A 43757-nucleotide genomic window follows, 5' to 3' on the forward strand; every position below is an offset into this window, starting at 1 on the left:
CGTTTGCCGACTTGTCTTCCGGGATTTCGCCGATCGAGTTACCATCCGTCGGCACCTCCGGGGACCGAGGGAGTCGGCCCCCTCGATACGACACGATCGCCGACCCAACGGAGCGGGAACATGCGACTCTGCCTCGCCGAAGACATCGCGGCGGCTCAACTCGAGCCGTTGACGCTCACCCGGCCGGTCCACGACCTCTGGCTCGGCGGCACGACGCTGGGTTCCAAGATCGCTCGAGCGTTCGGCATCGGCGAGGGCCCCCAGCGACGGGGGGCGGTGATCCGCGGGCATCTGACCCGCGTCCAGCGCGAGCGGGATCCCCACGTCGTGCTCAACGATCCCGACTGGCTGGCACGCGGGCCCCTGGTCGTGGTCAATAGCCGCTGGGTCCCCCCCGCGGGGTTCGAGGCCCCGAGCCTGGCGTCGCCCTGCGTGGGCGTCTGCGAGGGCGAGCCCGCCTTCGCCGTCGTCGCCCCGGACGACGCGGTTTCCTCCCTGACAGCCCACGGCATGGGCGCCTGGTTCGAGCGGATGGCCGAGCGGCACTCCGCCGCGGACGTCGGCGGCGAGTGGATCCGGCGTCCCTGGGACCTCGTCTCCAGGAACGCCGCGCACATCGAGCGCGACTTCGCGGAATCCGGCCGTCGCGGCGTGACCAATCGCCAGCTCGCGACCCTGGCCCTGGTGGGTCCCTCCGATCGACTGAACATCCACGAGACGGCACGGATCGATCCCTACACGGTCTTCGATACGACCAATGGCCCGATCGTCGTCGGGCGGAACGTCTGGGTCCAACCATTCACCCGGGTCGAAGGCCCGTGCTACATCGGTGCGGAGACCCAGCTCTTCCGGGCCAACATCCGCGGCGCGGTCTCCATCGGCCCGAACTGCCGGATCGGCGGCGAGGTCGAGGCCTCGATCATCCAGGGCCACTCCAACAAGTATCACGAGGGCTTCCTGGGCCACGCCTACATCGGCGAGTGGGTCAACCTCGGGGCGATCACCTCGAACAGCGACCTCCGGAACGACTACGGCGAGGTCTACGTCCCCTTGCAGGGCGACCCCGTGCCGACCGGCCAGGCCAAGGTCGGCTGCTTCGTCGGCGACCACACCCGCACGGGCATGGGCTCGATGCTCAACACCGGGACGGCCATCGGGGTGATGTGCAACGTCCTGCCCGCCGGCCTGCTCCTCCCCAAGCACGTCCCCTCGTTCACCGCCGTCCTCTACGGCCGCGTCGGTCCCGGTTTCTCGCTGGACCAGATGTTCGAGACCGCGCGGATCGTCATGAGCCGCCGCGGCAAGACCTTCGGCGAGGCCGACGAACAGCTCTACCGCGGCCTCTACGAGCAGACGCGACTGGAGCGCGAACGCGCCTTCCAGCGCACCCACGACCGTCGCGCCGACTTCTGGCCGGTGGCCCAGGCCGGGCGGATCTGAGGGCGACCGAAGGCCACTCCCCCGGATCTCACGCCCTGCACGAACCGCCCAGATCGGTTAGACTATGCTTGTGGATGGACGGGCACGATCGCATCGAGCCGAATGCCCCGCGGGGGTGAGGGACTCATGAGTACGATCTCCAGGCCGACGCAGGTTCTCGAGGTCGTCTATCCCGACAGCGACGGTCGGCCCATGGCGGACAACACGATTCAGTATCGTTGGATCGTCCTGATCAAGGAAGGACTCGAATACGCCTTCCGCGACAGGGATGACGTGTTCATCGCGGGCGACCTCCTCTGGTATCCCGTCGAGGGTGACAGGAACAACTGCATGGCGCCCGACGTCCTTGTCGCGTTGGGACGGCCGAAGGGGGATCGCGGATCATATCGCCAGTGGGTCGAGGGAGGCACTGCTCCCCAGGTCGTCTTCGAGGTCCACTCGCCCAGCAACACGCCGGCCGAGATGAGGCGGAAGCTCCGCTATTACGACCGCTACGGCGTCCGCGAGTACTACTACTACGACCCCGAAGCCGGCAAGCTCTCCGGCTGGCAACGAGACGATGAGCCCGGAAGACTCCGACGTATCGCCAGGATGAACGGATTCCGAAGCCCGCTCCTGGGCATCCGCTTCGAGAACGGTGCGGGCCGCGAAGCCCTGACCATCTTCGGTCCCGACGGCAAGCCGTTCCTCCCCCCGCTCAAGAGCGCCGAGCAGCGCGACGCCGCAATCGCGCAGGCGCAGGCCGAGCGTGAGAAGGCTCAGGCCGAGCGCGAGCGGGCCGAACGCCTGGCCGCGAAGCTCCGCGAGCTGGGCATCGAGCCGGACTGACCACGAGCCAGCTCTCACGCGCCTTACTCGAAGACCACCATCGAGTGCATCTCCACGACCGGGACGACCACCTCGACGCCGCGGTCGATCGGATGGAGCGGGAGCTCGCGGCCCTCGGGCTGCAGGGTGGCCTTGCGGACGCCCGGGACGCGGCAGGTGACGCGGATGTCGTGCAGGGGGATGACCTCCTCGCGGACCGGCCAGGTGCCGCGGAGCTCGGAGCGATCGGGGAAGCCGTATTGCTTCTGCAACTCCTGGGGGAGCGGCGCGACCTTCTGATAGATCGAGTGCATCCCCCAGGAACTCGCGTGGTTGAGCAAATGGACGATCGTCCGTTTGACCTCGAGCTGGCGGCGGAACGTGGCGCAGAGGAGCAGGGGGCCGCGTGCCTCCGCGGGCGGCGGCACGTCATGGGCGGCCCAGAGGCAGGCGTTCACGAGCAGGCGCCGGAGGAAGGTGTTGGGATAGAAGAACATCGCCTTGTCGATCCCCACCGGGAAGTAAACGACGCGCCCCTTGCCGTACTCCGAGACGATCGCGGCCGGCCACCGTTTGCCCGGGGATCGCGGTTCGCCCGAGAAGGTCGCCAGCACCCGGCCGCCCGGAAGGACATCGACCTCCGCCGCCGAGGCGATCACCGCGAGCGGCCCGCGTGCGGGGGGCTCGCCACTCGGGTTCCGCCAGGCGGTGTTCTGCTGGGCGAGGATCTCGGGGTCGTCGACGATCGGGTGCGAAGCCTCCGGATCGACCTGCAACGCCTCGTCTCGCTGGGTGACGACCCGCGACGAGGCGTATCGGGCGTGAAGCAGGTCCCCCAGGACGAAATCGGCACGTCGCCCGAAGGCCGCGTCGTGGAGCCCGGTCTCGAAGGTCGCGACCAGCCCGCCGCCGCCGCGAACGAAGCGGCGGATCACCTCCGCGGATCGGTCCGAGAGGACCAGGGCATTGGGGAGCACCAGCACGCGGACGCCCCGCAGGTCGGCGTCTTCCAGGTCGAGCTCCGTCAGGATCCGCACGGGGAGATGGGCCTCGAGGACGGACCGGAACGCCCCCAGGACGTGCGAGACGTAGACGGGGAGCGCGGCCCGAGAGGCCAGCGTCCGCGACTGGTCCGACGCGACGATGCCGATGTAGGGGACTGGCTCCGAACCGACCCACCAGGCATCGCGAGCCTTCGCATCGGCTGCCCATGTGCGGAGGTATTCCTCGCGGCCCGTCGATTCGACGAACTCGGGATAGACGCCCCACGGCGGCCCTTCGAAGTACCGCAGCCGGAATTCGACCGGCGGCGAAACCCCGCTGATGCCGTGCGCCTGAGGCTGGAGCCACGACGTCGCCCCGCGATCGTGGGTCAGCGAGGCCAGGAACGCATGGACGAACGGGTGATAGAGGGCGTCTCCGGGGACGTCCCAGTGGAGCTCGACCGTGGAGACGTCCACCGCCTCGCAATACCGCAAGGGGTACTCGCCCATGTACGCCTCGGGGTAGTACCACGTCCGGTTCGCCGAGTGATTCACGAAGATCGCGGCCTCCGGGTTCTCGGCCCGGATCGCCCCGCGCATCCGGTCGGCCAGCGCCAGGAAGTTGCCTTCATGCCATGCCAGGTATTCGCGGGCGAGCGGATCGTGCAGGATGTCGAACCGGCCGGCGACCCGCGCCGGGATCTCCTTCCCGCCGGACGCCGCGCGGAAGGCGGCTCGCGTCGCCGGATCATACGTATGAAGATGATCGGGCGCGTAGCCGTCGAGCCAGAATCCGTCGATCCCGTAGGTCTTCACGACGTGGGCCATCTGCGCGAGCATCCAGCCGGCGTAGGGCGAGCGGATGTTGGCGAAGTTCGGCGTCGCGTCCGGCTTGCCGTCGGGGTTGATCCGCAGCCAGTCGGGATGGGCCTTCACGAACTCCGGGCTGAACATCGGGACCTGCACCGGCCCGATGTAGAGCACCGCCTTCGCCCCCGCGCCGTGGACGAGCGAGACGAACTTGCGGATATATTCATCCGCCTGGCGGACCTCCTCGGCGGGGTAGAGGCTCGCGGTCGGCCCGACGATGTCCCACTTCCGCAGCGCGTTGATCGTGATGACGTTGTAGCCCGCCGCCGCGAACGCCTCCGGCATCCGGCCGAGCCCCGGCGGAAGATGACCGATCCGCAGGTTCGTCCGGAGCCACGCCGGCACCGGCCGCCTCGGCAACGGCGCCATCACGCTCCGGGGCGGGAGCCCCGCCGCGTCGATCGCGGGCAGCTCGTCGCCTCGTGCCGTCACGACAACCCAGGCCAGGCAGATGCCCAACGCCGACGCCCAGGCCGCTTTACTGCGCTCCGCGATCGTGTGCATGTCGTGGACTCCCGTCGTGCCGGGACCGCCGACCTCGCGGCCCGCCACGACGGTGAGGATTGTACCTGGATCCGCGGAGCAGGGGGGCCATGCCACCGATCGCGAGCAGCAAGAGGCTTCGCGGCTCCGGAATCGCACCCACATCCGAGTGTCGGATCTGGATGTCCGCCGTCGCCCGCGGACCGATGTTGAACGATCTCGATGCGTCGCCGAGGAGGAAGGCGTCGAACCCGTCGTCCGGGCTCGTGGCCACGAGGTCGACGATCCCCGGGGCGAGGGCGTGGAAGGTGAACGTCCCGAGGAGGATCCTGGCGTTGGTCCCCAGAACCGGGCTCAGCGGATCGGCGAGGAGCGACAACGAGGCGCGGCCGTTCGGAGTGTCGATCACGGGATCGGGCGGCGGCGGCAGGAAGCCCGGCCCGAAGGTGATTTTGGTCAGCTCGACCGCCGCGCCGTCCTCGCCCAGGAAGCGCAGATCCACGCCCGCGGCGAGCAGCCCGACGTCATTGAGTGGCGCCGCGTCGGCATCGGTCCCGACCACGTAGATCCGGACGTCGAGCGATTCCCCGGCCTGCATCCTGAACCCCTCGGCCGGCGTGCCCGAGGCGTCGGCGATCTGGTAGAGCATGTTGGCCCGGGCGGGGCCGGCGGGGATCAACAAGAGGATCGTCGCGGTCAAGAATCGAGGCAGGCTCATGGGGTAATCTCGGTCGGTGAAAGGGGCGGGGGAATGGTCGTCCGCGGGTCGTCAGATCCTGGTCCCGTAGCGGAGCCGGAAGGCGGCGAAGTCGGCGTCGGAAATCATGCCGTCGGCATCCACGTCAAGGAACCAGTTGGCGGCATAGGCGGCCGGCTTCTTGTAGGCGGCGAGGAACGTCTTGTAGTCGGTGGCGTCCACGTCGCCGTCGCCGTCGGAGTCGCCGAAGAGGCGGTGGAAGCTCAGGACGGTCTCGGCGACGCCGTCGCCGTCGGCGTCCACCTTCAGGACGTAGCGGCCGTCGCCCAGCCCCTTCGCCCCGAAGTTGAACGTGAGCCGCGTGCCGACGAGCGTCAGCGCGCCGGCCAGCGACACGTCCTGGGGCGTGCCGCCGGGTGTCAGCCGGCTGAGAGTCACGCGGCCCGGCGAGAGGATCGTGGAGAACCCCGCGCCGCCGTCGAAGTCGAGCGAGAGGGTGTTGACCAGCGACCTTTGCTGTTGCCCGTCCTGGACGACGAAGCTGCTGGCTCGGTTGGCGTGGATCACCGTGATGGAAAAATCGCCGACGCGGATCACGTTGAAGTCCCAGGCGAACGAGTCGTAACCGTCGCTCCCTTCGGGCAGGACCGCGGCGTAGAGCGTTGACCCCGCGGCCAGCGAGACCGGGGCGGAGCCCCAGGCGATCGTCCCGGCCACGCCCGGGTCGCTCAGCAGGCGCGTGGAGCCGGAATACGCGGCCAGGCCGATCGTGCCCCCGGCCCCGCCGTTGGCCCGGGTCAGGGTGCCGTTGCCGAGCCTGTAGGTGCCCCCCGCGGGGACCGTGTAGGCGGCGATCGCGGCGACGTCGTAGCCGCCCGGTGTCTGGCCCGAGCCGCCCCCCGGATGCCCGCCGTTGGCCCCGAGCGCGACGAAGCCGGCGGGATAGCTGGAGGGGTAGGACGTCGTGACGGCCTGGTAGCGCGTGTTCGCCGGGTTCGCGACCATCGCGGTGTAGTTCGCCGGATTGCCGACGGCGCCTCCGCCATTCCAGAGGTAGGACCAGCCGGCGGCCGGCGTCGGGGCGAGGAAGTCGGTCGCGTAGTCGCGGATCAGGGTATCGGCCGGGCGGACGGTCCCGTCGGCGTCCGTCGCCGAGACCCGGATGGTGCGAGTGGCGGCACCCGTGAACGTGTGGGAGGCCAGGGATGCCGTGGCCGGGAGCGTGGCGATCGTGCCGTCGCCCCAGTCCACCGTCCATGAGGCCAGGGTGCCGCCGGATGCGGCCAGGGTGAGCGAGTAGGGCCGGCCCTCGACGACCGACGCCGGGCCGGTGGCACTGCGGCTGACCGGCGCGACGATCACCGGCACGCGATCGGTCTGGACGACCGTGAAATCCCACCCGAACGAGTCGTAGCCGTCGCCGCCCTCGGGCCCGACGGCCAGGTAGAAGGCATCGCCCGTGGCCATCGCGACGGGCGAGCTTCCGAAGGTCGTCGCGCTGACGATGCCGGTTCGATCTCCGAGCTGGCCGTTTCCCTTGTAGGTGAGCAGCTCGATCGACCCGCCGGCCGCGCCGTTGTTCCGGTTGATGACGCCGTCGATGATCTGGTACGTGCCACCGCGGGGGACGGTGAACCCGGCGATCACGTCTCGGTCGAAGGTGCCGTTCTGGCCCGACCCGGTGCCCGGATGCCCGTAGCTCCGTCCGAGGATGCCGAAGCCGCCGGGCCCGGCGGAGGGGAAGGCTGTGGCGTCGGTGGTGTAGCTCCCGCCGAAGTTCCCGCCCCAGACCAGGGGGACGTAGTTGGACGCCGTGCCGATCGGTCCGTTCTTGTTCCAGAGGTACGACCATCCCGCCATCGGCATCGACGCCTGGAAATCCGACGCGTAATTCCTCGGGTTGTACTGGACCGCCCGTACGGTGCCGTCGGAGTCGGACTCCGAGACCGTGATGCCCAGGTTGGCGGCCACCCAGTAGGTATGGCTCGCCGCCGTGGCGGTGCCCGCGACGGTGCTGGTCGTGCCGTCGCCCCAGTTGATGATCCAGGAGCCGACGGTCCCCCCGGTCGCCATCAGCTTCAGGGTGTAGGGTGCCCCCTGATTGACCGTGCTCGGGCCGGAGGCCCGCCGGACGAGCGCGGGGGAGACGCCGAATGCCGCGGAGGTGGTCGTGGAGTTGCCGATCCCGGACGCCGCCAGCGTGTACCTCCCCGACGGCAGGTCCACGGTCAGGTTCGGGAACGAGGCGATCCCCTGGACCAGCGCGGACGAGGCGTTGTAAAGCGCGGCGAAGGTCGGGTTGTCGGCGAGCGTGAGCGTGACCGTGCCGGTCTGGGCCGTGACGACATTCCCATACGCATCGACCGCCTGGACCGTCACGGTCGGGGCGATGGAGGAGCCTGCGACGGCGTTCGTCGGCTGCTGGCCGAAGGCCAGGTGGTCGAAGGCGGCCGGGGAGACGACCACGGTCGCCGAGCCTGAGATCGAGCCGCCCGATTCGGTCGCGGTGATCGATTGTGATCCGGACGTCTCCAGCGTGATCGTGAAGCTGCCAAGCCCGTTGGTCAGGTTGAAGTTGTTCGGTAGCACCGCCTTCCTGTCGCCGCTCGTGATCGCCACCGTGCCCGCGTAACCGTAGGATCGGATCCCCTGCGAGTCCAGGGCGGTCACGGTGTACGTCTGGGCGACCCCCGCGACCGTCGAGGTCGGGCCCGAGATTGTGAAGGAGGATGCAGGCTGGTGCTCGACCGCCCCGGAGTCGGTCATGCCATTGATGGTTCGGGCGAAGCCTCGCTGGTCGGTGGTCACGGTCGAGAGGACCACTCCGCGGTTGAGGGCCTTGCTCCCCGCCGCCGGCGGCATCGTCGGGGTCGCTCCGCCGTAGTTGCCCAGGGGCAGGAGCCCCGTCGCGCCGACCCCGGTGAGGTCTCCCTGCCCATTGAAGTCCCCCGGGGAACTGGCCGGGCCGATGACGTTGCCTCCCCCGGTCGAGTAACGCCCAACGACGTCGTTCGGGGCGCCCGCGTTTCCGGCCAGGATGGAGTTGGTGACGGTCACGGAGCCGTTGGCGGCCGTGGTGTTGAAAGCCGAACCGTCGGTCGTGCCTTCGTTGCCCGCGTAGATGCTGCCCGATCCGGGGCTTCCCGCGAGCCCATGCTGCCCGCCATACAACCCGGTCACGCCACCGATCCCGCCCTTGCCCCCCTGGCCTTGCGGCCAGACCAGAGGCGCGTCGTTTACGGCGTTCGTGGAGGCGGTCACGAACCTCAGCAGGGCGATCCCGCCGCTGACATAGGCGGCGCCACCCTGGGAATCCCCGCCCTTGCCGGCGAGATTCCCGGCGTTGCCGCCATTGCCGCCGTTGCCGCCATCGCCGTTGGTGTAGATGGCGTTGTCCGTGGCTTCGCCGCCGTTGCCACCGTCGCCGCCGTTGCCGTCCTGGCCTCCGGTGCCTCCGGTCGTGGCGTTCGCAGCCAGGGTCACGTTCGTGACGGTCACCAGGCCGCCGATCTCGTAGAGGCCCCCGCCGTGCCCGGCGCCACCGCCGCCCCCGTTGCCCCCCTGGCCGCCCGAGCCGCCGTGGCCACCCTGACCGACACCGCCATTGGCCTGGAGCCCGCCGTACTGGACCCAGTCCGATCCGATCGGCCAGTTCTCGGGATCCTGATCCGGATGCATCCAGCCGCCGTGTCCGCCGACACCCCCGTTGCCGCCGTGTCCGCCGACACCCCCGTTGCCGCCGACGGCCGCGTTGTTCGTGACGGAGCTACCCGCAAGCGTCAAGGACGTCGAGCCGCCCGGCGCCTGGCCGACGGCCAACCCGCCTCCCCCCGCCTCGCCCCCGGCCCCCGCGTCGCCAGCGGCACCGGCCCCGCCGCCTCTCCCGCCGTCATACGCCGTGTAGTAGGGGATGTTCTGGGTCACCACGTCGATGTAGTTCGCCGAGGTGTTCACCCCGCCCTCGCCGCCGTTGCCACCCGCCCCACCCAGTCCCCCGGCGGCGCCGTCGCCAGCGGTTGCCGAGTTGCTCGCGAACGCGATGCCCGTGAGCGTCGCGGTACCGTTGGACATGGCGAATGCCCCGCCCGTCGTGTATCCGCCGCCGCCGCCGTGCCCGCCAGTCCCTCCCGGGCCGCCGTTGCCGCCCGCGGCGCCGAAATCCGGATCGTCGAGGCGATCGGTCCCCATCCCTCCCACGCCGCCCGCGCCGCCGACGCCGCCCGAGCCGCCGTGTGCCGTGTTGGCGGACCAGATGCCGCCGGTGGCGGTCAGTGTGCCGCCCGCTTGGAATGTCCCGCCCCCGCCGGAGAAACCGCCGTTGCCGCCGTTGCCGCCGTTGGTGCCCGGCGCTCCGGGGTTGCCCACACTACCGTCGATGGGACTCCTGCCGGAGCCCGCGGCCCCCGCCGACCCGGCGAGGCCGGCGCCGCCGATGCCTCCGGTCGCGACGTTCGAGGAGACCGTCGCCCCCGACAGGTCGAGCGACCCCGCGGCAAGGAAGGCCCCGCCTCCCTCCCCGGAGCCTCCCGCGCCCCCCGCTGTCGCGATCCCGGTCGACCCCGCGCCGCCGGTGGCCTGGTTGCTCGCCAGCGACCCGTTGATGGTGACCGTGCCGGAATCCACGTAGAGTCCGCCGCCGAGGCCATTCCCCCCGCCTCCGCCGCCCCGGGCCCCGTTGGCAGAGAGGGCGCTCGCGGCGTCCAGGGTCGTTACGCCCGGGCCGCTGACGACGTAATTCCCAATCCCGCCGCCCCGGCCGTCTCCGCCGGCTGCCTGCGGGCTCGCGGAAGGGAACAGGAATTGGATCAGCGACGCTGTCGTCCCCCCGGCGCCGCCGATCGCGAAGTTTGACGCCACCGAGCTGCGAACGAGCGAGAGCCGTCCCCCGTTGAGGATTCCGCCGCCCCAGGCGGTCCCCCCGGATGTGGCCGGGATGAGGTGGAGGCTCGAATCAACGTTCGCATCAGCCCCGTCCCCGGCGGTCGCCGTGTTGAGCGTGACGGTGGAGTCCGTCAGGGTCATCGTACCGGTGTTGGTGTTATTGATCCCACCGCCGTAGACTCTCGCCCCCGCCGTGCCCGTGGCCGCTTTCCCGGCGGCGTGGGCGGTGTTGTTCCTCACGACCACGTTGCTCAGGTTGGCCGTGCCGTCGTTGAACAGGCCCGCCCCCCCGAAGTTGCTGAAGCCGTTCGTCAGGGTGAGGTGATCAAGGTTGGCCGTCACCCCTTGCCCGACGTACATGACCCCGACCCGACCATTTCCCTGCAGGATCGCCGAGGGAGATCCGCCGGTGATCGTGATGCTACCCTTGGTCAGGTCGAGCCGGCCCAGGCTCAGACCATAGGTCCCGGCGGGCAGGTTGATCGAGTTCGTCCCCCCGGCCACGTCGGCCGCGTTCACGGCCTCGCGGAGGCTGAGCACACCATCGGAGGCGTTGACGACGTCGGCGAACGTCGTGACGTTATAGACCGCCAGCAGCGTCCGATCCTCGAGCGCCTCGAGCCGGGGCCTCATCCGTCTCCGGGTCCCGGTGCGGGCCTGGCGTCCTGCGTGGTGGCGGCCGTCCGACGGCCCGGGGCGGCGGTGCGACATGGTGAACCTCTCGCGGGTGAATGGCGGACGTGATAAGGCGAGCTCGGCGGCCGCGCGGATCTGTCCGGTTGATCACTTGGGAGTGTCGCCGGCCCAGGTCTCGTCGCATGCACGGTTGGGACGTTCCTAGCTCAGTACCGGTCATGGCGTCCAAACCTAAGGCGCGGAATGGGAAAAAAAGCAATCCGATCCAACCGCGGGTCTCTGGGGCCATCCGGACCGGTGGCGTCGGGAAGCCGCTTGCAGACGCATGCGTGCGTCCTTAAGATCGGGGAGTCCAGATGTCCCCGACGGAACCGTTCGGTTCGTGATCTCCGACGCCGGAGCTTTTCCCATGCCCTCGTCGAACGACTCGGGCACGCACGCCAGCCTCCTGATGCAGCTCGCGGCCGACGCGACCGATGAGGCGGCCTGGGGCCGGTTCGTAGCCCGGTACTCGCCCAAGATCCGGGGCTGGGCGCGGGCGAGGGGGCTCCAGGACGCCGACGCCGAGGACGTCGCGGCGATGGTCCTTCAGCGACTGGTCGATCGGATGAAGGTTTTCGTCTACGATCCGGGCCGGAGCTTCCGGGGCTGGCTTCGCACCCTCACCGAGCATGCCTGGGCCGAGATGGTCTCCGGCCGCGGGTTCCGCGACGGGCTGCCGCTGTCGGCCGTGGGCGAGGTCGCGGCGCGCGACGACCTGGTGGATCGGCTCGCGGCCGAGTTCGACCTGGAGTTGCTCGAGGAGGCACAACGGCGCGTCCGCCTCAGGGTCGCCCCCACCACCTGGGAGGCCTATCGCCTGACCGCCGTGGAGGGGCTCTCCGGCGCCGAGGCTGCGAACCGGTTGGGGATGAAGGTGACGAACGTCTTCGTCGCCAAGAGCTCGGTCCTCGCCCGCCTGAGGTCCGAGATCCAGGCCCTGGAGCGTGTCGCCGACGGAGCCACGATGACGCGGTGAGGAGGCGATGGTGTCCGACTGCCCCGATCGCCGCGACCTCGAGGCCCTGCTGCTGCCGCGGCCCGACGAGGGCCCCCGGGTGCTCGTGGCAGCCCACGTCGAGGGCTGCCCGGACTGCCAGGCGGTCCTCGAGGAACTGACACACCCCTCGATCGTGTGGGGAGCCGTCGACGCCCCGACGTTCGCCACCTCGAAGGACCCGGCGGACGCGAGGTCAACCGCCGGAATGGTGGTGCCGGAGGTGCCCGGGTACGAGATCATCGGCGAGCTCGGTCGCGGCGGGATGGGGGTGGTCCATCGCGCGGTCAACCTGCGGCTGAACCGGCCCTGCGCCCTCAAGATGATCCTGGCGACCGGCGCCGCGGCCGAGGGGGCGGTCCTGCGATTTCTGGCGGAGGCCGAGGCGATCGCCCGCCTTCGCCATCCGAACGTCGTCCAGACGTTCCACATGGGCGAGCACGACGGCCGGCCGTTCCTCGAGATGGAGCTCGTCGAGGGGGGCCCGCTGTCGGGCCGGATCGACGGCACGCCCTGGCCGCCCCCCGACGCGGCCCGGATGATCGAGCCGGTGGCCCGGGCGATCCACGAGGCGCATCGGCGGGGGATCGTCCATCGCGACCTGAAGCCCGCCAACATCCTGATGGCGGCCGACGGCACGCCGAAGATCTCCGACTTCGGGCTCGCCAAGCTCCAGGGGATCGATGCCGGCCTGACCCGCACGGAGATGATCCTCGGCTCCCCCAGCTACATGGCCCCCGAGCAGGCCGAGGGCAAGGCGCGGGAGGTCGGACCGGCGGCGGACGTCCATGCCCTGGGCTCCATCTTCTATGAGCTGCTGGTGGGCGGCCCGCCGTTCCGCGGGGCGACGGTCCTCGAGACGCTCGACCAGGTAAAGCACCTCGAGCCGGTCTCCCCCTCGCGGCTCGTCCCGGGCGTGCCGCGGGACGCGGAGACGATCGCGATGAAGTGCCTGGAGAAGGCGCCGGCGCGACGGTACGCGACGGCCGGCGACCTGGCCGATGATCTCGGCCGATTCCTCGCCGGGGAGCCGATCTCCGCCCGGCCGCCGTCCCCGTGGGAGCGATGGGGCAAGTTCGCGAGTCGGAACAGGGCGGCCGTGGCCGGCGGCCTCGGCGTGGTCGCCGCCCTGCTGATCGGCGCCGTCGTCTCGACCGCCTTCGCCCTGGCCGAGGCCCGCCAGCACCGGCTGGCCGTCGCGGCCGTGGGCCGGGCCGACGAGGCGCGGCGGATCGCGGAGCGGGAAGCCTACCAGGCGCGGCTCATGACCGCCCTGGCCGCGCTCGGCGACCACCGGATCGCCGATGCGACGCGGCAGCTCGAGGCCGTCGCCCCCGACCGCCGCGGCTGGGAGTGGCGGTATCTCCAGGGACGGCTCGATGCCAGCCTCGCCCGCGTCGACGAGGAGCCGCCCCTGGGCATCGCCGGGGCCTGCTTCCTCGAAGGCGGCGCCGCCGCGTACCTGACCGATCGCTCGAGGATCTTCCTCAGAGATGTCGAGGGCCGTCGTCCCGACGTCGGATTCGACCGCGAGCCGGGCGAGGCCGTCTGGCCGGTCGGTGGCGGGCGCGGCGGCCTGATCCGCGCGGGGGCCGCGGGGGAGCTCCGGCTGCTCGGCCCGGACGGACGTCTGGTCCGCGAGTTTCATGCGGACGATCGTCGCCCGGTCGCGGCGGTCGCCATCTCCCGCAAGGGCCGCCGACTGGCCGCGTATTACCCCGCGGATCGGCCGGACGCCACGCCCACGGTGCGGATCTTCGACACCGCCGACGGGACGAACCGGCGGATCGACCACGGCGTCCTGGTCATGGATTTCAGCCCGGACGAACGCCTGCTCGCGATTTCGAGCGGCGACACCACGTCGGTCTGGGACGTCGAGACCGGCCGCCGCGTCGCCGACCTCCTCGGCTATCAACGACGCGTATTCTCCCTGGCGTTTCACCCGGAAGGCTCGCGGTTGCTGACGGGGATGGAGGACCAGTCGCTCCGGGAGTGGGAAGCCCGGACGGGCCGCCGGCTCCGCGAGTTCGCCGACAGCCACGGGCCGATTCGGGCGGTCGCCTACAGCCCCGACGGCCGATGGATCGTCTGGTCCGGCGACGACGGCCCGATCCGGCTTCGCGACGCCCGCACCGGAGAGGCCGGGGTCGTCCTGGACGGGCACCGCCGCCAGGTCAACGCCCTGGCGTTCAACGGCGACGGCTCGCGACTTCTCTCCGTCGACGAGGGCCCGGAGGGCCGGTCGATCCGCCTCTGGGACGTCCCCTCGATGCTCGCCGACCCGACGATCCTCCGGGGCCACGACAGCTACCTCTACGCCGTGGCGGTCGACCCGCTCGGCCGATGGATCGCCACCGGAGCCTGGGACAACGTTATCCGCCTCTGGGACGCCGCCAGCGGCCTCCCCGTCGCCGTGCTCGAAGGGCACTCCGGATGGATCTCCGACCTGGCCTTCAGCCCCGACGGCGGACGGCTCGCCTCGCGGGCGTCCGACTCGACGGTCCGGATCTGGGACCCCGCCGCTCGCGAGATGAAGGCGGTGTTCCGCGAGGTGGGCTGGGACCGCTGGTGCCCCCAGGGGCTCGCCTTCCGCCCCGACGGCGCGGTCCTCGCCGCCGCGGATCACGGGCGAGTGCGGCTCTGGGACGTGGGTTCCGGCCGCGAACGCCCGCCGCTGGACCACCCGATCCACTCGGCGCAGGCCGTGGCGTTCAGCCCGGACGGCCGGCGGCTGGCCGTGTCGGGGGACGACACCGACGCCGCCGTCATCGACGCCGAGACCGGTCGATCCGTCACAAGGCTCCGGGGACATGCGGATCGGATCCCGACGATCGCCTACAGCCCGGACGGGCTCCGCCTCCTGACCGGTAGCGAGGACCATACGGCGCGCCTCTGGGACGCCACCGATGGCCGGCCGCTTGCCATCCTCCGCGGTCATCGCCACCAGATCTATTCGGCCATCTTCCACCCCGACGGGACCCGGATCGCGACGGCGGGCCGAGATCGGTCGATCCGCATCTGGGACGCGAGCCGTGGTGACGAGTTCCTGCGACTCGAGGGGCATCAGGATTACGTCATGTCACTGGCCTTCACGCCCGACGGGGCGACGCTCGTCTCCGGCTCCGGCGACCGGACCGCTCGCCTCTGGGACACCTTCCCCCTCGCCCGACGTCTGGGCGCCCGCGCGAACCCGCCCGCCGATGGCTCGCATGGCATGACCTCACCCCGGGGTGGATCATCGACGCCATGCAGCCCGCTCCATGGCGGGTCGGGTTGAATAGTGTTCATGTTATGTTTTAATTGCAGGTGGGATCGGGTTGTCTTCTCTCGCGTGGAGGATCGTGGCGAACTCGACGACCCCGCGAGGACGGGGGCGTTTCTGGGCGCGGCGTTCCTGCGGCTTCGTTGGCCGGACATGGGCCCTGCGAGCCCGCTCCGCTTCGACGTCCGGATCGGCTGAACGGGCCGAGCTCCCGAAGCCCGGGTTCGGAAGCCGTGACAGCCACGGCCCGTTACTGTAAGCTGGTCCTCATCTCACCGGTTCATTCCGACCCCGCCGACACTCACGCCCGGAGTGGAAAACGTGGAGCGAACGCCGGGACTCATCGCCAGGGCCGTGGCCTGCCTGATGCTCGCAACCCCCGCGGCCGGCGCGGCCGAGCCGGGCCCCTGGGCCCTCAAGCCGGTCGTCCGGCCGGGCACGCCGGCGGGCGCGAGCACGACTCCAATCAACCCGATCGACGCCTTCCTGGCCGCGGACCACCGCGCGAAAGGGCTTACCCCCGCGGGGCCCGCGGATAAGCGGACGCTGCTGAGACGGGTCACGTTCGATCTGACCGGCCTGCCGCCGACGATCGCAGAGCAGGAGGCATTCCTCCGCGACTCATCGCCGGACGCCTATGAGAAGGTCGTCGATCGGCTCCTGGCGAGCGAGCAGCATGGAGTCCGTTACGGCCGATTCTGGCTCGACGTGCTCCGCTACGCCGACGTGGATGAGCGGATGGTCGCCGCGGCGGGCATCCACCTCTGGCGGGATTGGGTCATCCGGGCCATCAACGACGACCTCCCGTACGACCAGTTCGTCCGCGCCCAGTTGACCGGATATCGGTCGGCCGAGCGGACCCAGATATCCGCCACCGGCCACCGGAGCCGGAAGGAACCGCGGGCCGACGACATGTTCGCGCTCGGCCTGCTCTCTCGCGGTGCCGTCTTCCGCGACGGCAAGGATGCCGGCGAGCTGCCGATGGCCGCCGTCGAGACGGTCTCCTCCGCCTTCATGGGCATGACCGTCGCCTGCGCCAAGTGCCACGACCACATGTTCGACCCGATCTCCCAACGCGACTACTACGCCATGAAGGCGCTCTTCGACCCGCTGGTCGTCCGCAAGGTGGTGCTGGCGACGCCCGCGGAGATCGTCGCGGCGGGGAAGGCGATCGACGAGGCCGAGCGGAAGCGGGCGGCGGTCGAGGGCCCGATCGACGAGCTGATCGCACCGTACCGCAAGAGGCTGCATGACGAGCGGGTGGCGATGCTCCCTCCCGAGGTAAGGGCGATCATCCTCAAGCCCGACGCCGAGCGTTCCGCGGCCGAGCGGAAGGTGGCCGATGATTACTTCCCGGTCCTGCGGATCGACACGGACAAGATCCTGGCCGTGATGCCGGAGGCGGAGAAGCGACGATACCGGGAGCTCCAGGCGAAGCTCGACGCCGCGGGAGGCGGCCGTCGCGACGCGCCGCTGGCGGCCTTCTGGACGGTCGAGGTCGACCCGAGGCGTGCGGCCGAGACGAGCTACATCCTCACGAGCGGTGACCCGGATCGTCCCGAGAAGAAGCACCCTGTCGAGCCCGGCTGGCCGTTCGGCCCGGAGAAGCCCGACTTCCGCGAAGGCCGGATCGAGGCCTTCTCCGACTGGCTGACGACGGCCGAGAACCCTCTTTTCGCCCGCGTCGCGGTCAACCGGCTCTGGCAATGGCACTTCGGCGAGGGCCTGCACCGGTCGCCCAGCGACTTCGGCAAGCTCGGCGGCACCCCCGCCGATCCCGCGCTGCTCGACTGGCTGGCCTCGGAGTTCGCGGCCCGCGGGTTCCGGATGAAGGCGATCCATCGCCTGATCGTGACCTCGGAAGCCTACAGGAGAGGGTCCGAGGCCCCCCCGGGACTCGCCGAATCGAACGCCGCCTCCGACCCGACGAACGCCTACCTCTGGCGATTCCCGCTGCGCCGCCTCGAGGCCGAGCCGATCTGGGACGCGATCTGGGCGGCGGCCGGCGGCCTCGACATGGCCGTGGGCGGCCCGTCGTTCGACCCGGCCGGCGGCCGGGGTGGCATGCGGGGAGGCTCGACCGGGACCGGGACCGGGACCGCGACCGCGAGCCCCACCAGCCGCCGAGCCGCCTACATGATCCGCGGCTACTCGACGAGCCGCGACGTCGTGCCGGTCTTCCTCCAGGCCTTCGACGTCGATGACGGCCGGGTCCCGTGCCCGGTGCGGACCCGCACCGTCGCGCCACCCCAGGCGCTCTTCCTCATGAACGGCGAGGCCGTCGAGCGAGCGACGGTGCGGTTCGCCGCGAGGCTGAAGGACGAGTCCGGCGGCGACCTCGCCGCGGCGGTCGACCTCGCCTATCGGCTCGCCATCTCGCGGCCGCCGACGCCGGCGGAAAAGGACCGTTCGCTCGCCTACATCGATCGCGACCCGGAGCGCCTGAAGGGCCTGGCCTGGCTCCTCCTGAACCTGGACGAGTTCCTCTTCGTCCGCTGAGACCTCCCCATGAACGCCCAGCCCCTCTTCCCGTGCGGACGTGTCACCCGCCGCGACTTCCTCCGCCGCGCCGGCGGCGGCTTCCTGGGCGTGGCCCTGGGGGGCATGTGGGCGGAGGCCGGCGACATCGACGCCGCGATCCGCGGGCCGCACTTCGAGCCGAGGGCGAAGTCCGTCATCTTCCTGTTCATGTGCGGCGGCGTCAGCCATATCGACACGTTCGACCCGAAGGACAACCGGTGGGCCGGCAAGCTCATCGACGCCGTCGGCTTCGGCGACAACTCCGCGGAGATGAGGCGCCCGGTCATCTACTGCGAGCGGACGTTCACGCGACACGGCGAGTCGGGCATCCCCGTGTCCGACTGGTTCCCGTGCGTCGGCTCGGTGATCGACGAGATCGCCGTCGTCCGCTCCATGTGGTGCCACGAGGGGAACCACTTCCCGGCGGTGATCGAGACCTGCACCGGGCACCGCGGCCGGCCGTTCGACCACCCGACCTTCGGGAGCTGGGTTTCCTACGCGCTGGGGAGCGCCAACCGGAATCTGCCCACGTTCGTGAACATCGGCCGGCCCTCGTCGCCCGTGCAACTGACGGGGGGCTATCTCGGCGCGTCGGTGGCGGCGACGCCCTTCCAGACGGGCGAATCTCCAATCCCCAATCTCAGGCCGCCGCGGGGGACCAGCCGCTCGGACCGCGACCGCCGGATGGAGGCCCTCGAGGAGCTGAACCGCGGCTTCCGCGACCGCTACGCCATGGAGTCCGACATCGCCGCCCGGACGAAGGCGTACGAGCTGGCCGCGCGGATGCAGCTCTGGGCGCCGGAGGCCGTGGACATCGCCGATGAGCCGCGGCACGTCCGGGACCTCTACGGGATCGGCGACCCCGCCACCGAGGAGTTCGGCCGCCAGCTCCTGCTGGCGCGTCGGCTGGCGGAGCGCGGGGTGAGATTCATCCAGGTCTGCCATGCCGGCGGCGGCAACGGCGCCTGGGACGCCCACGGCGACATCCGGACCCACGCGCCGCTCTGCCGCGCGACCGACCGGCCGATCGCCGGCCTGATCCGCGACCTGAAGGCCCGCGGCCTGCTCGATCAGACCCTGGTCGTCTGGACGAGCGAGTTCGGCCGCAGCCCCTGGTCCCAGAACACGACCGGCCGCGACCACAACCCGCGCGGCTACTCGTGCTGGCTGGCCGGCGGTGGCGTCAAGGGGGGCACCGTCCACGGCGCCACCGACGACGTCGGCTACCGGGCCGTCGAGGACCGCCACTACTACAGCGACCTCCACGCCACGATCCTCCAGCAGCTCGGCCTCGACCACACGAAGATGGAGCTCCCCGTCCTGGGCCGGACCATGCGGATCGTCGAGGAAGGCGAGCCCATCGCCCAGATCCTCGCCTGATCGCGGGAATCCATGGGATACGCATGGACACTATGGCGGGCAGCGTGTATCATGCGCCCTGTCGTGGCAGCACCCGGTTGTGTGGCATCTCCACGACACCTAGAATCGCACCCGGTTCTCTCCTCGGTTCACGGTTCCGATGGGCCGACTGGAATGATCACGATCACTGAAGACTTCGTCGACGCCGCTGCGCCCAACGCGGACGCGGCGAAGAATGGGCGGGCCCTGGTCCTCAAGAAGAAATTCCTCTCGCTGAACGAGTCCCCCGACCAGACGCTCCTGTTCGGGCAATGCGCGGGGAGCGGCAAGACGCCCTACCTCTGCTCGGCGGACTTCGCCGTGCCGGAGAAGCCCGTCTATCGCTGCAACTGCCCGAGCCGACAGTTCCCCTGCAAGCACGCCCTGGGGCTGCTCTACGCGAGGGCCGACGGCAAGCCGTTCGCGACGGCCGACGTCCCGGAAGAGATCGCGGCCAAACGGGAGAAGGTGGCGGCTCGCGTCGAGAAGAAGAAGGCCGACGCCGAGAAGCCCGTGACGGTCAACAAGTCGGCGCTCGCCAAGAAGATCAAGGCGCAGCTCGACGGCGTCGACCTCCTGGAGAAGCTGGTGCTGGACGTCGTCCGGCTGGGCATCGGCAACGTGAACGCGAAGACGGCCCGCGAGCTGGAGGAGCAGGCCCGGCAGCTCGGCAATGCGTATCTCCCGGGCGCCCAGGCGGCCCTCCACGGCTTCACGAAGCTCTTCCGCGATGCGGGGGGCGAGGAGCGCACCGGGGCCGGGCGCGAGTCCGTCTACGGCGAGGCCCTCGATCAGCTCTGCCGCCTGCACGCCTTGATCCGCAAGGGGCGGGCCTACCTCCGGACCCGGCTGGACGACCCGGAGCTCGCGCCGGAGACCGACACCGGCATCGCCGCCTGGCTGGGGCATGCCTGGCAGCTCCGCGAGCTGAAGGACGCGGGCCTCGTCGAGCCGGACGTGGAGCTCGTCCAGCTTTCGTTCCATTCGTATGATGACGTGGCGCGCAAGGAATACGTCGATGCGGGCGTCTGGATGGACCTGGGCAGCGGCCGCATCGCCCTGACTCAGACCTATCGGCCCTACCAGGCCGCGCGGCACATCAAGAGCGAGGACAGCTTCGCCCAGGTGGCCCAGGTCAAGGAGCTCTGCATCTACCCGGGCGACCTCAACCCCCGGGTCCGCTGGGACGGGATGCTCGCCCGGCCGATCGAGTCCCGCGATCTGGTGAAGGTCCGCGGCCACGGCCGCGCCGAGTTCGCCGCCGTGGTCAAGGACGTGAAGTCGGTCCTCAAGGATCCGCTCGCGGACAAGTACCCGATCTGCGCCCTGAGCTTCCGCCGGATCGGCGCGATCGGGAAGGCGCTCGTGGTCGAGGATCGAGGCGGAGGTCGGCTGGTCATGACGGACGTCGGCCTGCCGGAAGAGCCGCGGAGCGTCCATCTGCTCTCGCTCCTTCCCGAGGAGGCGCTCCGGGACCAGACGCTGATCGTCCGATTCCGGCACGACCTGGACACCCGCAAGCTGCAGGTCAAGCCGCTTTCGATCGTGACCGAGTCCGAGGTGATCCGCCTGACACTGTGACACTGTGGCGCTGTCATCGAAGCGTGTCCCGCATCCCATGATCGGTCGAGGGGAGACTCATGAGCATTCCCGCCCTGGTGCAGGCCTATGATGAGGTGCGCCGGCTGGCGATCGCGGGCAGCATGGTCGCCCCGGGCGACTTCCGCCTCAAGAAGCTGGTGCCGCCGCTCGAGCAGGCCGGCACCAGGGCGCCCGTCTTCGCGAAGGTCGCGGAGGCCGTGAGCCGGCTCGTCGAGAGCAAGGAGCAGACATCCTCGGCGGCGCTCCTGGACCTCGCCACCCTGATCAACTCGATCCTCTACACGCAGGGCGAGACCGGGCTGGAAGGCGAGATCTCTCCCTTGCCGACGACCGAGGTGGGCCGTCCCCACTCCCAGGCCTCGGCCCGCACGCTCAAGCCGCTCCAGGAGGCGCTCACGTCCCGGGGCGAGGGGCGATACGAGATCATCCGCGACGGGATCAATCGGGGGGCATTCCAGGACTTTCGCCTGCTCACTCCGGCCCTGGCCGCGATCGATGACAGTTACGGAGAGCTCGCCGACCTGGTCGCGGACAGGGTTCTGCCACTCTACGGGGCCGCGATCCTCCCCGACCTGGAAGCGGGCTTCGACCCGAAGGGGCGCGGCGGCCATGTCCGGAGGTTGCTGCTGATGCACCAGATCGACCCGGGGGCCGCTCGCCCTCACGTCCTGCGATCGCTCGAGGAGGGCTCCCAGGAGTTGCGGGTCGCGGCCATCGGCTGCCTCGGCGATTCGCCGGACGACCTCTCCTTCCTGCTGGAGCAGGCGAAGGCCAGGGCGAAGGACGTGCGGACCGCCGCCCTCAAGGCCCTGGGCCGCTCCGGCGCCGATGAGGCGGCACGGACGCTCTGCGACGCGATCCGCTCCGATGCCCTCGCCCTGGCCGTCGAGCCGGTCCGGCAGAGCCGCCGGCCGGCGGTGACGGACTTCCTGCTGGACGAGGCGGAGTTGGAATTCAAGGCCCTGCTCGAAGGCAAGGAGAAGGACGCCAAGAAGCTCGACAAGCGAAACGAGCGCATGATCCTGCTGTTGCGATGCCTGGAAGGACGCGAGGATGCCAGGTCGGAGAGGATCCTGCTGGCCATGTTCGGAGACCTCGACCGGCTCGCCGGCGTGAATGGTACGCCGAGCGGGAAGGACGTGATCGAGCGGCTGATGCCCGTCATGGCGGCGGGCCCGCCGCGCGTGCAGGCCGCGCTCATCGACGCGCACGCGACCCTGCCCCCGGAGGGAATCGGCCCTGCGCTCAAGGCCGCCCGCCAGACCCGGACGCCGGCCGAGGTCTTCGCGATGTTCAGCCCCTACCTCACCGCCCGGGTCAACGAGAAGAAGCGGCAACTGGACCCCGCCTGGCGGAAGCGGGAGACCGTGGTTGCGGAGTTCATTCTGCCGCTCAGGTCGAGGAGGCCCGAGGGCTTCCAGGCCCCGGACCCCGCGACGATCGACCCGCGATGGCTGGACCTGGCGGTCGAGATCGGCCGGGACGACCTGGTCTACGCGATCGCCACCCCGGGGCATGCCGGCGCCCGCGAATTCCTCACCAAACGATTTCGGGAGAAGTTCGGCAAGGCGGCGAAGCAATTCGAGCTGGCTGAGGTCCTCGACGCGATGATCCGGTGCAAGCATCCCGAGGCCACGGACTCGATGATCGAGCTGATCAAGGTTCTGGCTCGCGGGAAATCGACGTATGGTTACGTCGGCATTCCCTACTGGATCGGCCACCTGATCCCTCAACTCCCCCGGGTCGAGGCGTTGCCGAAGCTTGAGGCGCTCCTGCCCACGCTCCCGGAGAACATGATCGACGAGTTGCTGGGACACGTGACCGAGATGAGGCAGGCCGAGCCGGACCCGGCCACAACCTGACGAGGAATGTCCCATGGCCAAGAGCAGCACGGCGGCCGCCGAAAAGGCCGCGCAAGGTAGCAACGGCGGCGCCGACGTCCTCCGGGCGCCCGCGGAAGAGCTGTACGCGGAGGAGATCGCGGCCCTGATCCAGGAGGACAAACACGAGAAGCCGGCCGGCTGGAAGATGTCCCCCCGCGCCGTCCACACCTACATCTGCGGCGGCAGGGCCGGCAAGCGCGAGATCACCCCCAAGTACCTGGGGCATGACCGGCTGGTGGAGATCGCCATCGCCACCCTCGTCACGGACCGGGCCCTGCTGCTGATTGGTGAGCCGGGGACGGCCAAGAGCTGGCTGTCCGAGCACCTGGCCGCCGCGATCAACGGCGATTCCACCAAGGTCGTCCAGGGGACGGCCGGCACGACCGAGGAGCAGATCCGCTACACCTGGAACTACGCGATGCTCATCGCCCAGGGGCCCAGCCCCGCGGCCCTCGTCAAGAGCGCCGTCTACCGCGCGATGGAATCCGGCACGCTCTGCCGCTTCGAGGAAATCACGCGATGCGCCTCGGAGGTGCAGGACGCGATGATCTCGCTGCTCTCGGAGAAGCGGCTGTCGGTGCCGGAGCTGTCGACCGAGCTCGCCGCCAGGAAGGGCTTCTCGGTGATCGCCACGGCCAACACCCGCGACCGGGGCGTGAATGACATGTCGGCCGCGCTCAAGCGGCGGTTCAACATCGTCGTGCTGCCCACGCCGAAGACGCTGGAGATGGAGATCGCCATCGTCCGCAAGCGCGTGGGCGAGCTCGCCTCGAGCCTGTCGCTGACCGCGAAGGTCCCCGCCGCCGAGGCGATCGAGAAGGTCGTCACCATCTTCCGCGAGCTCCGCCAGGGCCAGACGCTCGACGGCAAGAACAAGCTCAAGACCCCCTCCGGCGTGCTCTCCACGGCCGAGGCGATCTCGGTCCTGGCCAACAGCATGGCCCTCGCCGGCAGCTTCGGCTCCGGCGAGGTCACCCCCGAGGACCTCGCCGCCGGCCTCCAGGGCTCGGTCGTCAAGGACGAGGAAAAGGACCGCACCACCTGGCAGGAGTACCTGACCAACGTGGCCAAGAAGCGCGGGGAGGACTGGCGGCCGCTGTACAAGGCGTGCTTCGAGCATAACGAGTAGGCCGCATCATGACATGGAACATTCCTGTTTTCGGAGTCCGCCACCTGTCGCCGATGGGCGCCTGGCAGCTCCGCGAATTCCTCGAGCAGAGGAAGCCGAGCCTCGTCCTCGTCGAGGGCCTGGACGACGCCACCGGCCTGCTGTCGGACCTCACGCGGAGGGGGGCGGAGCCGCCGCTGGCCATCCTGGCCTACACCGATTCCCAGCCCGTCCGCACGCTGGTCTATCCGTTCGCGCGGTACAGCCCGGAGTACCAGGCGATCGCCTGGGCCCACGCGAAGGGCGTCCCGGTCGAGTTCTTCGACCTCCCGTCCGACGTCTTCCTCGGCCTCCAGGACCGCGAGATCGAGCGCCGGGAGGAGGCCCGTCGCGAGGCCCGCGAGCCCGGCGAGGTGCCTCCGCTCCCGGTCGGCGTCCCGGAGCCGAAGCCCTCGCTCTACGAGCAGATCGCCGGCCTCGCGGGCGAGCGCGATTACGACACGTACTGGGAACGCCAGTTCGAACACAACGCCGATCCCGGCAGCTACCGGGGCTCGGCGCTGGAGCTGGGCCGGGCCCTCCGCGAGCTCGAGCAGGACGAACCGCTCTGGCGGGCGGAAAACCTCGTCCGAGAGTCCTACATGCGCCGGCGGGTCGAGGCGGCGATCGCGTCGGGACACGCCCCGGATCGGATCGTCGCCGTGGTCGGCGCGTTCCACGCCCCGGTCCTCTCCGGCGACCTCCCGGCGATGACGGACGAGGAGCTGGCCTCGCTGCCGCGGCGGCCGAGCAAGCTGACCCTCATGCCGTACTCGTACTTCCGGCTCTCGTCGCAGTCCGGCTACGGGGCCGGCAACCACGCGCCGGCCTATTTCGAGCTCCTCTGGCAATCGCTCGAGGAGGAGGGCGTCGGCGACCTCTCGCGGCGCTACCTGTCGCTCGTCGCCCGTCATCTTCGCGACGCCGGCACCCACCGCTCGACGGCCGAGGTCATCGACGCCGTCCGCCTGGCTGAGACCCTCTCCGCCCTCAAGAACGGGCTGGCCCCGACCCTGGCCGACCTTCGCGACGCCGCGGTCACGCTCCTCGGCCAGGGGGAGCCCGTCACCGTCCGCGAGGCGCTGGCGCGGGTGGAGGTCGGCACGGCCATCGGCCGCTTGCCGAAGGGGGTCAGCCGGACGTCCATCCAGGCGGACTTCGATCGCGAGCTGTCGCGGCTCAAGCTGGAGAAATATCGCACCGCGGTGCAGCAGGATCTCGAGCTGGACCTCCGCGAGAATCGCCGCGCGAAGGGGGAGGACGCGGCGTTCCTGGACCTGAACCGCTCGTCGTTCTTCCACCGATTGCGAGTCCTCGGCATCGCGTTCGCCCGCCCGGCCCCGTCGCGGCAGCAGTCGGCGACCTGGGCGGAGAAATGGGCCCTGCAATGGACGCCGGAGAGCGAGATCCAGCTCGTCGAGGCGGTGCTCCTGGGCGAGACGGTGGAGCTCGCCACCGCCTACACGTTCCGGTCGCGGCTCGAGGCCTGCACCTCGATCGCCGAGGCCGCGGCGATGGTCCGCGACGCCTGCCAGTGCGGCCTGATGAAGTCGATGGACCTGGCCCGGCGTCGCCTCCAGGAGCTGGCCGCGACCAGCCGCGAGTTCCCCGCCCTCGCCGCCGCCGACTGGCAGCTCGGCCTGGTCGTCCGCTACGGCGACGTCCGCCGGTTCGACCCCGCGCCGCTCCTGCCGCTGCTCGAGGAGCTCTTCGTCGAGTCCGCCCTCTCCCTCTTCGGCGCGGCGGGCTGCGACGACAAGGCCGCGGGGCCGATGATGCAGGCCATGGACGAGGTCAACCGCGTCGGGCTGGAGTTCCACGACCGCGTGGAGGAGTCGCTCTGGATCGAGCAGCTCCATCGCCTGGCCGACGCGGACGATCGCAATCCCTCGCTCTCGGGCTTCGCCTGCTCCATGCTCCTGGAGCGAGGGTTGATCGAGAACGAGGCCCTGGCCCGCGAGGTGTCGCGGAGGCTCTCGCCGGGCGTGCCGGCCGATCTGGGGGCCGGCTGGTTCGAGGGCCTGGCCCGCCGGAATCGCCACGCCCTGCTCGCGCGCCAGCCGCTCTGGGAACAGCTCGCGGGCTACGTGGAGTCCCTGGACGAGGAGCAGTTCCGCCGGGCCCTCGTGTTCCTGCGTCGGGCCTTCGGGCCGTTCAGCCCCCGCGAGAAGCGGCAGATCGCGGAGAACCTCGGCGAGTTCTGGGGCCTGAACGCGGACGTGGCCAGCGACCTGATCGAGCAGCCCCTGACCGAGTCCGAGGAAGAATCGCTCAAGGACCTGAACGAGTTCGATTTCGACCTGTAATCACGGGCCAACCCCGGACGCGGAGCCGTCATGCTCAACCCGGAACAACTCACCCGCTGGCGCCTGATCCTGGGCAAGGAGTCGCAGGAGGAACTGGCGCGGATGTCGCCGGCCGGCTGCTCGCTCACCGGCGAGCAAGTCGAGATGGACGAGGCGCTGGAGGCGATCTATGCGGGCGAATCGGGCCAGGAGATCGGCCGCGACGAGTGGGAGTCGAAGAAGATTGGCCCGCACGCGGCGGTGAAGGGGCGGTCGATGCCGAGGGTCGCGCGCTGGCTCGATCAGATCCGCAACTTCTTCCCCAGGGATGTCGTGGTCCTGCTCCAGCAAGATGCGATCGAGCGCCGGGGGATGAAGGAGCTGCTCTTCGAGCCCGAGATCCTGGCCAAGGTCGAGCCGTCGGTGGACCTGGCCGCGGCCGTGCTGGAGCTGAAGAACCTGGTCCCGGAGAAGGCCAAGGCCGCCGCCCGGGACCTCGTGGGGAGGGTCGTCGAGGAGCTGAAGAAGCGGCTGGAATCGCGGTTCGCCCAGGCGATCCGGGGCTCGATCGACCGCAGCGAGCACTCACCGCTCCGCAGCCTGCCCAACCTCGACTGGCCCCGGACGATCCGCCGCAACCTGAAGCATTACAACCATTCGGTGAAGACCATCATCCCGGAGGAGATTTCGTTCTTCCGCCGCCGACACCGGCAGAACGAATGGAACGTGATCATCGCCATGGACCAGTCCGGCTCGATGGCGAACTCCCTCATCTACGGCGGCATCATGGGCGCGATCCTCGCGAGCATGCCGGCCGTGGAGACGCACGTCGTCGCCTTCAATCACCAGGACGTCGTGGACCTGACCGAGCAGTGCTCCGACCCGGTGGACCTCCTCTTCGGCGTCCAGCTCGGCGGCGCCGAGGATTACTGGAAGGCCACCAGCTACTGCGAACGCTTCATCCACACGCCATCCAAGACGCTCTACATCCTGATCGCCGACCTCTACGACACCAGCCCCAACGAGAGTCGGTTCGTCAAGAAGATGGAGTTCCTCCTGGAGAGCGGCCTGAAGGCCGTGACCCTGCTGGCGATCTCCGACCAGGGGCAGCCTTCCTTCAATGAGAACCTCGCCGCCAAGCTGACGAAGCTGGGCATGCCCTGCTTCGGCTGCACCCCGGACCGCCTGCCGGACCTGCTGGCCGCGGTCCTCAAGGGGCAGGACCTGCACCAGTTCGCGGAGGGAGCGAAGCTGACCTGAGGAGCCAGAAACCGGCCGGGCGCACGGCGGACTCCTCCACCTACCTGAAGATCCTCGTCGGGGGTATCATGTAGGGACGTCTCGACGTGCTAAAGCGGGCGATCAAGCGGCTGGGCCGGATCAAGTTTGGCCCGGCCCAGCCGACGCCTGAATCGACCATCGACCGCATCGCCGATGTCGACTTGGACGAGCTTGCTGCGCCGCGATGACGCGGCATGCCTCCTGACACGGCGGAACCCGCATGGCCAAGCCCTTCGATGCGATTCTCAAGGAGATCTTTGGCGAGGCCCCCGGGCCCCTGCTCGAGTTCTTCCTCCGCCGACCCATCGGCCCGGCCCATACCGAGAGCGCCGACCTTTCCACCGTCACCGCCGAGGCCGACTCCGTCATCCGCGTTGACGAAGCCGAACCCTGGCTCGCCCATGTCGAGTTCCAGACAAGCTACGACCCGGCTCTGCCGAGGCGAATGCTCCGTTACAATGCGCTGATTCATTACCGCCACGAACTCCCCGTCCGCAGCATTGCGCTGCTCCTCAGCCGCGAGGCCGATGGCCGCGTCATGACGGGTGTTTACCGTTGCGACTTACCTGGCGGCGAACCGTGCCACGAGTTCCGGTATACTGTAGTCAGGCTCTGGGAGTGGTCCGCGGAGGCGATTCTGTCGGCCGATCCGGTGATTGCCCCCCTGGCGGCGATCGCTGACGTCTCCGAGGAGCGGCTTCCCGGCGTCCTCCTGGGCATCAGGCGAAGGCTGGAGAGCGACACACCCGAGCCATTGTTCAAGAAGCTCTGGACCGCCACCTATATTTTGATGGGCCTCAAGTTCACCGAAGAGGTCGCCGACCGAATCATCACGGGAGTGGAAGACATGCGCGAATCCTCCACGTACCAGAAGATCCTTCGCGAGGGGCGCGTCGAGGGGCGCGTCGAAGGTCGCGTCGAGGCGATGAGGAAGACGATCAAGCGGCTGGGCCGGATCAAGTTCGGCCCCGGGGAGTCGGGGCACGAGGCGGTCATCGACCACATTGTCGACATGGACATCCTCGAAGCCCTCAGCGAACGAATCCTCTTCGTCACCAACTGGGGTGATCTCCTCCGCGAGATCCCTCGGAACTCCGATGATCCGGCCGCGCCCCGATGACGCGGCGTGCATCGTGAAGGCAGGATCCGCATGGCCAAGCCCCTTGCACGATCCTCAGGGAGATCCTCGGCAAGGCCCCCTCCGAGTCCAGCGTGGGGAAGTTCCAGATCCCCGGTTTTTTGCTCACGAAATCCTCATGCGGGCCGGCCTTCCGCCTTCGCCCGAAAATGGTAGGCTTGCCCTGATCGGTATGATCCTCTGTTGGATGGATCGATCGTCCTGGCTGGGAATGTACGCACGCAAACTGGAGCGGCGGGAGAGGTCGGGTTGGTGGCATGAGTGTCGTGACGACGCGGCCGAAGAAGGCCGTCCCGGAGGCAGCCGGACTGAACGCGAAGGAAAAGGATGTCCAGGCGATACTTACGGAGAATGAGCCCGAGGTCTTCGTGCCCGAGCTCGAATCGTCGGTCCGGCCCGATCTCCGTGGGTATATCTACCTTGCGCTGATGATCGTCATCGGCTCGACCACCTCGCCATTCGCCACGGTCGTCGTCCGCGACCTGCCGGTGAGCGTGCTCCCCTTGCTCCGGTTCGGCTTCGCCGGGCTCTGCCTGATCCCGTTCCTGACCGACCGCGGGGCGCTCTGGCGGATGCTCCGCCACGATCCGGTCCGGATCGCGGTGGTGGCCGCCTGCTGCGTGCCGATCAACCAGTCGTTCTTCCTGAACTCGGTGCGGTTCGGCCCGAATTCGCACGTCGGCCTCTTCTACGCGGTCTGTCCGCTGATCGTCTGGGTGCTCGCCTGGGCGATCGGCGAGGAGGCCCTGGACCTGGGGCGGCTCTGGAGCGTGCTCGCGAGCATCGCCGGCGTGCTCGTCATCGGGCTCGGGAATGCCTGGGGGGGGGACGGCGGGACGCCCGAGCAAACCCGCTCGGTCATGATCGCCGACCTCCTGCTCGTGGGAGCGGTCATCTCCTGGGGGGCCTACCTGACGCTCAGCAAGCCCCTCATCACGCGGTACGGGGCGCTCCCGGTCCTGGCCGGGACCTTCCTGCTGGGTTGCCTGATGGAACTGCCGATCGCCGCGGCCACCATGCCCCACTGGCTACCGACGCTCGGCCGGGTCTCGACGTCGGCCTGGGTCTGCCTGGGGCTCCTCGGCCTCTTCATCACCCCGGTCAACCTCGCGCTCCAGAACCTCTCGCTCAGGCGGCTGGACGCCAGCCAGGTGGCGACGTTCAGCAACGTCGCGCCGGTCCTGACCGTGGTCTGGGGCGTCTGGTTCTTCCACGAGCGGCTCAGCCCGGCCCTGATCGTCGGCGGGGCGCTCACGCTCCTGGGCGTCTTCTGGGCGAGCCGTCCCGGCCCCGGGCGTCAGGCCGCATCGCGAGGGGCCGCATGAACGCTCCCCGCGGCGACGGCGATCGGCTGGCCTTCTTCGTCACCAGCCACGGGTTCGGCCACCTCAACCGGGCGGTCGCGGCCATCAATAAGGTGCCGGCGAAGATCCCCGTGGTGATCCGCTCGCATCCGGACCTCTTCCCGCACTGGAACGAGCGGCTGACGCGGCCGGCGGAGCTCTCGGCCCACGTCTCGGACTCCGGCGCGATCAACCCGCCGGGGGATAGCACGGCGACCGACGGCCCGGCCACGCTCGCCGCCGCGGCCCGGATCCACGAGGAGGCCATGGGCCGCCTCGACGCCGACGCGCGATGGCTGACGGACCACGGCATCGCCGCGATCCTCTGCGACGCCCCGGCGATGCCGCTCCTCGCCGCCAGGCACGCCGGGGTTCCGGGCGCCTGCCTGGTCAATTTCACCTGGGCGGACATCTACGGCCCCTATGCGAAGGCCGCCGGAAGGCACGCGCTCGAGCTGGTCGCGGCAATCCGGACGGCGTATCGCTCGGCGACCAGGGTCTTCCGCTGCGAGCCGGCGCTGGCCATGTCGTGGCTGCCGAGGCAGGAGAACGTCGGGATCGTCGCCAATCCCGCCCGGGACCGCCGCCGCGAGCTCCGCTCGCTCCTGGGCCTGGGGCCGCGGGAGAAGCTCGCCTACTTCTACGTCGGCCGGTATGGCCAGGACGGGCTCGACTGGGAGCGGCTGGAACGCTTCGGCGACCGCGGCATCCACTTCGTGGGCTATCACGCCGCACCGGTCGGGCCGCTCAAGAACCTCCACGTCATCCCCGCCCACGACTGGCGCGGGAGCGACCTGATCTTCGCGACCGACGCCCTGGTCGCCAAGGCGGGCTACGGCACCGTCTCGGAGGCGATGGCCTACGGGCGGCCGATGATCTATCCCCCGCGGACGGGCTTCTCCGAGTTCCGGGCCCTTGATCGGGCGCTCCGCGCCTGGGGCGGCGGCATCCCGGTCAGCTCCCGCGATTTCTCCGGCTTCCGGCTGGAGCAGGCCCTCGATCGGGCCTTCGCAACCGGGCCATTGCGCCCGCCGTATCCGACCGACGGTGCCGACCGCGTGGCCGGCGAGCTGGCCGCACTCTGCCGCCCCTCCGCGGCCGTCAGAGCGAGCCGGCGAGCATGACGAAGGCACCGTAGCCGACGACTCGGTCGCGGCGGCCGGCCGTGTCGCCCGAGGATCTCAGGTCCACCGTCCGGCAGGTCAGGCCGCGCCCGCGGGCGGATCGCAGCAGGCCGGCGATCGCATGGCGGCCGCAAGCCGAGCCCGGCCCGAGCGCCTCCTCCTCCAGGCCCTCGATGGCCCGCGCGGTCGCCGCGTCCAGCCGGCGGGCCTCCTCGTAGTCATGATAGTGGCTCAGGTCCGAGCTGACGACAACGATCGTCCCCGGCTCATTCCAGAACGCATCGAGGACCCCGGCCACCTCGGCGGGGCTCGCCGCGCCGACCAGGAAGGGGACGATCCGGAACCGATCGAGCACGACCTGGAGGAACGGGAGCTGGACCTCGAGCGAATGGTCGCGCGCATGGGCGTCGTCGCGGACCGCGGCCCCTTCCTGCTCCAGTGCCCGCGCGACGGCGCCGCGATCGACGGGGACCTCGCCCAGCGGCGTCTCGAAGGAATCGTCGCTCGACGCGGCCAGCCCGGACACCCCCGCCGTGTGGCAGGTCCCCAGCAGGATCACGCGGTCGATCTCCGCCGCCCGGGGGATGAGCCAGGCGTGGCCGCTCGCGGCGATGGGCGCGGAGTAGGCGTAGCCGGCATGGGGCACGATCAGCCCCTCGGCGCGGCCGGGGCCAGCCGGCGCGGCCTCCGCCAGGAGGCGTCGGATGGACTCCCGCAAGCGACTCGGGTCGGCCTCGTAGAACCGGCCGGCAACGGCGGGCTGTCGGACTCTCATGGCAAATCCTCCTCGCGTCCCAACTCCAGTCTACACAGGACCTTCGTGATCCGCACCGGCCCGACTTCGCCGCCCCGTTGGTTGCCCTTGCACAAATGTCGTTTCTCGCTAGAATCCGGCCCTCATCTCTGCAAGAATTCAAAGAGGGACGTTCCGGCCATCGTTTCGCCGACGCCCCTCCACGTTGAGGTAGTGCCTGATGTTCAGGGCCTGCAAGGAGAACAGGTCTGCCGGGGTGCGTCCGCGACGGCCGCAATTCGGCCGCGCCGCGGCGATTGCCGTCGCGCTGCTCCTCCTGGCCGGGTGTACCCGGAAATACTACCGGGACTTCGCCGACCGCGACGTCTACGGCATCCTCCGCGAGCGCCTCTTCGACCGACGCTGGGACGTCCCCAAGCGGACGGTCGAGGCCGTGCCGAAGTCTCGGATGGCCGACCCGACCGACCCCAACCACGAGCCGATCCCCCCCGACGATCCCGCCGCGCGGGACTTCCAGATTTCCAACCGCTTCCCCCACGAGTTCCACGGCTGGAAGAAGCGGGGGACCGCGCCGGTGGAGTACCTCGACTGGCAGAACCAGATCGCGCTCCAGTCCGACGGCCGCGTCCTCCTGGGACGCGACTCGATCATGCGGCTGGCGATGGTCAACAGCCGCGACTACCAGTTCCAGTATGAAAACCTCTACCTCTCGGCGCTCAACCTCACGCTCGCCCGGTTCCAGTTCATGATCCAGGGGTTCAGCAACTGGAGCACCTTCTACCAGACGCTCGGCTACGGCAAGACCTCCTCGAACCAGCTCCAGCTCGCCAGCACCAACGGCTTCAACCTCGAGATGATGACCGGGGCCCAGCTCCTGGTGAACCTGGCCAACGCCTTCGTCTTCGAGTATTCCGGCAAGGGCTTCCAGCTCGCCTCGCCGAACCTCCTGCTCAACTTCACCCAGCCGTTGCTCCGCGGGGCCTGGGTGCGGATCGTCACCCAGCAACTCTCGCTCGAGGAGCGCGGCGTCCTGTACGCGCTCCGGGATTTCGCCCACTACCGCCGCAACTTCTACGTGGGCCTCGTCGCCGGCAACGGCTATCTCGGCCTGCTCAACCAGCTCCAGAACATCCGCAACCTGGAGCAGAACGTGAAGTCGTTCGAGCGAAGCCTGGAACAGTACGAGGCCGAGGTCCCCGTGACCAAGTCGATCCTCGAGCGCGACCAGATCGCGTTCGACTACCAGAACGCCCAGGTGAACCTGCTCCAGACCGAGGCCGGCCTCCAGACGCAGCTCGACCTCTTCAAGATCCAACTCGGCCTGCCGCCGGAGCTGGAGGTCCGCCTCGATGACAAGGTGCTCGACCCGTTCCAGCTCAACGACCCGAAGCTCGACGAGCTCCGGGCCCGCAACGAAGCCCTCAGCCTGAAGCTCAACCAGGAGGACAAGCCGCCGCGGTCGGTGCTCGCGGACGCGGCCCAGCAGCTCCAGAAGGATCGAGAGATCCTGCCCTCGGTCGCGGCCGAGACGAAGGCGGAGCTGGCTCGCTGGAAGGCCCGACTCGAAGTCGAGCGGAAGAAGGGCTTCTCCGGCCCGGACGCCGTCATGGAGAAGCGCTACATGCGGCGGAAGCTCGAGCTGGCCGACCGCATCACGAATGTCCTGGAAGAGTGGGAGTCCTCCTATCGGGAGGATGGCGACCGGTTGGCGACCTTCCAGGCCGAGATCCAGACCCGGGAGATCGACGAGGCCGTGAAGTCCCTCCGGAAGATGGTGAACATGGACTTCCGCAGCCGGATCTCCGAGATCTTCGTCGCCGAGACACAGATCCGCGTCTTCCTGATCGAGCTGACGCCCGTGGAGCTGACCGTCGACCAGGCGGTCGTCCTCGCCCTGGCGAACCGGCTCGACCTGATGAATGCCCTGGCCGCCGTGACCGACGCCTGGCGGAACGTGGAGGTGGACGCCAACGCGCTGCAGGGCTTCCTCAACTTCACGTACAGCGGCAACCTCGCCTCCGCGCCCAGCCACACGACTCTCTTCCGCTACGACTCCTCGGCGAGCGTCCACCGGTTCGGCCTCCAGTTCCAGGCCCCCATCAATCGCCGGGTGGAACGGAACCAGTACCGGGCCGGGCAGATCACCTACCAGCGGGCCCGTCGCGCCTACATGCTGCTCCGCGACCAGATCGTCCAGCAGGTCCGGTTCGACATGCGCGAACTGACCCTCAACCGTAAGCAGTTCGACATCGGCCGCGAGCAGCTCATCGCCAGCTCGCGACAGGTCGAGGAGGCCGAGTACGCCCTCCAGCGTCCCTCGGAGGGATCGCCGGTGACCCTCAACTTGCTCCGGGCCCTGAACTCGCTGCTCCAGGCACGCAACGGCCTGATCGGCAACTGGGTCAACTATGAGACCAACCGGTTGACGCTTTATAGTCATTTCGACCTCATGGACATCGACGCCAACGGGGTATGGACCAATGAGAATGACCCCCAGACCATCGCCCTCGCCCTCCGAATCGCCGCCGGGAACCCCTCCGCCAGCCTCGCCATCCCCGCCCGGGTCCCCGACGTTCTTGGACCAGGAGGGGGAGGCGACAAGGTCTTCTTCTCCGACGTCAAGCCCAGCGACCGGGTCATCCCCGACGAGACCGCCGGGATCGAGGGACCCCTCGCGCCCGCCGAGCTCAACGGGGGACCGGGAGCCGGCCCCGGCGCCGGGCCACCGGCCACTCCCAGCCCCTTCGCGCCGCCGCGGCCCTAGGATCCCGGGGCGGCTCCTCGCCCTGCTCGCCGGGACGGCCGCGGTGGTCGCCATCGGCTACTTCGGCGTCCTCCCCTCGTGGGGGACCGCCAACCGCGCCGACCGGCCGCTGGTGACGACCGTGCGCAAGGCCTCGCTCACGATCACCGTCTCCGAGCGCGGCAGCCTCGAGAGCTGCGTCACCGTGGACGGGATCTGCGAGCTCAACGGCCACCAGAACAAGATCAGCTACCTGATCCCGGAGGGCTCCAAGGTCAAGAAGGGGGATATCGTCGCCAAGTTCGACGGCTCCGAGATCCAGAAGAACATCGCCCAGCAGGAGATCAAGTTCAAGCAGGCCACCGCGCGGATCGAGACCACCCAGCAGGAGACGGAGATCCAGCGGAACAAGGGCCAGAGCGACATCATCGCCGCCAAGGTGGAGCTGGTGCTCGCCGAGCTCGACCTGGAGAAGTACCAGAAGGGGGACTACCCCGCGGAGTACACCAAGCAGGAAGGGGAGATGTCCCTCAAGAAGAAGGACGTCGAGGCCGAGGCCGCCAAGCTCGAGCAGTACCGGGCCCTGATGAAGAAGGGCTTCAAGACCTCGGAGGACGTCCGGATCCAGTCCTCGTCGCTCGACGCCAAGAAGCTGGACTACTCGAGCGCCCAGCAGTTCCTCGAGGTCAAGAAGAAGTACGAGTACAAGCGGAAGACGACCGAGCTCGACTCCAAGGTGGACCAGGCCCGGAAGAAGGTGGACCAGGCCGCCGCCACCGACAAGGCTCAGGTCTCCAAGGCGCTCAGCGAGTACGAGGCCGCCCGGGCCACCGCGACCATCGAGAAGCAGCAGCTCGACGACTACCTCCAGCAGAAGGAAAAGACCATCCTCAAGGCGGAGCAGGACGGCATCGTCGCCTACAGCAACGACCGTTACTGGGACGCCAGCAGCCAGGTCCGCGAGGGGGCCACCGTCTACTCGCGCCAGAAGATCTTCAGCCTTCCCGACATGAGCCACATGCAGGTGAAGGTGAACATCCACGAGTCGCTGATCAAGAAGATCAAGGCCGGCCAGAAGGCCGAGGTCCGGATCGACGCGTTCCCCAACGTCGTCTTCGTCGGCAAGGTGAAGTCGGTCTCGCAGATGGCCGACTCCACCCGCCCCTGGATGACCGGCGGCGTCAAGGAGTACTCGACGATCGTCGTCATCGACGACCTGCTGGGCAACGAGGTCAAGCCGAGCATGACCGCCGAGGCGCGGATCCTCGTGGGCGAATTGAAGGACGTCCTGGTGGTCCCGGTCCAGGCCGTTGCCGAGCGCAAGGGCGATTTCTTCGCCTACGTCGAGGAGCCCGGAGGTCTCCTTCGTCGCCCGGTCAAGGTCGGCGACAACAACGAGACCCAGGTCCAGATCCTGGAGGGCCTGAAGGAGGGCGACGTCGTCGCCCTCGACGCCCGCCTCCGCCTGGCCAACGAGTTCAAGGCCGAGGATTCGAAGGACGCCCCCGGCAAGGACGCGGAGAAGGACAAGGACAAGGCGAGCGGAGGCAAGACCGCTGTGAAGTGAGGCTGGCTTTCCGCCCGCTCCGGAGACGACCATTCCGGCTCTCCCCCTTACCAAGGGGGAGTTGGAGGGGGTGGATGCCGCGAGCCGAGGCAAGCGAAGAACCCCCCTGAATCCCCCCTTGGTAAGGGGGGAAGCAAATCCGGCGCGAATTGCCGGAGGGGGCCTGAGATCCTGATCGAGGCCCGGCGATGCACAGACTCTTCACCACGATCTCCCAGGCGATGCGGAACCTGACGCTGCACAAGCTGCGCGTGTTCCTCACCATCCTGGGGCTGATCTTCGGCGTCTCCTCCGTGATCGTCATGCTGGCGATCGCTGAGGGGGCCAGCCTGGAGGCCCAGCGCCAGATCGCGGAGCTCGGCGCCACCAATGTCATCATCCGGAGCGTCAAGCCGATCGACGAGGAGAACCCGTCCAAGCAGCAGAACAACGACAGCTTCATCTTCAAGTACGGCCTGACCTACAAGGACTTCGACCGGATCGTCCAGACCCTGCCCACGGTCACCGGCGCGACGCCCATCCGCGAGTTCCGCCAGAGCCTGCGGAACCGAGACAAGGAGATCGAGGGACGGGTCGTCGGCGTGAACCCGGACTTCTTCCGCCTCACCAACCAGAAGCTGGCCGAAGGCCGCTTCATCAGCGATGCGGACCTGCATTTCCTCGCCAACGTCGTCGTCATCGGCTCCGAGGTCGCGGAGAAGCTCTTCCCCTTCGGCGACCCGATGGACCGCTCGATCCGGATCGGCGAGAGCCACTTCTACCGGATCGTCGGCGTGGCCGCCCCCAAGGCCTCGTCCGCCGGCACCGGCTCCAGCCTCGCCGCCCAGGATTTCAAGAAGGACGTCTACATCCCGCTCACCACGGACCGGGCCCGCTTCGGCGAGGTCCTGACCAACGAGAAGCAGGGGAGCTACACGGCCGAGAAGATCGAGCTCACCCAGGTCACCGTGGCCGTCGACGCGATGGAGAACGTCAAGCGGACGGCCGAGGCCGTGGACAGCATGCTCCGCCAGTTCCACCCCAAGAAGGACTACGAGATCACCGTCCCGCTCGAGCTGCTGGAGAAGGCCGAGGCCACCAAGCGGATCTTCAACCTGGTGCTGGGCTCGATCGCCAGCATTTCCTTGTTGGTCGGCGGCATCGGCATCATGAACATCATGCTGGCGACGGTCTCCGAGCGGACCCGCGAGATCGGCATCCGCCGCGCCCTGGGCGCCAAGCGTCGCGACATCATCGAGCAGTTCCTGATCGAGACCGCGGTGATGTCCGGCTCCGGCGGGATCATCGGCGTGGCCCTCGGCCTGGCCTTCCCGCCGCTGGTGGCGAGCGTCTCGGGCATCCCGGTGGTCGTCAGCCCGTGGTCCCCGGTGGTCGCCTTCCTGATCGCCGTCCTCACCGGCATCGTCTTCGGCGTCTACCCCGCCCGCCGCGCGGCGCTGCTGGACCCGGTGGAGGCACTCCGGGCGGAGTAAGGGCGATCTCGCGGTCAGGAACGCCAGTTGTCCAGGATCAGGGGATAGCCGAGCTGCTGGATGTGCTGATAGTGCGCCGTATTACCGGTGACGAGTGTCAGGTCGTGCTCGATGGCGATGGCCGCGATCATCGGATCGATCCGGCCGATGGGCCGCCCAGCGAGCTCGAGATCGGCAAAGATCCGACCTGCAAGCTCGCTGGTTGAGATGCTGAGGGTGAGGACTTCCTCGTTCGCCAGGCTCGCCAGGAAGCGTGCGATCCGGTCGGGGCGTTGGAGGCGGTGATAGCCCTTGACCACCTCGATGATGCTCAGCACCGAGAGCGTGAAGTGCCCGAAGTTGTCTCGATAGTGAGTCGCCCTGGCCTTCACGGTGGCATTCACGTTCTTCGTGATCTCGGAGATCGTGTCGGTGTCGAGGAGCACCTTATCCATCGGTCGGTACTCGAAGCGGGCGACTCTCGCGGTCCTTCATCGCGGACTCGATGACGTCGTCCATGAGATCGGGCTCATCGGAGAAGAGTCCCATGAGCGTCATCGACTCCGGAGCATGAGCGTTCGCGCGTCGGAATCGCTCGAGCGCCTCCGACACGACCTGATCCCGGGTCGAGAAGCGGCCCGACTCCACCTCGCCGTCGATGTATCTCTCGAGTTCCTCGGGCAGATGGATTTCGATCATCTCTTCCCCAGCGCGCGGTCGCGGTTCGTCGGTGTGAACGGAGCACCACCCGGTCCATGATACGCCGCCAATGGGGAAGGCGTGCAAGGGGTTGGGTTCGCGAGTCGAGGCGAAGCAAACTCCCGGGGAATCCGCCGCCGCGCCCTGGGCGCCAAGCGTCGGGACATCATCGAGCAGTTCCTGATCGAGACCGCGGTAATGTCCGGCTCCGGCGGGATCATCGGCGTGGCGCTCGGGCTGGCGTTCCCGCCGCTGGTGGCGAGCGTCTCGGGCATCCCGGTGGTCGTCAGCCCGCGGTCCCCCGTGGTCGCCTTCCTGATCGTCGTCCTCACCGGCATCGTCTTCGGCGTCTACCCCGCCCGCCGCGCGGCGCTGCTGGATCCCGTGGAGGCGCTCCGGGCGGAGTAGCGCGGGACGCCCCTCCTGCGCGGCTTGCACGGTCCCGACCCAGTTCGTGACCCTTGACCTCCGACCTGGCCCGCGATATCGTCGCGGTCTGACAAATGTCACTTTGATGCCGGAGGCCTGCCCGTGTGGGTTGTTGCACTGCCCTTGGCCATGTCGTTGCTGGCGCAGGCTCATCCGGTCGCGGTCGAGCAGGCAACCGATCGCTCGCGGGCCACGGGCCTTCTCCCGTCCGCCGACGTCGGCCCGATCCCGATCGTCGGCACGGTTGTCGATGCCGCGGGCAAGCCGGTCGCGGGCGCGGAGCTCTGGCTGACGCGGGCCGCGCGGGTCGCCGACGAGCGGCGGTCGGGCATGGCCCTGAACTGGTACAACCTCCGGATCCGCGAGGATGAGACGCCCCAGGTACTCGCCCGCGTGAAGGCCGACGGCGCGGGCAAGTTCCGGCTGGAGATCCCCGCGGCGATCGCGGCCCTGTCCGATCCGGTCGGCCTGGCCGTCTGGGCGACGCATCCCGGCCACGGCGCGGGGCTCAGGCGGCTGCCGATGCCGATCGAGTCGACAGGCATATCGGCCCCGATCTCGCTGGCCCTTGGGCCGCCCTCGAAGGACGAGCTGGTCTTCCGTGATCCGCGAGGCAAGCCGCTTGCCGGGGCGAAGGTGGTGCCGTCGGTCGCGAGCCAGGTCCCGATCCCGGCGGAGCTGGGCGAGGCCCTCGGGAGCACGACCGACGCCGAGGGCCGCGCGGTGATCGCCGGCCTGGATCGATCGGCGATCGATGCGGTCCGCGTGACGGCGGCCGGGCTGGGGACGCAGGAGATCGCCGCGGACGTCGCGCCACCGGGGCTCCCGATCACGATGAGCCCGGCGGGCAGGGTCGCGGGTCGACTCGTTGCGCCGGCGGATCATCGCGAGCCGCTCCGGGGGCTGGCGGTCCGGGTCCACTCGCGCGTGGGCGGCTTCGAGGGCTCGGGCGCCTTGGCCGAGGCGCTGGCCCTCTGCGATCCGTCCGGCCAGTTCGAGGTCCCGGCGATCGCGGCGGGGCTGCTGGAGATCCGGGTCGTCGCGGCGGGGCCGGACGCCACGCCTCTTCGTGCCTTGCCCGTGGAGGGCGTGGTCCTGGAGCCGGGCTCCACGGTGGAGCGGGAGATCCCGCTGCGCCCGACGGTTCGCGTCCGCGGCGAGGTCCAGGAGAAGGGGACGAAGCGGCCGATCCCAGGCGTCCGCCTCACGATCAACGAGCGGAACGGCGGCGATGATTCCGCGGTGTCGGACGGCTCGGGCAGGTGGGAGGCGCTCATCGATCGCGAGGTGAATCAACCCTACGGATGGCCCATGCGAGTGCCGGCCCCGTGCTTCATCCCGGCGGGCACGCCCGAGTCGCCCCAGCGGATGCCGCCGCGAACGGTCAGCGAGCTGGTGCTGCCGGTGCTGGAGCTGGCGCGCGGCGTCGATCTCCCCGGCGTCGTCCGCGATCCGCACGGGAAGCCCGTGGCGAACGCCGAGGTCGAGCTGTTCCTGACATCCGGCGATTTTGGCACCTTCACGCGACTCGCCCGCACGGATCCCGAAGGCCGCTTCGTCTTCGCGGGCGTCGATCCGGTCGGCGAGCTGAAGCTCCGCGCCAGAGAGGGGTCGATGACCTCCGGGGCGCGGCTGGCCCTGCGAGTGAAGGACGTCAAGGAGCCTGTGTTGCTGACGCTCCGCCGGAGCCGGACGGCCCGGCTGGGAGGTCGGATCGTCGATCCGTCGGGCCGGCCGGTCGCCGGGGCGACGGTCCGCGTCCGCCGCCGCAGCCTCGACGGCAAGACGCTCGTCGCCATCGGCCCCGCGGCGGACGAGGAGGGCGCGACCGTCTGGCGGACCGATGCGGACGGCCGCTACCGCGTCGGCCCCGTGGTCGCGGGCGACGAATACACGATCGAGGCCGCGGCGACGGGCCGGCTGCCGGTCAAGTCCGGCGTGATCCTGCTGGCCCCCTCGGGCGAGGATGCCGTGGCGATCACGCCCGACCTGGTGCTCCCGGGCGTGGTCGCGGTCGATGGCCGGGTTGTCGATCGCGCGGGAGCCGCGGTCCCCGGCGTCGTCGTCCGGCAGTCGGGCGACGGCCCCCTGCGGACCCAGGCGACGACCGACGAGCACGGTCGGTTCCGCCTGCCCGGTTTCATCGAGGGCCCGGCCTTCGTCTTCGCGTCGAGGGACGGATTCCGGCGGAGCTTCCTGTCGATCGATGCCGTGGCCGGCGCAGGGCCGGTGTCGGTGCCGCTCATCCGGACATCGGAGCCCGCGGAGCGTACCTATCGGAGCCTGCCGCCGCCGCTGCCGGAGGAGGAGTCGAAGGCCCTGGCTCGCCGGTTGTTCCTCCCGTTCGCGGAGGAGGTCCTGGCGAAGGGGACGGACGTCGAGAAGTTCCGGATGTTCCGGGACGCGCTCGCCGTGGATCCGCAGGCGGTCCTGGAGAAGCTGGAAGCGCTGAAGCTCGGCGACGCGGACCTCGCGGCCTTCGCGCGAGCGGAGCTCGCCGGGGCGCTCGCCGAGGGGAGCCCGGACGAGGCGGCGGAGCAGGCGGAGGCCGGCCCGGACGCCGACGCGCGGGCCATGGCCTACTCCGCGATCCTGTACCTGGTCGGGCCGTCCGACAGGGCCCGCGCCCTCGCGCTCGCGGACCAGGCGATCGTGAACGTCCGGGCCGCCAAATCCCTCTCGCAACGGCTCCAGATCTCGCTCCGGGTCGCGGACAAGCTCATCGACCTGGGCGACCGCGACCGGGCGAAGGCCCTGATCAACGAGGCCCTGGAGATCGCCCGCTCGGGCAAGGCGGCGAACGCGGGAGGCTTCGAGCTCGGCGAGATCGCCGCCGTGCTCGGCCGCCTCGATTTCCCCGCGGCGATGAAGCTGATGGACGAGATGATTGAGGGGGTGCGCAAGGTCGAGAAGGCGGATCGGACCTATGTGTTCGCCCGGCTGTATGGACGGCTCGCGCACAAGCTCGCGGCCGACTCGCCGGCGGACGCGGAGCGGGTGCTCGGCCTCGCCTGCCGCTACAAGCCCGACGAGTCGACTCGGTACATCGTGGCGACCTGCGCGCGGATGGCCGCCAAGGATCCGGCGCGGGCGCGGCGAATCGCCGAGACCATGATCATCCCGGACGCCTTCGATCAGGTGCCATGGGCGTTCGGGCTCATCGCCGACGGGCTGGCCGCGACCGACACGCCGGCCGCGTCGCGACTGCTCGACGATTCATTCTCCAGGCTCGAGGCCCTCGCCGCGTCGGGCTGGTCGCCCCGGTCCGCGGGAATGGGCCAGGTCGCCGTGGCGCTGCTGCCGATCGTCGAGCGCGTGGCGCCGGATCGCGTGGGAGAGTTCCTGGCCCGGGCGCTGGCCCTCCGGGATTGCCAGCGCGCCGACAAGTGGCTGGCCGGCGAGGAAGGCTCGACGGCCCAGCTCGCCATGATCATCTCCGCGTACGACCGGGAGCTCGCAGCCCGGATCCTCCGCCCGGCGCTCGACCGGCTCCCTCGCCTGCGGTCGCTCGGCCAGCAGGATTACGGCTCCTGGCGTGTCCTCGCCGCGCTGGCCACGATTGACCCGAAAGACGCCGCCGCGCGGATCATGGCCTTGCCGGACGACAGGTCTCTCGGCATGACTTCCAACACGCCAAGGCAGTATGCGATCAGCTACACGGCCCAGTACCTGGCCAAGACGGGCAAGGCGCGGTGGTCGTTCCTGATCGAGAACTTCCTCTATCTGTATTCCCCGGACCAGCGGTATCTCTAACCATCCGCCGCCGGAGGCATTCGACATGGTCCTTGTCACCTCGATCGTGCTGGCCCTCGCGTCTTGCGGCGAGTCACCGGCCGTGGACGCATCCCGATGGCGATTCGTCCTCCCCCCAGCGGGAGACAGCTTCGAGCATCCGCCGTTCCGCGCGATCGTCCTGGATCGCGAGCGGCCGGAGGACGTGGCTGAGAAGGCGGCTTTTCGCGGCACGACGCGCCGGTTCGCCCAGCTCCGGTTCGGCAGCCCGGGATCCATCCGCGTCACGGTCGTCCTGGACGAGGTTGGGCCCGGCGACGCGGACCTGTATGTGGATGCGAACCGGGACCGCAAGATCGACGATCGCGACCGGGTCGCGCCAGCGGCGGCCGCGCCGGCCCGCGGACGGATCTGGCGGCTGCCGCTGGACGTGGCGATGGTCGAGGGGGAGCACACCAGGCTCACGCCCCGTGCCGTGGCGTTCCGCCTGGGGACGACGGGCCGGACGCTCGGCTACGCGGCGGCGGGGTACCTCGAGGGGGCCGTGACGCTTGGCGATGACCCACGGCCGAGGTCCGTCCGCCGGATGGACGGCGACGGCAACGGGCTGATGTCGGACCCGCAAGACCGGATCTGGATCGACCTGAACGGCGATGGCCGGTGGGACGGGGCGTCCGAGCAATTCCTCTACGCGACCGTGCTGAATCTGGGAGGTTCGCGGTACGTGCTCCGCTCGGACACGCTCGGCTCGCGGCTGGCCCTCGAGCCGCTCGTCGGCACGGGGACCGTCCGCCTGACCGCGAAGGCGAGGGGGACCGTCAAGGAACTCCATGCCACGCTCGTCGGCCGGGATGGCTCGGCGTACGGACTCTCCCTCGGCGAGCCAACCGTCCTGCCCGTGGGCGAGTATCGATTCAGCACGGTCTCGGTCACCCTCGACGATCCCGACGGCGGCCCGGCCTGGTCCTTCCTCTTCTCCGACAACGGCGCGAAGGGCGTACCGAAGTGGTACGCGATCGCCAAGGACCAGTCGAAGGAGCTCGACCCGCTGGGCACCCTGGAGATGACCCTGACGATCGCCGAGAATGCGACGACGGCGAAGGCCGGCGAGGACGTGACCGTCCAGCCGGGCCTCTACACCGGCGACGGCCTGCTGATCAACGTCGCCTACCGCGGCATGCCCTCGTCCCCGGGCGCCCAGGAGGCCATGGGCGCGACGACCACCCTGACGACGTCCAGCGGCGAACCGCTCGGCGCCGCCCATTCCGGCTTCGCCTGAGGGACCTTCTGCGCGGCCTCCGTGCGAGTGCCCTCCACCGAACCCGCCGGCCCCGGCAAGCTGACGACCGAGTTCCCCACCGGCCCCCTGGCGGGCCCCCTGCGAGCCCATGCGGCCATTCAGATACTCCGGAAGGACTAACTAACCACAGAGGCACAGAGGCACAGAGAAGACGACAGGAGTCAATTGATAAACAGTGACAAAGACATACAATTATGAATACATTATATATGATTAAGTTGTGCGGCTTGGTTCCCGTCTTCTCTGTGTCTCTGTGCCTCTGTGGT

General features: G+C 69.5%; 26 protein-coding genes. 20 read left to right on the plus strand and 6 right to left on the minus strand.

The annotated features are described in order from the left end of the window. Positions 1–120: 120 nt before the first annotated feature. Positions 121–1440: a putative sugar nucleotidyl transferase gene (locus G6O54_RS15135; RefSeq protein WP_165226482.1), complete on the plus strand. Its 1320-nt coding sequence runs from the start codon at positions 121–123 to the stop codon at positions 1438–1440. Positions 1441–1566: 126 nt separating this feature from the next. Beyond that, complete coding sequence (locus G6O54_RS15140) at positions 1567–2268, plus strand: Uma2 family endonuclease (protein ID WP_165226483.1); 702 nt, start codon at positions 1567–1569, stop codon at positions 2266–2268. A gap of 23 nt (positions 2269–2291) precedes the next feature. Here G6O54_RS15140 and G6O54_RS15145 read toward each other — a convergent pair whose 3' ends face one another. From G6O54_RS15145 to G6O54_RS38370, 3 genes are read right to left on the minus strand one after another with little or no spacing between them, the layout of a single operon-like run. Next, entirely contained in the window at positions 2292–4604 is a 2313-nt protein-coding gene (locus G6O54_RS15145) for a ThuA domain-containing protein (RefSeq protein ID WP_165226484.1), read from the minus strand. After that, positions 4579–5301: a hypothetical protein gene (locus G6O54_RS15150; RefSeq protein ID WP_165226485.1), complete on the minus strand. Its 723-nt coding sequence runs from the start codon at positions 5299–5301 to the stop codon at positions 4579–4581. The genes G6O54_RS15145 and G6O54_RS15150 overlap by 26 nt, the downstream gene beginning before the upstream one ends. Before the next feature lie 51 nt (positions 5302–5352). Further along, positions 5353–10872, minus strand: a complete 5520-nt coding sequence (locus tag G6O54_RS38370) for a beta strand repeat-containing protein (protein ID WP_165226486.1) — start codon at positions 10870–10872, stop codon at positions 5353–5355. A 334-nt stretch (positions 10873–11206) separates the two neighbouring features. Between G6O54_RS38370 and G6O54_RS15160 the strand changes: the two genes are divergently transcribed. The 12 genes from G6O54_RS15160 (at position 11207) to G6O54_RS15215 (ending at position 30816) form a co-directional block, all read left to right on the plus strand. Next, positions 11207–11815 (plus strand): RNA polymerase sigma factor, encoded by a 609-nt coding sequence (locus tag G6O54_RS15160; RefSeq protein WP_165226487.1) that lies wholly within the window; start codon positions 11207–11209, stop codon positions 11813–11815. Positions 11816–11825: 10 nt separating this feature from the next. Next, on the plus strand, positions 11826–15110 hold the full coding sequence (locus G6O54_RS15165) for a WD40 repeat domain-containing serine/threonine protein kinase (protein WP_165226488.1): 3285 nt from the start codon (positions 11826–11828) through the stop codon (positions 15108–15110). Between the two features lie 306 nt (positions 15111–15416). After that, complete coding sequence (locus G6O54_RS15170; RefSeq protein ID WP_250846907.1) at positions 15417–17594, plus strand: DUF1549 and DUF1553 domain-containing protein; 2178 nt, start codon at positions 15417–15419, stop codon at positions 17592–17594. Positions 17595–17603: 9 nt separating this feature from the next. Beyond that, positions 17604–18995, plus strand: coding sequence for a DUF1501 domain-containing protein (locus G6O54_RS15175; protein WP_165226489.1), 1392 nt, complete (start codon positions 17604–17606; stop codon positions 18993–18995). Between the two features lie 153 nt (positions 18996–19148). After that, complete coding sequence (locus G6O54_RS15180; protein WP_165226490.1) at positions 19149–20594, plus strand: SWIM zinc finger family protein; 1446 nt, start codon at positions 19149–19151, stop codon at positions 20592–20594. A 59-nt stretch (positions 20595–20653) separates the two neighbouring features. Beyond that, entirely contained in the window at positions 20654–22477 is a 1824-nt protein-coding gene (locus tag G6O54_RS15185) for a HEAT repeat domain-containing protein (RefSeq protein ID WP_165226491.1), read from the plus strand. Positions 22478–22490: 13 nt separating this feature from the next. Further along, positions 22491–23627, plus strand: a complete 1137-nt coding sequence (locus G6O54_RS15190; RefSeq protein ID WP_165226492.1) for an ATP-binding protein — start codon at positions 22491–22493, stop codon at positions 23625–23627. An 8-nt stretch (positions 23628–23635) separates the two neighbouring features. Continuing rightward, a complete protein-coding gene (locus G6O54_RS15195) occupies positions 23636–25951 on the plus strand; it encodes a DUF5682 family protein (RefSeq protein ID WP_165226493.1) in 2316 nt (771 codons plus the stop codon). Between the two features lie 30 nt (positions 25952–25981). After that, entirely contained in the window at positions 25982–27190 is a 1209-nt protein-coding gene (locus G6O54_RS15200; protein ID WP_165226494.1) for a VWA domain-containing protein, read from the plus strand. Between the two features lie 241 nt (positions 27191–27431). Beyond that, positions 27432–28331 carry an RpnC/YadD family protein gene (locus G6O54_RS15205; protein WP_165226495.1) on the plus strand — a complete coding sequence of 300 codons (900 nt, stop codon included), beginning with the start codon at positions 27432–27434 and terminating at the stop codon, positions 28329–28331. A 275-nt stretch (positions 28332–28606) separates the two neighbouring features. Beyond that, positions 28607–29674 (plus strand): DMT family transporter, encoded by a 1068-nt coding sequence (locus tag G6O54_RS15210; protein ID WP_165226496.1) that lies wholly within the window; start codon positions 28607–28609, stop codon positions 29672–29674. Beyond that, positions 29671–30816 carry a hypothetical protein gene (locus G6O54_RS15215; RefSeq protein WP_165226497.1) on the plus strand — a complete coding sequence of 382 codons (1146 nt, stop codon included), beginning with the start codon at positions 29671–29673 and terminating at the stop codon, positions 30814–30816. Before G6O54_RS15210 ends, G6O54_RS15215 begins: the two co-directional genes overlap by 4 nt. Here the strand turns inward: G6O54_RS15215 and amrB are convergent. Continuing rightward, entirely contained in the window at positions 30794–31591 is a 798-nt protein-coding gene (gene amrB, locus G6O54_RS15220) for an AmmeMemoRadiSam system protein B (protein ID WP_165226498.1), read from the minus strand. The two genes, G6O54_RS15215 and amrB, sit on opposite strands and share 23 nt — an antisense overlap. Positions 31592–31826: 235 nt before the next feature. Here amrB and G6O54_RS37920 point away from each other — a divergent pair, with 235 nt between their 5' ends. From G6O54_RS37920 to G6O54_RS15235, 3 genes are all read left to right on the plus strand, one after another. After that, a complete protein-coding gene (locus tag G6O54_RS37920) occupies positions 31827–34334 on the plus strand; it encodes a TolC family protein (RefSeq protein ID WP_165226499.1) in 2508 nt (835 codons plus the stop codon). A gap of 43 nt (positions 34335–34377) precedes the next feature. Beyond that, a complete protein-coding gene (locus G6O54_RS15230) occupies positions 34378–35880 on the plus strand; it encodes an efflux RND transporter periplasmic adaptor subunit (protein ID WP_250846908.1) in 1503 nt (500 codons plus the stop codon). Positions 35881–36068: 188 nt separating this feature from the next. Continuing rightward, positions 36069–37352 carry an ABC transporter permease gene (locus tag G6O54_RS15235; RefSeq protein ID WP_165226501.1) on the plus strand — a complete coding sequence of 428 codons (1284 nt, stop codon included), beginning with the start codon at positions 36069–36071 and terminating at the stop codon, positions 37350–37352. 14 nt (positions 37353–37366) lie between these two features. On the opposite strand, the gene G6O54_RS15240 is transcribed toward G6O54_RS15235, so the two are convergent. Together G6O54_RS15240 and G6O54_RS15245 are read right to left on the minus strand one after the other, a co-directional pair. Beyond that, positions 37367–37786 carry a PIN domain-containing protein gene (locus tag G6O54_RS15240; protein WP_165226502.1) on the minus strand — a complete coding sequence of 140 codons (420 nt, stop codon included), beginning with the start codon at positions 37784–37786 and terminating at the stop codon, positions 37367–37369. Then, the gene (locus G6O54_RS15245; protein WP_165226503.1) at positions 37779–38030 is read right to left on the minus strand and encodes a ribbon-helix-helix domain-containing protein; all 252 of its coding nucleotides are present in this window, start codon (positions 38028–38030) and stop codon (positions 37779–37781) included. The genes G6O54_RS15240 and G6O54_RS15245 overlap by 8 nt, the downstream gene beginning before the upstream one ends. Positions 38031–38111: 81 nt before the next feature. Between G6O54_RS15245 and G6O54_RS15250 the strand changes: the two genes are divergently transcribed. The 3 genes from G6O54_RS15250 to G6O54_RS15260 all read left to right on the plus strand — a co-directional run bounded on the left by G6O54_RS15250 (position 38112) and on the right by G6O54_RS15260 (position 43470). Further along, positions 38112–38438 carry an ABC transporter permease gene (locus tag G6O54_RS15250; protein ID WP_165226504.1) on the plus strand — a complete coding sequence of 109 codons (327 nt, stop codon included), beginning with the start codon at positions 38112–38114 and terminating at the stop codon, positions 38436–38438. A gap of 123 nt (positions 38439–38561) precedes the next feature. Continuing rightward, a complete protein-coding gene (locus tag G6O54_RS15255) occupies positions 38562–42212 on the plus strand; it encodes a carboxypeptidase regulatory-like domain-containing protein (protein WP_165226505.1) in 3651 nt (1216 codons plus the stop codon). A 25-nt stretch (positions 42213–42237) separates the two neighbouring features. Continuing rightward, positions 42238–43470, plus strand: a complete 1233-nt coding sequence (locus G6O54_RS15260) for a hypothetical protein (RefSeq protein ID WP_165226506.1) — start codon at positions 42238–42240, stop codon at positions 43468–43470. Positions 43471–43757: the final 287 nt, after the last annotated feature.

The organism is Aquisphaera insulae (assembly GCF_011064615.1).
In the GTDB taxonomy this organism is placed as follows: Bacteria; Planctomycetota; Planctomycetia; order Isosphaerales; family Isosphaeraceae; genus Aquisphaera; species Aquisphaera insulae.

Excerpts from the sequence above, each read along its gene's own strand:
- G6O54_RS15260 (WP_165226506.1), top strand. The coding sequence starts at position 42,238 with ATGGTCCTTGTCACCTCGATCGTGCTGGCCCTCGCGTCTTGCGGCGAG.
- G6O54_RS15235 (WP_165226501.1), top strand. The coding sequence starts at position 36,069 with ATGCACAGACTCTTCACCACGATCTCCCAGGCGATGCGGAACCTGACG.
- G6O54_RS38370 (WP_165226486.1), bottom strand. The coding sequence starts at position 10,872 with ATGTCGCACCGCCGCCCCGGGCCGTCGGACGGCCGCCACCACGCAGGA.
- G6O54_RS15205 (WP_165226495.1), top strand. The coding sequence starts at position 27,432 with ATGGCCAAGCCCTTCGATGCGATTCTCAAGGAGATCTTTGGCGAGGCC.
- G6O54_RS15150 (WP_165226485.1), bottom strand. The coding sequence starts at position 5,301 with ATGAGCCTGCCTCGATTCTTGACCGCGACGATCCTCTTGTTGATCCCC.
- G6O54_RS15215 (WP_165226497.1), top strand. The coding sequence starts at position 29,671 with ATGAACGCTCCCCGCGGCGACGGCGATCGGCTGGCCTTCTTCGTCACC.
- G6O54_RS15145 (WP_165226484.1), bottom strand. The coding sequence starts at position 4,604 with ATGCACACGATCGCGGAGCGCAGTAAAGCGGCCTGGGCGTCGGCGTTG.
- G6O54_RS15200 (WP_165226494.1), top strand. The coding sequence starts at position 25,982 with ATGCTCAACCCGGAACAACTCACCCGCTGGCGCCTGATCCTGGGCAAG.
- G6O54_RS15210 (WP_165226496.1), top strand. The coding sequence starts at position 28,607 with ATGAGTGTCGTGACGACGCGGCCGAAGAAGGCCGTCCCGGAGGCAGCC.
- G6O54_RS15140 (WP_165226483.1), top strand. The coding sequence starts at position 1,567 with ATGAGTACGATCTCCAGGCCGACGCAGGTTCTCGAGGTCGTCTATCCC.
- G6O54_RS15135 (WP_165226482.1), top strand. The coding sequence starts at position 121 with ATGCGACTCTGCCTCGCCGAAGACATCGCGGCGGCTCAACTCGAGCCG.
- G6O54_RS15160 (WP_165226487.1), top strand. The coding sequence starts at position 11,207 with ATGCCCTCGTCGAACGACTCGGGCACGCACGCCAGCCTCCTGATGCAG.
- G6O54_RS15190 (WP_165226492.1), top strand. The coding sequence starts at position 22,491 with ATGGCCAAGAGCAGCACGGCGGCCGCCGAAAAGGCCGCGCAAGGTAGC.
- G6O54_RS15180 (WP_165226490.1), top strand. The coding sequence starts at position 19,149 with ATGATCACGATCACTGAAGACTTCGTCGACGCCGCTGCGCCCAACGCG.
- G6O54_RS15245 (WP_165226503.1), bottom strand. The coding sequence starts at position 38,030 with ATGATCGAAATCCATCTGCCCGAGGAACTCGAGAGATACATCGACGGC.
- amrB (WP_165226498.1), bottom strand. The coding sequence starts at position 31,591 with ATGAGAGTCCGACAGCCCGCCGTTGCCGGCCGGTTCTACGAGGCCGAC.
- G6O54_RS15240 (WP_165226502.1), bottom strand. The coding sequence starts at position 37,786 with ATGGATAAGGTGCTCCTCGACACCGACACGATCTCCGAGATCACGAAG.
- G6O54_RS15185 (WP_165226491.1), top strand. The coding sequence starts at position 20,654 with ATGAGCATTCCCGCCCTGGTGCAGGCCTATGATGAGGTGCGCCGGCTG.
- G6O54_RS15195 (WP_165226493.1), top strand. The coding sequence starts at position 23,636 with ATGACATGGAACATTCCTGTTTTCGGAGTCCGCCACCTGTCGCCGATG.
- G6O54_RS15175 (WP_165226489.1), top strand. The coding sequence starts at position 17,604 with ATGAACGCCCAGCCCCTCTTCCCGTGCGGACGTGTCACCCGCCGCGAC.